Origin of the sequence: Mesorhizobium sp. M0960 (assembly GCF_040319055.1) — a bacterium.
In the GTDB taxonomy this organism is placed as follows: domain Bacteria; phylum Pseudomonadota; class Alphaproteobacteria; order Rhizobiales; family Rhizobiaceae; genus Mesorhizobium.
Window position 1 is genome coordinate 1 of record NZ_JAMYNN010000019.1, and the last position, 57085, is coordinate 57085.

General features: G+C 63.0%; 50 protein-coding genes, 1 tRNA gene and 1 riboswitch (1 of these 52 cut by a window edge). Of the genes, 28 read left to right on the top strand and 23 right to left on the bottom strand.

Annotated features, from left to right (window positions below):
* Positions 1–309: 309 nt before the first annotated feature.
* The 6 genes from NKH63_RS25585 to NKH63_RS25610 all read left to right on the top strand — a co-directional run bounded on the left by NKH63_RS25585 (position 310) and on the right by NKH63_RS25610 (position 8436).
* Positions 310–2106 (top strand): acyl-CoA dehydrogenase, encoded by a 1797-nt coding sequence (locus tag NKH63_RS25585; protein WP_352919150.1) that lies wholly within the window; start codon positions 310–312, stop codon positions 2104–2106.
* Between the two features lie 114 nt (positions 2107–2220).
* Positions 2221–3390, top strand: a complete 1170-nt coding sequence (locus NKH63_RS25590) for an acyl-CoA dehydrogenase family protein (RefSeq protein WP_352919153.1) — start codon at positions 2221–2223, stop codon at positions 3388–3390.
* A 31-nt stretch (positions 3391–3421) separates the two neighbouring features.
* Positions 3422–4630, top strand: coding sequence for an acetyl-CoA C-acetyltransferase (locus tag NKH63_RS25595; protein WP_023719510.1), 1209 nt, complete (start codon positions 3422–3424; stop codon positions 4628–4630).
* Between the two features lie 12 nt (positions 4631–4642).
* Positions 4643–6862: a 3-hydroxyacyl-CoA dehydrogenase NAD-binding domain-containing protein gene (locus NKH63_RS25600; RefSeq protein ID WP_352919156.1), complete on the top strand. Its 2220-nt coding sequence runs from the start codon at positions 4643–4645 to the stop codon at positions 6860–6862.
* An 81-nt stretch (positions 6863–6943) separates the two neighbouring features.
* On the top strand, positions 6944–7588 hold the full coding sequence (locus NKH63_RS25605) for a S24 family peptidase (protein ID WP_023719508.1): 645 nt from the start codon (positions 6944–6946) through the stop codon (positions 7586–7588).
* Between the two features lie 11 nt (positions 7589–7599).
* Positions 7600–8436 carry a thermonuclease family protein gene (locus tag NKH63_RS25610; protein ID WP_352493783.1) on the top strand — a complete coding sequence of 279 codons (837 nt, stop codon included), beginning with the start codon at positions 7600–7602 and terminating at the stop codon, positions 8434–8436.
* Here the strand turns inward: NKH63_RS25610 and NKH63_RS25615 are convergent.
* Positions 8399–10054 (bottom strand): lysine--tRNA ligase, encoded by a 1656-nt coding sequence (locus tag NKH63_RS25615; RefSeq protein ID WP_352919159.1) that lies wholly within the window; start codon positions 10052–10054, stop codon positions 8399–8401. The two genes, NKH63_RS25610 and NKH63_RS25615, sit on opposite strands and share 38 nt — an antisense overlap.
* A gap of 247 nt (positions 10055–10301) precedes the next feature.
* Between NKH63_RS25615 and NKH63_RS25620 the strand changes: the two genes are divergently transcribed.
* The gene (locus NKH63_RS25620) at positions 10302–10712 is read left to right on the top strand and encodes a tellurite resistance TerB family protein (RefSeq protein ID WP_023719505.1); all 411 of its coding nucleotides are present in this window, start codon (positions 10302–10304) and stop codon (positions 10710–10712) included.
* 14 nt (positions 10713–10726) lie between these two features.
* Here the strand turns inward: NKH63_RS25620 and NKH63_RS25625 are convergent, their stop codons facing one another.
* Positions 10727–11578, bottom strand: coding sequence for an ABC transporter substrate-binding protein (locus NKH63_RS25625; protein ID WP_352482486.1), 852 nt, complete (start codon positions 11576–11578; stop codon positions 10727–10729).
* A gap of 271 nt (positions 11579–11849) precedes the next feature.
* Here NKH63_RS25625 and NKH63_RS25630 point away from each other — a divergent pair, with 271 nt between their 5' ends.
* The 3 genes from NKH63_RS25630 (at position 11850) to NKH63_RS25640 (ending at position 14081) form a co-directional block, all read left to right on the top strand.
* Entirely contained in the window at positions 11850–12581 is a 732-nt protein-coding gene (locus NKH63_RS25630) for a helix-turn-helix transcriptional regulator (protein WP_023719503.1), read from the top strand.
* Positions 12582–12678: 97 nt separating this feature from the next.
* Positions 12679–13317, top strand: coding sequence for an acyl-homoserine-lactone synthase (locus NKH63_RS25635; RefSeq protein ID WP_352919161.1), 639 nt, complete (start codon positions 12679–12681; stop codon positions 13315–13317).
* Between the two features lie 14 nt (positions 13318–13331).
* Positions 13332–14081 carry an enoyl-CoA hydratase-related protein gene (locus NKH63_RS25640; RefSeq protein ID WP_023719501.1) on the top strand — a complete coding sequence of 250 codons (750 nt, stop codon included), beginning with the start codon at positions 13332–13334 and terminating at the stop codon, positions 14079–14081.
* Between the two features lie 24 nt (positions 14082–14105).
* On the opposite strand, the gene ppk2 is transcribed toward NKH63_RS25640, so the two are convergent.
* Positions 14106–15008 (bottom strand): polyphosphate kinase 2, encoded by a 903-nt coding sequence (gene ppk2, locus NKH63_RS25645; protein WP_352919163.1) that lies wholly within the window; start codon positions 15006–15008, stop codon positions 14106–14108.
* Positions 15009–15117: 109 nt separating this feature from the next.
* On the opposite strand from ppk2, the gene NKH63_RS25650 reads away from it, so the two are divergent.
* The 3 genes from NKH63_RS25650 (at position 15118) to NKH63_RS25660 (ending at position 18422) form a co-directional block, all read left to right on the top strand.
* The gene (locus NKH63_RS25650; protein WP_352919166.1) at positions 15118–16383 is read left to right on the top strand and encodes an ATP-binding protein; all 1266 of its coding nucleotides are present in this window, start codon (positions 15118–15120) and stop codon (positions 16381–16383) included.
* Positions 16384–16496: 113 nt separating this feature from the next.
* Positions 16497–17222 carry a phosphate signaling complex protein PhoU gene (gene phoU / locus NKH63_RS25655; protein WP_023719498.1) on the top strand — a complete coding sequence of 242 codons (726 nt, stop codon included), beginning with the start codon at positions 16497–16499 and terminating at the stop codon, positions 17220–17222.
* A 192-nt stretch (positions 17223–17414) separates the two neighbouring features.
* Complete coding sequence (locus tag NKH63_RS25660; protein WP_023677347.1) at positions 17415–18422, top strand: magnesium and cobalt transport protein CorA; 1008 nt, start codon at positions 17415–17417, stop codon at positions 18420–18422.
* 69 nt (positions 18423–18491) lie between these two features.
* Here NKH63_RS25660 and NKH63_RS25665 read toward each other — a convergent pair whose 3' ends face one another.
* The gene (locus tag NKH63_RS25665) at positions 18492–19016 is read right to left on the bottom strand and encodes a GcrA family cell cycle regulator (RefSeq protein ID WP_023719497.1); all 525 of its coding nucleotides are present in this window, start codon (positions 19014–19016) and stop codon (positions 18492–18494) included.
* A 354-nt stretch (positions 19017–19370) separates the two neighbouring features.
* Between NKH63_RS25665 and NKH63_RS25670 the strand changes: the two genes are divergently transcribed.
* The 3 genes from NKH63_RS25670 (at position 19371) to NKH63_RS25680 (ending at position 22624) form a co-directional block, all read left to right on the top strand.
* On the top strand, positions 19371–20570 hold the full coding sequence (locus NKH63_RS25670; protein WP_023719496.1) for an aspartate aminotransferase family protein: 1200 nt from the start codon (positions 19371–19373) through the stop codon (positions 20568–20570).
* A 14-nt stretch (positions 20571–20584) separates the two neighbouring features.
* Positions 20585–21496: an ornithine carbamoyltransferase gene (gene argF / locus NKH63_RS25675; protein WP_031194171.1), complete on the top strand. Its 912-nt coding sequence runs from the start codon at positions 20585–20587 to the stop codon at positions 21494–21496.
* A 117-nt stretch (positions 21497–21613) separates the two neighbouring features.
* Complete coding sequence (locus tag NKH63_RS25680; protein ID WP_023719494.1) at positions 21614–22624, top strand: Hsp33 family molecular chaperone; 1011 nt, start codon at positions 21614–21616, stop codon at positions 22622–22624.
* Positions 22625–22700: 76 nt separating this feature from the next.
* Here NKH63_RS25680 and apaG read toward each other — a convergent pair whose 3' ends face one another.
* Positions 22701–23093, bottom strand: coding sequence for a Co2+/Mg2+ efflux facilitator ApaG/CorD (gene apaG, locus NKH63_RS25685; RefSeq protein ID WP_023719493.1), 393 nt, complete (start codon positions 23091–23093; stop codon positions 22701–22703).
* Positions 23094–23320: 227 nt separating this feature from the next.
* Here apaG and NKH63_RS25690 point away from each other — a divergent pair, with 227 nt between their 5' ends.
* Positions 23321–24475 carry a ceramide glucosyltransferase gene (locus NKH63_RS25690; RefSeq protein WP_352482479.1) on the top strand — a complete coding sequence of 385 codons (1155 nt, stop codon included), beginning with the start codon at positions 23321–23323 and terminating at the stop codon, positions 24473–24475.
* 34 nt (positions 24476–24509) lie between these two features.
* Here the strand turns inward: NKH63_RS25690 and NKH63_RS25695 are convergent, their stop codons facing one another.
* Positions 24510–25700 carry an O-succinylhomoserine sulfhydrylase gene (locus NKH63_RS25695; protein ID WP_352919169.1) on the bottom strand — a complete coding sequence of 397 codons (1191 nt, stop codon included), beginning with the start codon at positions 25698–25700 and terminating at the stop codon, positions 24510–24512.
* Positions 25701–25770: 70 nt separating this feature from the next.
* Positions 25771–25848: riboswitch (SAM riboswitch) on the bottom strand.
* A gap of 143 nt (positions 25849–25991) precedes the next feature.
* Between NKH63_RS25695 and NKH63_RS25700 the strand changes: the two genes are divergently transcribed.
* Entirely contained in the window at positions 25992–27086 is a 1095-nt protein-coding gene (locus tag NKH63_RS25700; protein ID WP_352482477.1) for a 2'-deoxycytidine 5'-triphosphate deaminase, read from the top strand.
* 28 nt (positions 27087–27114) lie between these two features.
* On the opposite strand, the gene araD1 is transcribed toward NKH63_RS25700, so the two are convergent.
* The 4 genes from araD1 to chvE all read right to left on the bottom strand — a co-directional run bounded on the left by araD1 (position 27115) and on the right by chvE (position 32276).
* A complete protein-coding gene (gene araD1, locus NKH63_RS25705) occupies positions 27115–28107 on the bottom strand; it encodes an AraD1 family protein (protein ID WP_023719489.1) in 993 nt (330 codons plus the stop codon).
* Positions 28108–28290: 183 nt separating this feature from the next.
* Entirely contained in the window at positions 28291–29583 is a 1293-nt protein-coding gene (gene mmsB, locus NKH63_RS25710; protein WP_352919172.1) for a multiple monosaccharide ABC transporter permease, read from the bottom strand.
* Complete coding sequence (mmsA, locus tag NKH63_RS25715; protein WP_023719487.1) at positions 29580–31112, bottom strand: multiple monosaccharide ABC transporter ATP-binding protein; 1533 nt, start codon at positions 31110–31112, stop codon at positions 29580–29582. Before mmsA ends, mmsB begins: the two co-directional genes overlap by 4 nt.
* Before the next feature lie 99 nt (positions 31113–31211).
* Entirely contained in the window at positions 31212–32276 is a 1065-nt protein-coding gene (gene chvE / locus NKH63_RS25720; RefSeq protein ID WP_023719486.1) for a multiple monosaccharide ABC transporter substrate-binding protein, read from the bottom strand.
* Between the two features lie 316 nt (positions 32277–32592).
* Here chvE and NKH63_RS25725 point away from each other — a divergent pair, with 316 nt between their 5' ends.
* Complete coding sequence (locus tag NKH63_RS25725; protein ID WP_352482475.1) at positions 32593–33582, top strand: LysR family transcriptional regulator; 990 nt, start codon at positions 32593–32595, stop codon at positions 33580–33582.
* A 313-nt stretch (positions 33583–33895) separates the two neighbouring features.
* Here NKH63_RS25725 and NKH63_RS25730 read toward each other — a convergent pair.
* Positions 33896–33969, bottom strand: a tRNA-Gly gene (locus tag NKH63_RS25730).
* Positions 33970–34062: 93 nt separating this feature from the next.
* Between NKH63_RS25730 and NKH63_RS25735 the strand changes: the two genes are divergently transcribed.
* Positions 34063–34365, top strand: a complete 303-nt coding sequence (locus tag NKH63_RS25735; protein WP_254816341.1) for a DUF6460 domain-containing protein — start codon at positions 34063–34065, stop codon at positions 34363–34365.
* 62 nt (positions 34366–34427) lie between these two features.
* Here NKH63_RS25735 and NKH63_RS25740 read toward each other — a convergent pair whose 3' ends face one another.
* Positions 34428–35330, bottom strand: coding sequence for a histone deacetylase family protein (locus NKH63_RS25740; protein ID WP_352482474.1), 903 nt, complete (start codon positions 35328–35330; stop codon positions 34428–34430).
* A gap of 50 nt (positions 35331–35380) precedes the next feature.
* On the opposite strand from NKH63_RS25740, the gene NKH63_RS25745 reads away from it, so the two are divergent.
* Positions 35381–36805 carry an MATE family efflux transporter gene (locus tag NKH63_RS25745; RefSeq protein WP_352716988.1) on the top strand — a complete coding sequence of 475 codons (1425 nt, stop codon included), beginning with the start codon at positions 35381–35383 and terminating at the stop codon, positions 36803–36805.
* A 3-nt stretch (positions 36806–36808) separates the two neighbouring features.
* On the opposite strand, the gene NKH63_RS25750 is transcribed toward NKH63_RS25745, so the two are convergent.
* Positions 36809–37885 (bottom strand): quinone-dependent dihydroorotate dehydrogenase, encoded by a 1077-nt coding sequence (locus tag NKH63_RS25750; RefSeq protein ID WP_352848068.1) that lies wholly within the window; start codon positions 37883–37885, stop codon positions 36809–36811.
* The gene (locus NKH63_RS25755; protein ID WP_023719480.1) at positions 37882–38232 is read right to left on the bottom strand and encodes a DUF952 domain-containing protein; all 351 of its coding nucleotides are present in this window, start codon (positions 38230–38232) and stop codon (positions 37882–37884) included. Before NKH63_RS25755 ends, NKH63_RS25750 begins: the two co-directional genes overlap by 4 nt.
* A 126-nt stretch (positions 38233–38358) precedes the next feature.
* Here NKH63_RS25755 and NKH63_RS25760 point away from each other — a divergent pair, with 126 nt between their 5' ends.
* Together NKH63_RS25760 and NKH63_RS25765 are read left to right on the top strand one after the other, a co-directional pair.
* On the top strand, positions 38359–38790 hold the full coding sequence (locus tag NKH63_RS25760) for a hypothetical protein (protein ID WP_352493790.1): 432 nt from the start codon (positions 38359–38361) through the stop codon (positions 38788–38790).
* Between the two features lie 118 nt (positions 38791–38908).
* Positions 38909–39571 carry a response regulator transcription factor gene (locus tag NKH63_RS25765; protein WP_502896362.1) on the top strand — a complete coding sequence of 221 codons (663 nt, stop codon included), beginning with the start codon at positions 38909–38911 and terminating at the stop codon, positions 39569–39571.
* Positions 39572–39574: 3 nt separating this feature from the next.
* Here NKH63_RS25765 and NKH63_RS25770 read toward each other — a convergent pair whose 3' ends face one another.
* Positions 39575–43063 carry a PAS domain-containing hybrid sensor histidine kinase/response regulator gene (locus NKH63_RS25770; RefSeq protein WP_352919177.1) on the bottom strand — a complete coding sequence of 1163 codons (3489 nt, stop codon included), beginning with the start codon at positions 43061–43063 and terminating at the stop codon, positions 39575–39577.
* 233 nt (positions 43064–43296) lie between these two features.
* Between NKH63_RS25770 and mscL the strand changes: the two genes are divergently transcribed.
* Complete coding sequence (gene mscL / locus NKH63_RS25775) at positions 43297–43719, top strand: large conductance mechanosensitive channel protein MscL (protein ID WP_023719476.1); 423 nt, start codon at positions 43297–43299, stop codon at positions 43717–43719.
* Positions 43720–43830: 111 nt separating this feature from the next.
* Positions 43831–44997, top strand: a complete 1167-nt coding sequence (locus tag NKH63_RS25780) for a pyridoxal phosphate-dependent aminotransferase (protein WP_352547899.1) — start codon at positions 43831–43833, stop codon at positions 44995–44997.
* A 92-nt stretch (positions 44998–45089) separates the two neighbouring features.
* Here the strand turns inward: NKH63_RS25780 and hemA are convergent, their stop codons facing one another.
* Positions 45090–46367, bottom strand: coding sequence for a 5-aminolevulinate synthase (gene hemA / locus NKH63_RS25785; protein ID WP_023719474.1), 1278 nt, complete (start codon positions 46365–46367; stop codon positions 45090–45092).
* Between the two features lie 265 nt (positions 46368–46632).
* On the opposite strand from hemA, the gene galE reads away from it, so the two are divergent.
* Together galE and NKH63_RS25795 are read left to right on the top strand one after the other, a co-directional pair.
* Positions 46633–47628 (top strand): UDP-glucose 4-epimerase GalE, encoded by a 996-nt coding sequence (gene galE, locus NKH63_RS25790; protein WP_023719473.1) that lies wholly within the window; start codon positions 46633–46635, stop codon positions 47626–47628.
* A gap of 104 nt (positions 47629–47732) precedes the next feature.
* Positions 47733–48983 (top strand): D-amino acid dehydrogenase, encoded by a 1251-nt coding sequence (locus tag NKH63_RS25795; protein ID WP_352482468.1) that lies wholly within the window; start codon positions 47733–47735, stop codon positions 48981–48983.
* A gap of 36 nt (positions 48984–49019) precedes the next feature.
* Here NKH63_RS25795 and NKH63_RS25800 read toward each other — a convergent pair whose 3' ends face one another.
* The 7 genes from NKH63_RS25800 to NKH63_RS25830 all read right to left on the bottom strand — a co-directional run bounded on the left by NKH63_RS25800 (position 49020) and on the right by NKH63_RS25830 (position 56160).
* Positions 49020–50390 (bottom strand): FGGY-family carbohydrate kinase, encoded by a 1371-nt coding sequence (locus tag NKH63_RS25800; protein ID WP_352919180.1) that lies wholly within the window; start codon positions 50388–50390, stop codon positions 49020–49022.
* On the bottom strand, positions 50387–50704 hold the full coding sequence (gene rhaM / locus NKH63_RS25805) for an L-rhamnose mutarotase (RefSeq protein ID WP_352482465.1): 318 nt from the start codon (positions 50702–50704) through the stop codon (positions 50387–50389). The genes NKH63_RS25800 and rhaM overlap by 4 nt, the downstream gene beginning before the upstream one ends.
* The gene (locus tag NKH63_RS25810) at positions 50704–51705 is read right to left on the bottom strand and encodes an ABC transporter permease (RefSeq protein ID WP_352482463.1); all 1002 of its coding nucleotides are present in this window, start codon (positions 51703–51705) and stop codon (positions 50704–50706) included. Before NKH63_RS25810 ends, rhaM begins: the two co-directional genes overlap by 1 nt.
* A complete protein-coding gene (locus NKH63_RS25815) occupies positions 51702–52679 on the bottom strand; it encodes an ABC transporter permease (RefSeq protein ID WP_352493795.1) in 978 nt (325 codons plus the stop codon). Before NKH63_RS25815 ends, NKH63_RS25810 begins: the two co-directional genes overlap by 4 nt.
* Positions 52676–54217 (bottom strand): sugar ABC transporter ATP-binding protein, encoded by a 1542-nt coding sequence (locus NKH63_RS25820; protein ID WP_352919182.1) that lies wholly within the window; start codon positions 54215–54217, stop codon positions 52676–52678. Before NKH63_RS25820 ends, NKH63_RS25815 begins: the two co-directional genes overlap by 4 nt.
* 83 nt (positions 54218–54300) lie before the next feature.
* Entirely contained in the window at positions 54301–55296 is a 996-nt protein-coding gene (gene rhaS / locus NKH63_RS25825) for a rhamnose ABC transporter substrate-binding protein (protein ID WP_352919184.1), read from the bottom strand.
* Positions 55297–55350: 54 nt separating this feature from the next.
* Entirely contained in the window at positions 55351–56160 is an 810-nt protein-coding gene (locus tag NKH63_RS25830; protein ID WP_352493797.1) for a DeoR/GlpR family DNA-binding transcription regulator, read from the bottom strand.
* A gap of 188 nt (positions 56161–56348) precedes the next feature.
* Between NKH63_RS25830 and NKH63_RS25835 the strand changes: the two genes are divergently transcribed.
* Positions 56349–57085 carry the start of a bifunctional rhamnulose-1-phosphate aldolase/short-chain dehydrogenase gene (locus NKH63_RS25835; protein WP_352919187.1) on the top strand. Its footprint extends 1366 nt past the window's final position, so only the first 737 of its 2103 coding nucleotides appear in the window; it begins with the start codon at positions 56349–56351; its stop codon lies beyond the right edge, outside the window.

The following is a 57085-nucleotide window of genomic DNA, read 5'->3' on the forward strand; positions in this document are numbered from 1 at the left end:
CGCCCCCCCCCCCCCCCCGCCCCACAATCTCCTACCCCCCGCCCGGCCCCCCCGCCCGGGGGCCCATTAAAAAAACACCCCGCCCTTCCCACCCCACACCCCCCCCGCGCCCTCCCCCCCCCCGGTTCTTCGTCGTTACCGTCCTTCGCCGTTTGCCGTCTTGGCGCGCGGGAGAAAATTTGCCCCATCGCAGAATTGACGTTTACGCAAACGTCAATATTTGTTATCTCGACCGCAACGTTGGTCCGTCTGCCATCCTCATATGCTGAGGCTGATTTCGGGGCCAAGACCGCATGGTGGAGGAAACGCATGCCGATCTACAGAGCGCCGATCCGGGACACGCTGTTCGTGCTGAACGAGGTGCTGGGCTATCAGCGCTATTCCAATCTTCCCGGATTTTCCGACGCGACGCCGGATGTGCTCGAGGCCATCCTTGCCGAGGGCGCGAAGCTCGCCGAAAACGTCATGCAGCCGCTCAACCGTGTCGGCGACGTGGAAGGTTGTGTGCGCCATGTCGACGGGTCGGTGACGACGCCAAAAGGCTTCAAGGAAGCCTTCGACCAGTATCGCGAAGGTGGCTGGATGGGGCTCGCCGCACCTGTCGAGTTGGGCGGGCAAGGCTTGCCCTATGCAGTGCATACTGCGGTTGCCGAATATATGGTGTCGGCCAATATGTCGCTGATGATGTATGCCGGACTGACGCAAGGTGCGATCGCTGCGATCATCACCCATGGCACCAAAGAGCAGAAGGCGACATGGTTGCCGAAGCTGGTCGAGGGCGCCTGGACCGGCACCATGAACCTGACCGAGCCGCACTGCGGAACCGATCTCGGCTTGCTGCGCACCAAGGCCGTTCCAAATGGCGACGGCACCTATAGGATCTCCGGCCAGAAGATATTCATCTCGGCCGGCGAGCATGACATGTCGGGAAACATCGTCCACCTCGTGCTGGCCCGTATCGAGGGCGCGCCGGATGGCGTGAAGGGCATCTCGCTGTTCATCGTGCCGAAGCTCAAGCTCGATGCATCAGGCAATCCGGGCGAGAAGAACACCGTCTCCTGTGGCTCGATCGAGGAGAAGATGGGTATCCATGGCAATTCGACCTGCGTCATGAATTACGACGACGCTGAAGGCACACTGCTCGGCGAGGCCAATGGCGGGCTGAAAGCCATGTTCACCATGATGAATGAGGCGCGGCTTGGCGTCGGCCTGCAGGGGCTCTCGCTGTCGGAAGTTGCCTACCAGAATGCGGTTTCCTACGCCAAGGATCGCCTGCAGGGCCGCTCGCTGTCGGGGCCGAAAGAACCGGACAGGAAGGCCGATCCGATCATCGTCCATCCGGACATCCGCCGCAGCCTGATGACCATGAAAGCTTTCAACGAGGCCGGTCGGGCGCTGGCGCTGTGGACGGCGATCAAGTCCGACATCGCTCACCGCTCCGGTGACGACAAGGACCGCCAGGCCGCCGACGACTACACCGGGCTGATGACGCCGGTGGTCAAGGGCGTGCTCACCGACAAGGGTTTCGATCATGCGGTAATGGCGCAGCAGGTGTTCGGAGGCCACGGCTATATAGAAGAGCACGGCATGAGCCAGTTCGTCCGCGATGCCCGCATCGCCATGATCTATGAGGGTGCCAACGGCATCCAGGCACTCGACCTCGTCGGCCGCAAGCTGGCCTTGAATGGCGGTCGCGCGGTGCAGGCGTTCTTTAGGGAAGTCGGCGAGTTCTGCGAGGAGAACCGCACCGACGAGAAGATGGCGCCCTTCACCAAGGCGCTGAAGAAGAGCCTCAACGATCTGCAGGCGGCGACGATGTGGCTGATGCAGAACGGCATGGCCAAGCCCGACAATGCCGGTGCCGCCTCGACCGACTACATGCATCTCTTCGGCCTGGTGGCGCTGGGCTATATGTGGGCGCAGATGGCCAGGGTGGCCGCAGCGAAATTGGCGAATGGCGCCGACGGCGCTTCGTCTTTCTACGACAACAAGCTGGTGACGGCGCGCTTCTTCGTGGAGCGGATCATGCCGGAGACGGCGGCGCACCTTGCCCGCATCTCCAGCGGCGCCGACACATTGATGGCGCTGCCGGCCGAAGCGTTCTAGGCTCCCCTCTTCCTCGCGAGGAGGGTGGCCGCGAAGCGGCCGGGAGAGGGCGCCACGGCAGCGCGCCAGCCTCAATTCTGGCGGCGTGCTTGGAAGGAGGATCAGAGAATAAACATGACCAGTCCCGCCGAAATCCTTGGCCTTCCAAAACCCGCCTGGGCGGCGGACGAGGTCGGCATGCTTTATGACATGGCGCACCGCTTCATGTCGGAAGAGATCGCGCCGCGTTACGACGAGTTCGAGAAGAACGAGATGGTCGACCGCGAAAGCTGGCTGAAGGCGGGTGCGGCCGGCCTGCTCTGCGCCTCGATGCCGGAGGAATATGGCGGCTCGGGCGGCAGCTTCGCGCATGAGAGCGCCATCATCGAGGCGATCGCCCATATCGGCGTCGACGGGTTCGGCATTGGCCTGCACAATTCGATCGTCGCCCCCTACATCCTCCATTACGGCTCGGACGAGCAGAAGAAGAAATGGCTGCCGAGGCTGGCGACCGGCGAACTGATCGGCGCCATCGCCATGACCGAGCCGGGTGCGGGCTCCGACCTGCAGGGCGTCAAGACGCGCGCCGAAAAGGACGGCAACCAGTACAAGCTCAACGGCTCGAAGACCTTTATCACCAACGGCCAGCTCGCTAACTTCATCATCGTCGTCACCAAGACCGATCCGCAGAAAGGTGCCAAGGGCATCTCGCTGATCGTCGTCGAGACCGACGAGGTGGAGGGCTTCGAGCGCGGCCGCAACCTCGACAAGATCGGCCTCAAGGCCAACGACACGTCGGAACTGTTCTTCAACGACGTGCGTGTGCCGACCTCGAACCTGCTTGGCAACGAGGAAGGCCAGGGCTTCGTCCAGCTGATGCAGCAATTGCCGCAGGAGCGGCTGCAGATCGGCACCACTGCTATCGCCATGGTCGAGCGGGCGCTGGCTCTTACCATCGACTACGTCAAGGAGCGCAAGGCCTTCGGCAAGGCCATCATCGAATTCCAGAACACCCAGTTCAGGCTGGCCGAATTGAAGACCGAGGCGACCATTGGGCGCGTCTTCTATAATGACTGCGTTGCCCGCCACATTAACGGCGGCCTCGACCCGGTGACGGCCTCGATGGCCAAATACTGGCTGTCAGACCTGCAGGGAAAAGTCGTCGACGAATGCCTTCAATTGCATGGCGGCTATGGCTACATGAATGAATATCCGATTGCGCGCATGTTCCGCGACGCCCGCGTCCAGCGCATCTACGGCGGAACCAACGAGATCATGAAATTGCTGATCGGGCGCTCTCTCTGAGCGACTTTCAGCAAACCCAAGGAGCAGGAAAATGGCCGAAGCTTACGTCTATGATGCCGTGCGCACGCCGCGCGGCAGGGGCAAGAAGGATGGCTCGCTGCACGAAGTGCCGGCGGTGCGGCTCGGCGCCAAGGTGCTCGAGGCGATCCGCGACCGCAACGGGCTGGACACCGGCACCGTCGACGACATCATCTTCGGCTGTGTCGATCCGGTTGGCGAGGCGGGTGCAGTCATTCCACGTGCCGCTGCTTTCGAGGCCGGCTACGACACCAAGGCGCCTGGCATGCAGATATCGCGCTTCTGCGCCTCGGGCCTCGACGCCATCAATTTCGGCGCCGCCAAGATCGCGCAAGGCGCCGACGAGATCGTGATTGCCGGTGGCGTCGAATCGATGTCGCGGGTCGGCATGGGCGCCTCCGGCGGCGCCTGGTTCATGGATCCTTCGGTCGGCCTGCCCGGCTGGTTCGTGCCGCAAGGCATATCGGCCGACCTGATCGCCACCAAATACGGGTTTTCGCGCGACGACGTCGATGCCTACGCGGTCGAAAGCCAGAAGCGTGCCGCCAAGGCGTGGGGCGAGGGCCGCTTCAAGAATTCGGTGATCTCGGTCAAGGACCAGAACGGCCTGACCATTCTCGATCACGACGAGCACATGCGGCCTTCGACCGACATGCAGTCGCTGGCCGCGCTCAACCCGTCCTTCGTCATGCCCGGCGAAATGGGCGGCTTCGACGCCGTCGCGGTGCAGAAGCATCCCGAGGTGGAAGAGGTCAACCACGTCCACCATGCCGGAAATTCGTCCGGCATCGTCGATGGCGCGGCGGCCGTGCTGCTCGGCTCGAAAAAGGCCGGAAAGACGCTCGGCCTCAAGCCGCGCGCGCGTATCCGCGCCTTTGCCAACATCGGCTCCGAACCGGTGCTGATGCTGACCGGCCCGGTCGACGTCACCGAAAAGCTGTTGAAGCGGGCGAAGATGAAGCTGTCGGACATCGACCTGTTCGAGCTCAACGAGGCCTTCGCTTCGGTGGTGCTGCGCTACATGCAGAATTTCGAGATTCCGCATGACCGGATCAACGTCAATGGCGGCGCCATCGCCATGGGCCATCCGCTCGGCGCCACCGGTGCGATGATCTTCGGTACGGTGCTGGACGAATTGGAACGCCGCGACCTGAACACCGCGCTGGTGACGCTTTGCATCGGCGCCGGCATGGGCACCGCAACGATCATCGAACGCGTCTGACGGAGAGAGATGATGAGCTACAGCAATTTCACCCTCGACATCGACGCCGACGGCATTGCGCTGGTCACCTGGGACATGCCGGACCGTTCGATGAACGTCTTCACCCAAGAGGTGATGCTCGAACTGAACGCCATCGTCGACAAGGTGGCGAACGACGCTGCGATCAAGGGGGCGGTGATCACTTCTGGCAAGGATACGTTCTCGGGCGGCGCCGACATCACCATGCTGCAGAAGATGCTGGCGACCTTCGCCGCCGACAAGGCAAAGGACCCAGAGAAGGCGACCAAGGCGCTGTTCGACAATGCGGGCTATATGAACGGCCTGTTCCGTAAGCTGGAAACCTCGGGCAAGCCTTGGGTTTCGGCGATCAACGGCACCTGCATGGGCGGCGCGTTCGAATTGTCGCTCGCCTGCCATGGCCGTGTCGCAGCCGATTCCGACAAGGTGAGGATGGCACTTCCCGAAGTGAAGATCGGCATTTTTCCCGGCGCCGGGGGAACCCAGCGCGTGCCGCGACTGACCGACCAGCAGCAGGCGCTGCAAATGCTGACCTCCGGCCAGACGTTGTCGCCGCAGAGGGCCAAGTCGATGGGCCTGATCCATGAGATTGCCGAGCCGGACAAGCTGGTCGAAACCGCCAAGGCGATGATCAGGAACGGCTTGAAACCGGTGGCGCCTTGGGACGAAAAAGGCTTCAAGCTGCCCGGCGCTCCGATCTATTCGGTGGCCGGTGCCAATCTGTGGCCGCCGGCCATCGCCATCCTGCGCCGCGAGACCTATAGCAACTATCCCGCCGCTGCCGCCATCCTGAAATGCGTTTACGAGGGCTTGCTGGTGCCGTTCGACACCGCCTTGCGGATCGAGCAGCGCTATTTCACCGAGATCATGCAGACCAGGGAAGCGGCAGCGATGATCCGCTCGTTGTTCGTGTCGCTCCAGGAACTGAACAAGGGCGCGCGCCGCCCGGCCGGTGTGCCGGAAATGAGGTTCAAGAAGATCGGCGTGCTCGGCGCCGGCTTCATGGGCGCCGGCATTGCCTATGTGACGGCTAAGGCCGGCATTCCGGTGGTGCTGCTCGACCGTGACATGGAGTCTGCCGCCAAGGGCAAGGCGCATTCCGACAACCTTATCTCGGATCAGGTGAAGAAGGGCCGTGCCAAGCCACAGGACAAGGACCAGTTGCTGACGCTGATCACGCCGACGGCCGATTACGCCGATCTCGCCGGCTGCGATCTTGTCGTCGAGGCGGTATTCGAGGATTCGGCCGTAAAGAAGGGCGCCACCGAACAGGCCGAGGCTGTGCTCAAGCCTTCGGCGACCTTCGCCTCGAATACGTCCACCATACCGATTACATCGCTGGCCAGGAATTCGGCGCGGCCAAAGAATTTCATCGGCATCCACTTCTTCTCGCCGGTCGACAAGATGATGCTGGTCGAGATCATCCTCGGCAAGAAGACCGGCGACAAAGCGCTGGCCACCGCGATCGACTTTGTCCGCGCCATCAAGAAAACCCCGATTGTCGTCAACGATTCGCGCGGTTTCTATGTCAATCGCTGCGTACTGCGCTACATGTCGGAAGCCTACAAGATGCTGATCGAAGGTGTTCCGGCGCCGATGATCGAGAATGCGGCCAAAGCCGCCGGCATGCCGGTCGGTCCTCTGGCGTTGACCGACGAGACCGCGATCGACCTTGCCCAGAAGATCATGAAGCAGACGATGCGCGATCTCGGCGACAAGGCGGTCGACCCGAAGCAGATGGCGCTGATCAGCACGATGGTCGACACACACGGTCGCTTGGGTCGCAAGAACAGCAAGGGCTTCTACGACTATCCGGCAAAACCTGCCAAGAAGAAGCTGTGGCCAGGCCTCAGGGACCTCTACCCGCAACTGGCGCCGGAGAGGGTCGATTATGAGGAGCTGAAGCAGCGGCTGCTGGTCACCATCGCGCTTGAGGCGGCACGGGTGATGGAGGAGGGCATCGTTACCGATCCACGCGAGGCCGATGTCGGCTCGATCCTGGCCTTCGGCTTCGCGCCCTACACAGGCGGTGCACTGTCCTACATCGACGGCATCGGCGCGAAGAAATTCGTCAAGATCGCCAAGCGCCTGCAGAAGAAATACGGCGCCGAGTTCAGGGCGCCGAAGCTGCTGCTCGACATGGCCGAGAAGGGCGAGACCTTCTATGAGCGTTTCGATCCCTATGACAGGAACGAGGCCAAGGAGGCAGCGTGACGCCGTCTTCGGCGGTGGACAAGATGGCGGCCAAGAGGTAGAACAGGGAAGGTATTTTTTCCTGTTTCGAAGGAGAGCAAGGTGCTCTCGCATGACCGCGTTTGGGCCGCTATCGACGCTCTCGCCGAGCGTTATTCGCTTTCGGCCTCCGGGCTGGCCAGGCGCGCTGGCCTCGACTCGACGGCCTTCAACAAATCGAAGCGGCTGTCCTCGGATGGGCGGCCGCGCTGGCCGTCGACCGAATCGCTGGCCAAGATCATCGAGGCGACCGGCGCCTCGCTGGATGAATTTGCGGGGCTGGTCGAAGGCCGGGGTAATTCCGGCGCACTGCCCGTGCAGAAATCGTCGGTGCCGCTGCTCGGCTTCGCCCAGGCGGGCGCCGGTGGCTTCTTCGACGACGCCGGGTTTCCGGCGGGGCAGGGATGGGACCTGATCGAGCTGCCGGCACGGGCAACCGAAACCTCCTATGCGTTGAAGGTCCAGGGCGATTCCATGCTGCCGCTTTACCGCAATGGCGATGTCCTGATCGTCGAGCCGGGGGCTATCATACGAAAGGGCGATCGCGTCGTCGTCAAGACCAATGCCGGCGAGGTGATGGCCAAGGTGCTCGACCGTCAGACACCGAAGTCGATCGCGCTGGTCTCCCTCAATCCCGATCATCCGGACCGCGACATCCCCATGCGTGATGTCGAATGGGTGGCACGGATTGTCTGGGCAAGCCAGTAGGCGCGGGGCCGGTGCGTCTGCCTCACCTTGCCTTGGCCGTTCTGGCGATTCCGGCGATGGCCACGGCAATTGTCGCTGGCGGCCGCGCCGTCCAGAACCAAAGCGGCGGCCCTGGCGAGCAAATTCAGGTCAGCGCTGAACCCCAGCCCGCCGCGCCGGCTACGTCGGCCATCTCGAAACCAGAGGCGGCCAAGCAGGCTACGCATTCAAGGGCAATCGATCCGGAAATCGTGGTGCCGCCGCAGCTCGGTTCCGACGAGCTTGAACGGATTGAGCCGCGCGCACCGTTGAGCGATCTGGCATTGGCCGGACTGCCCAGGCCGCCAAAAACGAAAATGCCTGACGACTGGAAAGGCACGAAACTGTTCCAGCCGGTCGCGCCGGCCGCCGGGGTCATCGAGGCAAAGGGCTATTCGATTGCGGTTTCCGGCATCGACATCGTCAAGCAGGACGAGACTTGCACCGACGGCGGCAAGTCTTGGAGTTGCGGCATCCGGGCGCGAACTGCCTTCCGCGCTTTTCTGCGCGGTCGTGCGGTGGTCTGTGCCGTGCCGCCCGAAGGCGGCCGTGACCTGATCGCCGCCGAGTGCCGGATCGGCAATCAGGATATCGGCCAATGGTTGGTCGAAAACGGCTGGGCGCGCGCCGCCAAGGGCGGCGCTTACATAGAAGCCGGCGAGAAGGCGCGTGCAGCGAAAAAGGGCGTCTTCGGGCCGGCGCCGAGCGTCTCAGGCCTGCCGCCGCTCCCGGCTGCGTCGCGATCCGCGCCTGTGGCGCCGGGCTCGATCCTGGAGGAGCAGGACGGCGTCCTCAAGCCGCCAGCTGACCAGCAAGCGCCCGTCGAATGAGCTCACGCGTTTCGGCAATGCCGTAGAGTGCGGCGAAGGAACCGAAGCGCGGCCCGCGTTCCTGACCTATCAGCACCTGATAAATCATCTGGAAGAAGGCGACGGAGACGCCGGGTCCACCCTCAGGGCTCTGCTTGGAACGATCCTGGTAGCGCTCGATCTTGCGCGCGACATTGAGGGCGGCGTTCTGGATCGCCTCGCCGGCGGCGTCAGCGGGCAGCGCGGCGAGCGCTTCCGAAAGTTTGGTCAGCGCCTCGCGCTCGACCGCGTCGGCGGCACGGTACACCTTAGCCGGCTTCACGAAATCGTCGAAATAGCGGATCGCATATTCGGTCAGCCGGTCGAGTTCGGGGTGAGTTGCCGGCGTCACACCCGGTGCGTGGCGCGAAATGAAGCCCCACAGCACGTCCCTGTTCTGCGCATTCGAGGCGCTGACCAGGTTGAGCAGCAGCGCGAACGACACCGGCAGGTCGCTGATAGGCGGATTGCCGTCATGCATGTGCCAGACCGGATTGCCCAGCCGTTCTTTCCAATCCTGCTTCTGATAAGCAGAGAGGAACGTGTAATATTCGTCTACCGCCTTCGGGATGACGTCGAAATAAAGCTTCTTCGCGGTTCGCGGGCGCTGGAACATATAAAGGCTAAGGCTCTCGGTCGGCGCATAAGTCAGCCACTCGTCGATGGTTAGCCCATTGCCCTTCGACTTCGAGATCTTCTGGCCGTGCTCGTCGAGGAACAGCTCATAATTGAAGCCCTCCGGCGCTGGAGCATCGAGCGCACGGCAAATCTGCCCGGCGAGCTTGACGGAATCGATCAGATCCTTGCCGGACATCTCGTAATCGACGCCGAGTGCTGCCCAGCGCATCGCCCAGTCTGGCTTCCATTGCAGCTTGGCATGACCGCCGGTCACCGGCGTCTCGAAGCGCTCGCCGGTGTCCGGGTCGCGCCACACGATGGTGCCGGCGTCGAGCTTGCGCTCATCGATCGCGACTTGCATGACGATGCCGGTCTTGGGATGGATCGGCAGGAAGGGCGAATAGCTCTGCGCCCGCTCTTCACGCAGCGACGGCAGCATAATTGCCATCACCTTATCGAAGCGCTCGAGCATCTTGAGCAGCGTCGCGTCGAAGCGGCCGGAAGTATAATAGTCGGTCGAGGAAGCGAATTCGTAATCGAAGCCGAAACGGTCGAGGAAGGCGCGCAACCGTGCGTTATTGGCGGCGCCGAAGGACGGATACTCATTGGAGAAAGGGTCCGGTATCCTGGTCAGCGGCTTGCCGAGATACGCGCGCAGCATGTCCTTGTTAGGCACATTGTCCGGCACCTTGCGCAATCCGTCCATGTCATCGGAGAAGCACAGCAGCCGCGTCTTGACCTTGTCTTCGGTCAGCACGCGGAAGGCGTGGCGCACCATAGATGTGCGCGCCACCTCGCCGAAAGTGCCGATATGCGGCAGCCCCGACGGGCCGTAGCCGGTCTCGAACAGCACCGTTTCCGGGTAGCCGCTGCTCGCGTAGCGGGCGACGATCTTTTTCGCTTCCTCGAACGGCCACGCCTTGCTTTCGGCGGCGGCGGTGAGGACTTCCGGGCTGAGATCGATCGGCTGTTGTCCGGCCATGATGCTATTTCCTGCAGCTTTGCCGGCATCCGTGCCGGCAGCCGCATGCTCTAGACTATGATCCCGAAAAGTGGAACCCGGTTTCCGGGCAGGACTGTGATCAGGCAAGAAGATATGAGCCCCGTCCCATTTAATCGGTATGGATCAGGCTTCAGGGCCTGACCGGAGCGTCAACGATCGCGGCTCTTTTTCCTTGCGGCGCCGGTCCCTCGTTCCTAACTTCGGGACCCGTCTCAAGGAGTTGTAAATGCCATTGTCGCCACACGAAGCCATGATCTACCTGATGGTCATCACCTCGGCGTCAGACCGCGACATGACCGATGTCGAACTGGCGCGGATCGGCGACGTCGTTCGATCCTGGCCGGTGTTTGAGGATTTCAATCAGGAGCGGCTGGTCGAGGTCGCCCAGGCCTGCCAGAAAATGCTGCAAGAAAAGGACGGGCTGGAGGGCGTCCTGGCGCGCGTCGCCGAGGCGCTGCCCGACCGCCTGCGTGACACCGCCTATGCCGCTGCCTTCGAGGTCGCGGCCGTCGATCTCGAAATGCGACTGGAGGAGGTGCGCGTGCTGCAGCTCGTCCGCCGGGAACTCGACCTCGATGCGCTGACGGTTGCCGCCATCGCGCGAGCCGCCAAGGCCCGCCTTCGCACGCTGACCTGAGCCAGCAGCCAAGCTCAGAAAAAGCTGACCGGAAAATAGCGCAGATAGAACTCGGCGAACGTGCCTTTCACCGAAATTTCCTGCAGCGCATAGTCGAAAGCGGCGGCCAGGGCCGGATCGTCGGCCCTGGTGGCGATCGCCATGCCCGAGCCGAGATATTCGGGCGCCAGATAGGGGCCGCCGGCAAAGCGGCAGCAGCCCGCCGCATCCGAACCGCCGAGCCAGAACGCAAAACGCATGCCATCGCCGAAGGCGGCGTCGATCTTGCCGGCTTTCAGCTCGCCATAAAGCTCCTCCGGCTTTGCGAAGGGGACGATTTGGACGTCGCCGAAATAATCGCGCAGCATCCGCTCATGCCCGGAGCCGGCGATCACGCCGACACGCTTGCTGCGCAGCTTGTCGAACATTGGTTCCGTCAGCGCCTGTGTCTTCGGCACGACGAAGCGTGCCGGAAATTGCAGGTAGGAGCGTGAAAACGCGTATTTCGACCGCGATTCCGGCGTGGCGGCGATTCCGGCAATGATCGCTTCGCCTTCGCCTTTCCGCAGCGCGCCTTCGAGCTCGGCCCAGGGCAGCGCCTGGATCTGGCATTTTTCGGCAATGCCGAGCTCGGCGCAGATGGCGCGCGCCAGGTCCACATGGAAGCCGGACAGTCGGCCTGCCCCGTCGAGAAAGTTGAAGGGCGGGAAATCGGTGGTGGTCAGGAATCGCAGCCGCGGCAGCATCGAAAGGTCCGGCTTTGGCAGCCGCACCTTGGCGTCCCAAAACACCGGCACCTGCGGCTCCGCAGCGCGCGCAGCACCCGCAAGCGATTGCACTCCGATCAGCATCGAGATCAATGAAATGGATATGCACCGAAACGCCACGCGACGACTCCGTCCAGTCTTGCCCCGGCTTTCGTACGAAATAACACAGGTTCTTGTACGAAAATAACTCAGGCACAACGGTTTTTGGTTTCATCATGGCAATTTAGGGATATTGTTTAGTGAGTTTGCAAGTGACTGTATGATGCCGGCTCAAGAGGAGCGGTGGGGCGTACAGAGGGAGCAGCTTTGCAGTCCGGGGTTGATGGCGTAGTGCGGGTTGATCACTGCCATTGGTCTCAAGTGCGGAAGGCAACATGGGGTAGATGTTGCGATGGGTCATTTCGATCGTACCCTGGAGTTGATAGATCAGTTGCAGCACGCCGGCACAGCGGCCGCCGTCTGCGAAAAGCTGCTGGGGGTAACAAGCGGGTTCGGGCTGACGGCGCTGATGGCCGGGACGGTTCCGCAACCTGGAACGCCGAGAAATCAGCAAAAGAACCATGTGCTGCTTTGCGACTGGCCGGCTGAATGGCTTGAGCGCTACGTCGCGCGCAACTACGTCGATCACGATCCCGTCGTCAGCCACATGAAGCAGCTTCAGGCGCCGTTCCAGTGGCGGGAAGCGTCTCAGGGCATCCGCATCGGCAAGAGCGGCGGCGAGGTGATGGGCGACGCCGGTGAATTCAAGCTGCGCGACGGGTTGGCCTTCCCGCTGATCACGCTCGATGGCCAGATCGTCATGGTGTCGCTGGGCGGCGAGGCTGTCGAATTGTCGGGCGCCGAGTTCGGGTTGGTCTCGTTGGTCTCGACTTATGCGATTGGCCGCGCCATGCAGCTCCACACCATGGCGGGCAAAACCATCGACCATGTCGAATTGACGCCGCGTGAGCGCGAATGCCTGCAATGGGCCGCCGTTGGCAAGTCCGAATGGGAGATTTCCCAAATTCTCGGCATTTCGGAACACACGTCAGAGAAACACCTTCTTAACGCCAAAAGCAAACTCGGTGCCGTCAACCGGGTCCAAGCCGTCGCGGAAGCGATAAGGCGCGGCTATATTAACTAGGTCGGCCGCGCCGGCCTAGAAATTCTTGCCTACGTGATCGCGTAATTTTCTCGGGGGAGCACGGCCGTATTTTCCTATTGAACCTAGGAGACGGCAAATGCTTTTTTCCCTCACCACCCAGGAATTGATGGAACGCCCAGGCCTTTGGGAGGCAGTTCATCGGTTGCGTTACAAGATTTTCGTCGAGGAGATGGGATGGACCGATCTGCAGCGCCCCGATGGCCTCGAGATCGATCAATTCGACCACGACGAGGCAGTGCACCAGATCGTCATCCGCAATGGCGAGCTCGCCGGTTACCAGCGTATGTTGCCGACGACCCGGGCACATCTTCTAACCGATGTGCTGGCGGACCTTTATGAGGGAACCCCACCGTCGGGGCCGAATGTCTATGAACTGACCCGCTATGCGGTTGCGCCGGGATTCCGCGACGGCCGGCGCGGCGTGTCGACGGTGGGCAGCGAACTGATCGCCGGCTTCGTCGAGTGGGGTCTGAAGCGCAACGTCAACCAGGTGATCATCGAATTCGAGCCGATGTGGGTGCTTCGCGCGCTGCAACTGCATTTCCTGGCAACGCCGCTCGGCTATCAGCGGACCTATGGCAACCAGCAGGTCGTTGCCACACTGCTCACCTTCAACGAGCACACGCTCGACGTGGTGCGATCGCGCCGCAATCACTTTGCGCCGGTGCTGGCCAGAGGGTACCCGGACATGCTCGGACAGAGACGCGCCTCGTAAGATTGGAGAGGGCCATGAACGTTCACTCAAAAACAGAATTCCGCAATCACACGCTGATCGTCACCGTATCGTCGGGTGACGGCCGCCCGGTGCTGGACAGGCGGGCCTACGAAAGCCTGGCCAGGACATTCCATGAAGCCGCTGTCGATGACGACGTCCGCGTCGTGGTCCTGCGCGGCCTGGCCGGGTGCTTTTGCCTCGGTGCTGATTTCTCCGAATTTCTCGATGCCACCAAACATCGGCGATTGATCGCCGCCGTCACCGATATGTTCCGCACGCTGGCGACGTTCCCGAAACCGGTGCTTGCCTGTGTCGACGGCGACGCCGTCGGCGTCGGCTGCACCATTCTGTTCCACTGCGACATGGTGATCGCCTCGAGCAAGAGCACGTTCCGGGTGCCGTTCGTCGATTTCGGCCTGGTGCCGGACGCGGCGACCAGCATCCTGGCGCCGCAGAAGCTCGGCTATGCCGGTGCGTTCCGCTTCTTCTGCCTCGGCGACACGCTCGCCGCCGAAGATGCCAGGCAGCTCGGCCTTGTCGGCGAGATCGTGACGGACGTCAGTGTCGAGGAAGCCACGTTGGCCAGAGCCAGGCAGCTCGCCAAGAAGCCAGTCGCGGCACTGCTGCAGACGCGCGACCTGCTTAGGGGGGACACCGGCGCGCTCTGCGACCGCATCGATCAGGAGATCTCGCTTTTCCAGCAGGCGCTGCAGGACGACACCACGCTGAAGCGGCTGCAGCGGATTGCCCGGATGGCGGCATGAGAGCCGTGAATCGATGAGGTGAGCTTATTTTTCGAGGAAAGTCGGCCCTTCGCCGATGATCTTCTTGTCCTCCTTGCCGATGACGTCGAGGTCACGGCCGTCATAGGGAAGTGACAGGAGAATGCGCTGCATGACCGCCAGCCGTGCGCGCCGTTTGTCGTTCGCCCGCACAATGATCCAGGGCGCGAACTCCTTGTGCGTGCGTTCGACCATCAGGTCGCGCGCCTTGGTGTAGTCGTCCCATTTGGTGATGCCGGCGATGTCGATCGGCGAAAACTTCCAGCTCTTCAGCGGGCTCCAGCGACGGTCATGGAATCGCTCAAGCTGCGTTTCCCTGCCGATGTTCAGCCAGAATTTGAAGAAATAGATGCCCTCGTTGCGGATCATCCGCTCGAAATGCCGAACCTCGTCCAGAAATTGCTCGTGCTGCGCGGGCGTGCAGAATCCCATCACCGGTTCAACGCCGGCGCGGTTGTACCAGGAGCGGTCAAAGGTGACGAATTCGCCCGACGTCGGGAAGTGGTCGACGTAGCGCTGGAAGTACCATTGTCCAAGCTCAGTGGCTGTTGGCTTGGTCAGCGCCACGTTGCGCGCCGTCCGAGGGTTCAGATACTGGCGCAAAACGAAGATCGTGCCGCCCTTGCCGGCGGCGTCGCGTCCCTCGAACAGCGACATCACCCGCTTGCCCGTCGACTGTAGCCACGCCTGCGCCTTGACCAGCTCGATCTGCAGCTGCTCGAGCCTCTCGTCATACCCCTCGCTCTTCATCTTCTTGTCGTAGGGATAGCCGCCGGCGGTCAGCTTGCGGTCCTCGACCCAGTCCGGAAGAGTGGGGGCCTCGATGTCGAACTCCCGCTCCTTGCCGTCGATCATGATCTTCAACGGCCCCGACGAACCTGTTGCGGGGCCTTCCTTGGCGTTTTTCATCGAGACGAACCTTTCCAGCTTCCGGACTCATGCTATTGGGAGCCTCCATGCCGGTCCAGCAGGAAGTTCTTGAGGTGGCCGCAGACGGAGCGCAGGCGACGGAGCGCAAATGGCCGACATCGGCACAGAGCGGAAAGGCAGGGCGCAAGCCGTCGCCATGCGGCTGTGGAACAGCCGCTGGCTGCTGGCGGCCGGCTTCGTTGCAGTTCTGATGGTCTATGGTTTTGCCGGCATATCCGGCTATGTGGTGCTGCTGGCAGGCGCCGTGCTGGTTGCCGCTGCGATGCTGCCGGCCGGCGTCGCGCATCAATCGACCGAAAATGCCGCGGCCATCGAGGCGAGCGGCCTGCAACGGCTTTCCGGCGAATATCTCGCGGCGGCGGTTGCCGATCCGCTGATCATTTTCGATCGCTCCGCCGCCATCGTCCATGCCAACGCCGCCGCCTTTGCAGCCTTTGGTGGGATTGCCCCCGGCGTATCGCTGTCGCTGAAATTCCGCGCGCCGGAAATGCAGGCCTTGCTGGATAATATCTTGTCGGGCAACGTCGCTTCGGACAGCGTCGACTACATCGAGAAGCTGCCGGTCGAACGAGCTTATCGGGTGAGCGCGTCTTCTGTCGGCCACGCCACGGATCTCTACGTGCTGGTGTTCAAGGACCAGAGCGAGGCGCGCCGGATCGACAGAATGCGCGCCGACTTCATTGCCAATGCCAGCCACGAGTTGCGCACGCCTCTCGCCTCGATCGCTGGCTTCATCGAGACGCTGCGCGGGCCGGCCCGCAACGACCCCGCGGCACGCGAGCAGTTCCTGCAGATCATGCAGAACCAGACCAGCCGCATGGCGCGCCTCATCGACGACCTTCTGTCGCTGTCACGCCTGGAGATGAAGCCCTATCTCAAGCCGGGAACCGAGGTCGATCTGCGCCAGGCCATCGACAGCGTCATCGATTCGCTTGGGCCGCTGGCCAAGGAAAGCGGCGTCGTCATCGAGCGGGATTTCGCGCAAGGGCCGCTCGACGTGCCCGGCGATCGCGACGAGCTTTTCCAGGTTTTTGAAAACCTGCTAGAAAACGCCTGCAAATACGGTCAGTCCGGTGGACGCGTCGTGGTGTCGATCACGCGCGGCGACAGCGATCCCGAGCCGGGCATCGACGTCACCATCAGGGATTTCGGCCCCGGCATCCCCGAAGAACATATCCCGCGCATCACCGAGCGCTTCTACCGCGTCGATGTCGAGAACAGCCGGACCCAAAAGGGCACCGGCCTTGGCCTGTCCATCGTCAAGCATATCCTAACCCGCCACAACGCCAGACTCTCCATCAGGTCGGAGGTCGGCAAGGGCGCGGCGTTCACGGTCCATTTGCCGGCTCGCTGACGCCGTACTATCTACCACATGATGGGCCGTTTCTTTTTTCTGTCATCCGGCTAGCGTATCAGCGGGGATTCGAGCGAACGACTCAACCAGAAGATCCGGGAAGGCATTCGTCCATGCAGTCCGTGCACATCGTCAGCGCCTATGACGAGGAGCTGAAATATCTGTCGAAGCGCATCGCGGCGATGGGCGGGCATGCCGAGCGCATGGTCGAGCAGGCAGTAGCGGCGCTGGTCAATGCGAATCCGGGGCTCGCCCAGAAAGTCATTCGAGACGACCTGGTTCTGGATGAGGGGCAGCGTGAGATCGACGACAAGGCGATCATCATCATCGCCAAGCGCCAGCCGATGGCGACGGATCTGCGCGAGATCGTCGGCGCGATCCGCATCTCGGCGGACCTCGAACGGGTGGGCGACCTCGGCAAGAACATCGCCAAGCGGGTGGTTGCCGTCGCCGACGGGCGCCAGCCGAACAGCCTGTTCCGCGGCCTCGAGGCTTTGGCCAATCTGGCACTGACCCAGCTCAAGGAAGTGCTCGACGTCTACGCGTCGCGGTCGGTGGAGAAAATCGGTTTCGTGCGCGACCGCGACGACCAGATCGATGCCATGTACACCTCGCTGTTTCGCGAGTTGTTGACCTACATGATGGAAGACCCACGCAACATCACGCCCTGCACGCATCTCCTGTTTTGCGCCAAGAACATCGAGCGCATCGGCGACCACGCCACCAACATCGCCGAGACGATCTACTATATCGTCACCGGCGATCAGATGCCGGCCGATCGCCCGAAGGGCGACAAGACGGATAAGATAATTCTTCCCGCAACGCTGCCTGCGAAGTGAGTTCTCGAAACAAAACGTGGTGGCCGCTAGAGTTGCCACTTGGTGGAGTGGCTCTCAAATCCGAAAAGCAGCTCCCCTGCTGCTCGACACTAATGCGAATTTCGGATTCGCCACCTGAGAGCAAATTGCGCTAAGCTTTCGACGCGCCGACTTCTCAGTTCCGCGATGAAAGCCTGCCTTCAGGAGGCTGGGATGGAATATGTCCGCGAGTTTGCTCCCGCGCCGCCGATGTCGGGCATAATCGCTTGCGGCGTCTATACGGCTGGGCGGCGCATCGCCGACATACCGATCGAGGAAGCCGGCGAATGGGCCGGGAAGCCGGGCCATGTCGTCTGGATCGGACTGCTGGAGCCCGACCGCAATTTATTGCTGCGCGTCCAGGCGCAATTCCATCTGCACGAGTTGGCGATCGAGGATGCCGAGCATCCGCACCAACGGCCGAAGATCGAGCAATATGGTGATGCCCTGTTCATCGTTGCCCGCACGGCGCAGCTGATCGACAGCCGTGTCACCTTCGGCGAGACGCATCTGTTCGTCGGCGCTGGCTACATTGTCAGCGTCAGGCATGGCCCGTCGACCTCCTACGCCGCCGTTCGCCAGCACTGGGAAAGCTGTCCGCATTCCCTCGCCAAGGGCGAGGATTTCGTCCTCTACGCCATTCTCGATTTCATCGTCGACAACTACATGCCGGTGCTCGAGCAGATCGAAAACGAGGTCGAGGCGATCGAGGACAAGGTTCTGCTGAAGCCGATGACCGGCTCCGATATCGAGCGGCTTTACATGCTGCGCCGCGATCTCTTGCGCCTGCGTAATGCGGCCCTGCCGCTGGTGGAGGTCTGCCGGCGGCTGACCAGCGCCGATCTGCCGCAAATCCATACAGCCATGCACCCGCTGTTTCGCGACGTCACCGACCACATCCGCACGGTCCAGGAAAAGATCGACAGCCTGCGTGAGGTTCTCGCCTTCGCCTTCGAGGCGAGCCTTCTGGTCGGCCAGAGTCAGGAGACGGCGATCTCCAAGAAGCTTGCCTCATGGGCCGCCATCTTGGCCGTGCCGACAGCATTCGCCGGCATCTACGGCATGAATTTCAGCGACATGCCGGAACTGAGGATGGAATATGGCTACCCGGCCGTACTGGCGGCAATCGCCCTGATCTGCACGTTTCTTTACTGGCGGTTTCGCAAGAATGGGTGGCTTTGAAGAGAGGTGAATAGTGAATAGGGCTAAATGGGAGCCTTGCTTCTTACGCCAGGCTCAAGCCGCCACCATTCACCTGCTCCGCCGCCGCTCCGACGCCGGCTGGAACGCCACCCGGGCGTGGTACTTGCAGTAGGGTCCGGTTTCGGCGGCGTCGTTGCCGCAGAAATGGAAGTCTTCCGAAAGCGGATCGCCATTCGGCCACTTGCAGGTGCGCTCGTTCAGCTCGACGAGTTGCAGATGCCGGGAGATCGGCACGACGACGTTTTCGACCGGGCGGATATAGTGGCGCGACACCGGTTCGGCATCGAACTGCGCCTTGAGCGCGGTCGCACCGATCGACATCGACGTGGTGGCATGGCGCGTGGCGCTTGCTGCCCGCGACACCGATTTCTGGATCGTCGATCCCTGTACCGTCTTCTTCTGGCGTGCCGGTGATGCGGTTGTGCGTCCGCGGCCGGACAGTTTCAGCCGGTGCACTTTGCCGATGACCGCATTGCGGCTGACCCCACCAAGCTGTGCGGCGATCTGGCTGGCGCTGAGACCCTCCGACCACAATTTTCTGAGAAGTTCGACTCGCTCGTCAGTCCAGTTCATGAGACCGCGCTCCTGCTGAAAAGTGCGGCAATCGGAATCCATTCCCGACCCGGCTTCTGCCGGGCAGACACCACATATATCGGGTGATTAGGTCCGCCGCACGAAATCTAGTTATTTCTCTACTACAATTACCTTATGCGCTGACTCGGTGACAAGAGTCCCAAGGCCAACACGAATCGGTTTTTTCGGTTTTCCCCAACTTGCCCGGTCGCTTATGAGCCGGCATTGTGCTGGGGGGCTTGCCGCACGTCCTTGCGCGACCTTTTCGTTGACTTCACGGCCGAAAAACACGATAAGCCACAAGGGCCGCCGCTTTGGCGGCTTTTTGATTTTCCGGTTCCGGAGACGCATATAATGAGCGGTTCGGCGCTTTTCGAGACCTTTGTTCGCGCACCCCTGGCTTTCGACCACGGTGAAGGCACCTGGCTGGTCACCGACAAGGGCGAGCGATATCTCGATTTCGCAGGCGGCATCGCCGTGAATTCATTGGGCTACAGCCATCCGCATCTGGTCGCGGCCCTCACTGAACAGGCCGCCAAGCTCTGGCACGTCTCCAATCTGTACGAGATTCCGGGACAGAGCCGGCTCGGCGAGCGGCTGGCCGACGCCAGCTTCGCCGACAAGGTGTTCTTCACCAATTCCGGCGCAGAGGCGCTTGAATGCGCCATCAAGACGGCGCGGCGCTATCACTTCGTCAAGGGCCATCCCGAGCGCTTCCGCACCATCAGCTTCGAAGGCGCCTTCCATGGCCGCACCCTGGCGACCATCGCCGCCGGCGGCCAGTACAAATATCTGGAAGGTTTCGGCCCCAAGGTCGACGGCTTCGACCAAGTCGGCTTCGACGACATCGACGCCGCCGAAAAGGCGATCACGCCTGAAACCGCGGCGATCCTGATCGAGCCGGTGCAAGGTGAGGGCGGCATCAGGCAAGTGCCGTCGCAATCGCTGAAGCGGCTCAGGCAGCTCTGCGATCAGCACGGACTGCTCTTGATTTTCGACGAGGTCCAATGCGGCGTCGGCCGCACCGGAAAGCTGTTCGCGCATGAGTGGGCGGGTGTCACACCCGACCTCATGGCGGTGGCCAAGGGCATCGGCGGCGGCTTCCCGATGGGCGCCTGCCTCGCCACCGACGAGGCAGCGGCCGGCATGACCGCCGGCGTGCACGGCACCACCTTCGGCGGCAATCCGCTGGCCATGGCGGTCGGCAACGCCGTGCTCGACGTGGTGCTGGAAGACGGCTTTCTCGATGACGTCCGGCGCAAGGCGCTGCTCTTGAAACAGGGGCTGGCCGGTGTCGCCGACGAATTTCCGGACGTTATCGAAAGCATCAGGGGCACCGGCCTGATGCTCGGCCTTAAATGCGCGATGCCCAACACCAAGGTTACGGTGGCACTGCGCGACCAGCATCTCTTGACGGTTCCGGCCGGCGACAACGTTATCCGTCTGTTGCCGCCTCTCACCGTCACCGATGCCGAGATCCACGAGGGGCTCGAGCGCATTCGTGCCGGCGCCAAGAGCCTGGCGGATGCCATCGTCGCTGCCGCCGCGAAGTAATCCTGGAATTCCTGATGTCCCTTCGCCACTTCACCGATCTTTCCGCCGTTTCCGAAGGCGATCTGCGCTTCATGCTCGACGACGCAGCTGTGCGAAAGGCGAGGCTCAAGGCCGGCGAACGCACCAAGCCGCTCGAAGGCAAGGTGCTGGCGATGATCTTCGACAAGCCCTCGACGCGCACGCGCGTGTCGTTCGACGTCGGCATGCGGCAGTTGGGTGGCGAGACGATCATGCTGACTGGCACCGAGATGCAACTTGGCCGTTCCGAGACTATTGCAGACACGGCCAAGGTGCTGTCGCGCTATGTCGATGCCATCATGATCCGCACCACCTCGCATGACCGGCTGCTGGAACTGACGGAAAACGCTACGGTGCCCGTCATCAACGGGCTGACCGACGAAACCCATCCCTGCCAGTTGATGGCCGACATCATGACCTTCGAAGAGCACCGCGGTCCGGTGGCCGGCAAGACGATCGCCTGGACCGGCGACGGCAATAATGTCCTGCATTCTTTACTGGAGGCCTCTGCGCGGTTCCGCTTCAAGCTGAACGTCGCCGTGCCCGAAGGCAGCGAACCGGCTCAGAGGCATGTCGACTGGTCGAAGGCCAATGGCGGCAAGCTGAAATTCACTCGTTCGCCCGAGGAGGCCGTTCACGAGGCCGACTGCATCGTCACCGACTGCTGGGTCTCGATGGGTCAGGAGCACCGTGCGCGCGGCCACAATGTCTTCTTGCCCTATCAGGTCAACGCGGCCCTGATGGCGAAAGCCAAGCCGGACGCGCTGTTCATGCACTGTCTGCCGGCGCATCGCGGTGAGGAGGTTACCGACGAGGTCATCGATGGGCCGCATTCGGTGGTGTTCGACGAGGCCGAGAACCGGCTCCACGCCCAGAAGGCGGTTTTGGCCTGGTGCCTGGGCGCTTGATCCGGGCCGCCTTGATCCGGGAGTTCGTGGTGCCTATCTCAGGCGCATCACGCAAATCGAGCGCGTCTCGTCGCATGCGCCCCGGAGGGCGGCATCGCCGCGCCCCGGAGCTTTGTCATGTTGGAAACTCGTCAATTGGCTGAACATCAACCCAAGCTCGGCGAGTTCGGCTACGCCGGCGACGACCATGTCGTGCCGTTTGAGGTCGGCCCGCTCGACGTGCGCGGCCGTACCGTCCAGCTCGGGCCGATGCTCGACGCTATTCTCAGCCGCCACGAGTATCCCGAGCCGGTGGCACGACTACTGGCCGAAGCCTGTGTGCTGACCGTCCTGCTCGGAACTTCGTTGAAGTTCGAGGGCAAGTTCATTCTGCAGACCCGCACCGACGGGCCGGTCGATATGCTGGTCGCGGATTTCTCCACGCCGCACGCGCTGCGCGCCTATGCCCGCTTCGATGCCGACCGGCTGGAGGCTTTGACGGCTGCCGGCGAGACGTCGCCGCAGACGCTGCTCGGCAGCGGCGTCCTGGCGCTGACAATCGACCAGGGCGCCCACACGCAACGCTACCAGGGCATCGTCCAGCTCGACGGCGTCACGCTGGAAGAAGCCGCACGCACCTATTTCCGCCAATCGGAGCAGATTCCGACCGACCTACGGCTTTCGGTGGCCAAGCTTCTGACGCCCGGCGTCGGCGGTGCCCGCGAGCAATGGCGCGCCGGTGGCCTGCTGGCACAATTCCTGCCGCAGTCGCCGGAACGCATGCGCGTACCCGACCTTCCCGGGGGCGACGGCGATCCGCGTGAGGAAATCCACGACCCGACCGACAATTCCTGGCAGGAACTGCTGGCGCTGCTTGGTACTATTGAACCGACCGAGCTGATCGATCCGACTATCGGCGCCGAGCGGCTGCTTTACCGGCTGTTCCACGAGCATGGTGTCCGCGTCTTCGGCGGCGTGCCGGTCGCCGACCAGTGCTCATGCTCGAGGGAGAAGATCCGCGGCATCCTCGAGGGTTTTTCCGCCGAGGAGATCAGAGACAGCACCGAGGATGGTAGCATTCACGTCGCCTGCGAATTCTGCTCGAAGCAATATGACTTCGACCCGGCGGAATTTGCAGCGGCTCAATAACGAGCGTCAGTGCGGCTGCCTTCGCAGAACTTGGGTTCCTCGCCCCGCAAGGCGGGAAGAGGAATCAAAGTGAACGTCAATTGACGGTGCGCCGCGTGCCTGGCAAATCGAGTGAGAAGGCGGGGATGGCGACGTCGAAGGTCTCGCCCCGCTTGTTGCGCATTGTGTAGTGCCCGACCATGATGCCGGACGGGGTCGAGAGCGGGCATCCAGACGTATACTGATAGCTGTCGCCGGGGTTGAGTCCGGGTTGCTCGCCGACGACCCCGGGGCCGCGCACTTCCTCGACCTTGCCGGTGCCGTCGGTAATGTGCCAGTAGCGCGACAGAAGCTGCACGAACTCGTCCGACCGATTGTCGATGGTCACCTGGTAGCCCCAGACATAGCGGTTTTGCGGCGGGTCGGAATGATCCTCCAGATAGAACGGCCTGACCTGCACTTCGATGTTGCGGGTGACGGCGCTGTACATGAACTGCTCCAAAGCAATGTAGACGGAACTTTCGACGCTCAGCGCAGTTTGATCAACGATGCGCGTCATCTCCTTGCCCGACTCAAGCGCAGGTGCCGAAAAACAATGTCATTTAAGTGACACATGACAATGATGGTGTGCAGGCTTGTGCCGGGCGACTCGGTGTTCTGTCGAATTGTTGAAAACGGCCGTCATGCGGCCAGCATTTCTGGAGTGACCAGATCTCGATGGAACCGACATTCGCAGCCGCCCTCTTTTCCATAGCTCTCCTTCTTTCAAATCTCGCCAGCATCCTGTTAGCTTCGCTGAAGCTGAAGCGAGCAGCTAGGATCGCATCGCCGGCCGCCACCGTGCCACCGGTATCGATCGTCGTCCCGGCGCGCGGCGTCGAGCCGTTTACCGAGGAGACGCTGGAGCGCGCCTTCTCACTCGACTGGCCGCGCTACGAACTCATCTTCTGCGTCGCCCATGCCGACGACCCCGTGGTCAAGTCGATCACCACTGCAATGGCGCGTTTTCCGGCTATACGCGCCCGGCTGCTCGTCGGCGACGACCGCATCAGCGGCAATCCGAAACTCAACAATTGCGTGAAGGGTTGGGAAGCGGCGCTTTATCGCTGGGTCATCCTTGCCGATTCCAACGTGCTTATGCCGAGCGATTATGTCCAGCAGCTGATGGCGGCATGGCGGCCCGACACCGGCCTCGTCTGCTCGACGCCGATCGGCTCGCGGCCTGAAGGGTTTTGGGGGGAGGTCGAATGCGCCTTTCTCAACACACTGCAGGCACGCTGGCAGTACGCTGGAGAGGCGCTCGGCCTTGGCTTCGCCCAGGGCAAGAGCATGTTGTGGAACAAGCCGATGCTTGACGCCAATGGCGGCATCCGCGCACTGGCCGCCGAGATCGCCGAGGACGCCGCCGCGACCAAGCTGGTCAACCGGCTCGGACTTCGCGTCAATCTTGTCGCTTCGCCCTTCGAACAGCCGCTCGGCCGGCGCACGCTTGGCGAGATCTGGTCTCGGCAGGCGCGTTGGGCGCGGCTGCGCCGCGTCACCTTCGCGCTGTTCTTCGCCCCCGAGATCCTGATCGGCGCGGCGCCGCCGCTGCTGCTTGCGCTGATCGCGGCGGCTGACGCCGGCGTCAGCCTGCCGGCAACCGCCATCGCCGTGCTGGTCGCGGCCTACCTGCCGGAATGTGCCTTGGCCTGGGTCAAAGGATGGCACCTGTCGCTGCGCACCATCCTGGCGATGATGGTTCGCGACTGCATGCTGCCGGCGATATGGGCGCGCGGCTGGCTGAGCGGCGCCGTCGACTGGCGCGGCAACGTTATGACCATCCAGACCAAGGCCGTCGCGGAGCTGGAAGAGACCCCGTCCGGCGCCTGATCGGCGCCCCCCGCTCACCTCTGTTCGGTCAGCCCTATCCGGCGGCTCTCAGCGCTTGCTCGATATCTTCGAGCAGATCGTCGGTATCTTCCAGGCCGACGGAAAGCCTGAGCGTGCCCGGCCCGATGCCGAGCTCGGCGCGGGCCTCATCGGTCAAGTTCTTGTGTGTGGTCGTCGCCGGATGGGTGATCAGGCTCTTGGCGTCGCCGAGATTGTTGGAAATCAGCACGATGTCGAGCGCGTTCTGGAAAGCAAAGGCCGCCTGCTTGCCGCCCTTCACATCCAGGCAGATCAGCGTTGAGCCGCCCGACATCTGCTTCTTGACCACGGCCGCTTGCGGGTGGTCGGCACGGCCGGGATAGATGACACGGGCGATTTGCGGGCGCTCGGCGAGGAAATCCGCTATGCGGCCGGCACTTTCCGTCTGCTGGCGGACGCGTAGCGGCAGCGTCTCCAGGCCTTTCAGCAGGGTCCAGGCATTGAAGGGCGAGAGGCTGGGGCCGGTGTGGCGGAAATAGTCATGCAGGTTCTCGTCGATCCATTTTTTGTCCGACAAGATAACGCCTCCAAGGCAGCGCCCTTGGCCGTCAATATGCTTCGTTGCCGAATAGACGACGATGTGGGCGCCGAGCTGCAAGGGTTTTTGCTGCAAGGGCGTGGCGAAGACATTGTCAACGATCAGCCTGGCGCCGATCGAGTTGGCAAGTGCCGCGACGGCGGCGATGTCTACCACCTCCAGCATCGGATTGGTCGGGCTTTCCAGGAAGAACAGTTTGGTGTTCGGCTTGACCGCCTGTTCCCAGTTGGCGACGTCGGTGCCGTCGACCAGCGTTGCCCCGATGCCGTATTTCGGCGCCAGCGTCTCGACCACCCAGCGGCAGGAGCCGAACAGTGCGCGCGCCGCCACGATATGGTCGCCCGCCCTGGCGCTGCACAGCAGCGCTGCCGTCACCGCCGCCATGCCGGACGCCGTAGCGCGCGCGTCCTCGGCGCCTTCCAGCGCGCACATACGCTTTTCGAACATGTCGACCGTCGGATTGGCATAGCGCGAATAGATGAAGCCCGGCTCCTCCCCCTTGAAGCGGGCTTCCGCCGCTTGCGCCGTCTCGTAGACATAGCCTTGGGTGAGATACATCGCCTCGGAGGTCTCGCCGAAGCCGGAACGCAGCGTCCCGGCATGCACGAGTGCGGTCTGAGGCTTCCAGTCGCGCTTCTTGGTCATCATTCTATCCAAACACCAAAAATGGTCCAAACAACAAAAAACCGGTCGCGAAAGTCGCAACCGGTCCATATGGCCTTGCGGCCCGACGGTCCTTTAGCGACTTGTTTAACGTGGCTGCAAGCCGACCGGCCAAATCACCACGGGATAACGAGCTTTAGACCCGCACCACGCTTGCGTCAATTGCCGGCATGATTAAGACGGTTGTACCAAGCAGGTGCCAAAGGCGTCCACGGTTTGTGGCAAGGACCTGTGACGAAACAAGACCTCGCCCGGTGTTCGAACGGAGCCAGACCCTTGCGGCAGACAGGCATTCTTCCCGATCGGGATATTTCCGCGCTGTTCCAGACGGGCGCGCTGAAATCGCCGCGCGCGCTCGATGCCGACCAGATCCAGCCGGCCAGCCTTGACCTCAGGCTCGGCGACAAGGCCTGGCGCGTGCGTGCTTCCTTCTTGCCCGGCCCCGACCACAGAGTTGTCGACAAGCTCGACCGGCTGAAGTTGCACGAGATCAACCTCGCCGAAGGTGCCGTGCTCGAAACCGGCTGCGTCTACATCGTGCCACTGCTCGAAAGCCTGGCGCTGCCCGCGCATATTTCGGCTTCGGCCAACCCGAAGAGCTCGACCGGGCGGCTCGACATCTTCACTCGGGTAATGACCGACCGCGGCCACGAGTTCGACAAGATCGCCGCCGGCTATGAAGGCCCGCTCTATCTGGAGGTCAGCCCGCGCACCTTCCCGATCGTCGTGCGCACCGGCTCGCGGCTGTCGCAGATCAGGTTCCGCACCGGCAATGCGCTTTTGTCGGAAAGCGAACTGCACGACCTGCATCGCGCCGAGATGCTGGTCGCCACCGAGCCGCCCAACATCTCAGGCGGCGGCATCGCGTTGTCGATCGACCTCGACGGTGACAAGGACGGGCTGGTCGGCTATCGCGGCAAGCACCACACCGGCCTGGTCGACGTCGACAAGCGCGCCGCGCAGGATGTCGTCGATTTCTGGGAGCCGCTCTACAAGAGCGGTGCCGGCGAGCTGGTGCTCGATCCGGACGAATTCTATATCCTGGTGTCACGCGAGGCGGTGCATGTGCCGCCGCTCTACGCCGCCGAAATGACGCCCTTCGATCCGTTGGTCGGCGAGTTTCGCGTCCATTATGCCGGTTTCTTCGACCCCGGTTTCGGCCATTCGGCGTCGGGCGGCACCGGCAGCCGGGCGGTGCTCGAGGTGCGTAGCCACGAAGTGCCGTTCATTCTCGACCATGGCCAGATCGTCGGGCGGCTGGTCTACGAGCACATGCTGAAACGGCCGCAGGCACTCTACGGCACCGATCTCGGCTCCAACTATCAGGCGCAGGGCCTAAAACTGTCCAAGCATTTCCGCGCGGCGCGCTGAGCTTCCCCTTACTTGCGGCTATGCCGGCTCAAAGCGCCTTCACCGCCACCTTCACCGGCTGCTCGATTTCGAGCGGGTTGCGCAGCGGCAGGCCGAAATCCTGCGCCTCGATTTCGAACACGTCGCCGGCCTCCGTCCTGATGCCGTCGGCGAAGGACAGCGTCGCCGTGCCGAACATGTGCACATGCACGTCGCCCGGCTGGCGGAAGGCCGAGTATTTGAAGTGGTGATGCTCGAGATTGCCAATGGTGTGCGACATGTTCGCCTCGCCCGACAGGAACGGCTTTTCCCAAAGCAGCTTGCCGTGGCGCAGGATGCGTGAAGCGCCGCGAATGTCGGACGGCAGGTCGCCGATCAGGATCTCCGGCCCGAACGAGGCGTTGCGCAGTTTCGAATGGGCGAGGAAGAGATAATTCACGCGCTCGGTGACGTGGTCGGAAAACTCGTTCGACAGCGTGAAGCCGACGCGGAACGGGGCGCCGTCGTCGCCGATCACATAGATTCCGGCGATTTCCGGCTCCTCGCCGGCATCCTGGGCGAAGGCGGGCGACATGAGCGCCGCGCCGGGCGCCACTGCCATGGTACCGTTGCCCTTGTAGAACCATTCGGGCTGCACGCCGATCTGGCCCTTCGCCGGCTTGCCGCCCTCCAGCCCCATGCGGAACATCTTCATGGAATCGGTCAGCTGTTCCTCGCCGCCATCGCTGAGCTTCTTGTGCATGGAATCGCGGGTCGCGGCGGAGCCGAGATGCGTCAGCCCGGTGCCGGTGAGATGGAGATGCGCCGGATCGGGATGGTTGATCGGCGACAGCAGCCGTCCCTTCTTGTAGGCTGCGTCGAGATCGACGGTTTCGCCGAAGCCCTTGCGCTCGATCAGGGCGACAAGCCCGGTGCCGGTGCGCGCGGCTTCCATCGCCAGCGAATAGACGCTGCGAGCGCCGTTGATGACGCGGGTCTTGCCGCCGTTGCGGGCAACGACGCGGATCGTCTCGGCGTCGTCGAGGATCTGTGAGATCAGCATGGTAACCCTCTCTGAATTGCGGCCTGCCTTCTTGGCAAACCCTGCCCGGCGCGGCTCGGACCCTGTCCACGCCGCGGTTGAAATTCTTCGTCCGGATTGCGCTCGCGGGTCAGGTCCCTCGGGGGACTTCTTCGCGCCGCCCGGCAGCGCCGCGATGTGACCTGTATGCCTCCTGGTTGCCTCTCAACCCTTGTTCTTGTTGTAGACGTCGAAGACGACGGCGCCGAGCAGCACCAGGCCTTTGACCACCTGCTGCCAATCGACATTGACGCCCATGATCGACATGCCGTTGTTCATGACGCCCATGATGAAACCGCCGACCACCGCGCCGATGACCTGGCCGACGCCGCCCATCGCCGAAGCGCCACCAATGAACACCGCGGCGATGACGTCGAGTTCGCTGCCGAGGCCCGCCGCAGGCACCGCCTGCCCCAGGCGCGCCGCGATAATCAGGCCGCCGAGTGCCGACAGCACGCCCATGTTGATGAACACCATCAACGTCAGCCGTTCGGTCTTGATGCCCGATAGCTGGGCTGCCTTGGCATTGCCGCCCATCGCATAGATGCGGCGTCCGATCGTCATGCGTTTGGTAACGAAGACGAACAACGCTATCAGCACGCCCATCACCATGAGAACGATGGGCAGGCCCCTATAGGTGGCGAATTGGTAGACCAGAAACAGTGCCAGCCCGCTGATCACCAGGCTCTTGACGACGAACAGCGAGAAAGGCTCGGCTTCGTAGCCATGCCGCTCGCGGGTGCGCCGCGCCCTGAGCCCGAAATAGGCATAGGCGAGCACGGCGGCGAGGCCGATCACGATAGTCGTCAGGTGCAGCGTCAGGCCGCTGCCGACAATGGTTTTGCCGGCGGCGTTCACGGTCGGTGGTATCAGCGTCAATGGGCCGATCAGGTCCGGAATGAAGCCGGAACTCAGCGCCTTGAAGCCGACTGGAAGCGGCCCCACGGAAGACCCGCCACCCAGCAGCGCCTGACAGATGCCGCGGAAGATCAGCATGCCCGCCAACGTGACGATAAAGCTCGGTATTCGGTGATAGGCAATCCAGTAGCCTTGTGCCGCGCCGATCGCGCCACCCACGATCAGGCAGATGATCGACACCACCAGCGGATTGCTCAATGGGCCAAGCGGCCAGATAACCATCATCATCGCCGCCAGTGCGCCGATGAAGCCGGCGACTGAGCCGACGCTGAGATCGATATGGCCCGAAACGATCACCAGAAGCATGCCCAGCGCCATCACGATGATGAAGCTGTTCTGCTGCACGAGATTGCTGAGGTTCACCGGCTTGAACAGCGTTCCGGACGTGGTGAACTGGAAGAACACCATGATTGCGATCAACGCCAGCACCAACCCGTATTCGCGCAGATTGGTGACCAGCGCCGAGACGGCAATGCGAGGTGCCTGTTGTATATCCTGGGCGACGCCGGTTTGCGGCCCGGGAGCGCTTTCGGTGCTCATGATGCTTTCCCTTCTCCACGGACGATGGCGCGCATGATCTTTTCCTGGCTGGCGTCGCTCGCCGCCATTTCGCCGACGATGCGTCCTTCGTTCATGACGTAGATGCGGTCGGTGATGCCGAGCAGTTCGGGCATTTCCGACGAGATGACGATGATTGCCTTACCCTCGGAGGCGAGACGCGCGATGATCGTATAGATTTCATATTTGGCGCCGACATCGATACCGCGTGTCGGCTCGTCGAGGATCAGCACTTCCGGATTGGCGAACAGCCATTTCGACAGCACCACCTTCTGCTGATTGCCGCCAGAAAGGTTGCCGGTCATCTGGTAGACGCTTGAGGCGCGGATATTGGTCCTGCCGCGATAATCGTTGGCGACGGAAAGCTCGCGCAAATCGTCGATAACGCCATGGCGCGAGACGCCGGGCAGGTTGGCCAGCGTGATGTTATGCTTGATATGGTCGATCAAGTTGAGACCGTAGGTCTTGCGGTCCTCCGTAACATAGGCGATGCCGTGTTCCACCGCCTTGCTCACCGAAGAGACATCGATCGGCTTGCCGTTAAGGAACACCTCGCCCGTGATGCGACGGCCATAGGACCGGCCGAACAGGCTCATGGCAAACTCGGTCCGGCCGGCGCCCATCAGCCCGGCAATGCCGACCACCTCGCCCTTGCGGGCGTTGAGGTTGATGCCCTTGATGACCTGCCGCTCGGCATGGATGGGATGGTAGACCGACCAGTTTTTCACTTCGAGAACGGTCTCACCGATCTTCGGCTCTCGCGGCGGGTAGCGGTCGTCGAGCGAACGGCCGACCATCGAGGTGATGATGCGGTCCTCCGAGATGTCCTTCTTGGCCAACGTCTCGATGGTCCGGCCGTCACGGATGATCGTGACCTTGTCGGCGACCCGGTTCACCTCGTTGAGCTTGTGGGAGATCAGGATCGAAGTGATGCCCTGCCGCTTGAATTCGAGCAGCAGATCGAGCAGCGCCTGGCTGTCCTTTTCGGACAGGCTCGCCGTCGGCTCGTCCAGAATGAGCAGCTTCACTTCTTTGCTGAGCGCCTTGGCGATCTCGACCAGCTGCTGCTTGCCGACGCCGATATTGGTGATCAGCGTGTTGGGGTCTTCCTTGAGGCCGACCTTCTTGAGCAGGGCGCTGGTGCGCGTCTCGTTGGCATTCCAGTCGATGACGCCGTATTTGGCCTGCTCGTTGCCGAGAAATATGTTTTCGGCGATAGACAGCATCGGCACCAGCGCAAGCTCCTGGTGGATGATGACGATGCCCTTGCGCTCGCTGTCATGGATGCCTTTGAAATGGCACTCATCGCCGCGATAGATGATCTGGCCGTCATAGGTGCCGGACGGATACACACCCGACAGCACCTTCATCAGCGTCGACTTGCCGGCGCCGTTCTCGCCGACCACGGCATGGATCTCGCCTTCCTCGACCATGAGCTTGACGTTCGACAGCGCCTTGACGCCGGGAAACGTCTTGGTGATGTCGCGCATCTCCAAAATCGTCGATGCCATTGAGAATACCACTCCTGCGAGGTCCGCAAACAATACCGGGCTGGCTCGCCAACGAAAAGGGGCCCTGCCTGCGCAGGACCCCAGGCTTTGTAACCGCGATTACTTCAGTTCTTCGGCCTTGATGTAGCCGGAGTCGACCACCAGCGCCTGGTAGTTCGACTTGTCGACGTCATGCGGCGTCAACAGGATCGAGGGAACGACCTTGACGTCGTTGTTGTAGGTCGTGGTGTCGAGGCCTTCCGGCTTGCCGCCCGAGAGCACCTTGTCGACGAGTTCGACCGTCGCCTTGGCGAGTTCGCGGGTGTCCTTGAACACGGTCGAATACTGCTCGCCGGCGATGATCGCCTTGACCGAAGCGGTCTCGGCGTCCTGTCCGGTGACGATCGGCCATGGCTGATCGGCAGTGCCGTAGCCTACGGCGCGCAGCGAAGCGATGATGCCGCGCGACAGGCCGTCATAGGGCGAGAGCACGCCATCGACGCGGCTGCCGTCCGAGTAGTTGGCGGAGAGCAGATTGTCCATGCGGGCCTGGGCGGTTGCCGCCAGCCAGCGCAGCGTGCCGACCTTGTCCATGCCCATCTGGCCGGACTTCACGACGAGGGTCTTGTCGTCGATCAGCGGCTGAAGAACCGACATGGCGCCGTTATAGAAGAAGAACGCATTGTTGTCGTCCGGCGAACCGCCGAACAGCTCGATGTTGAACGGGCCTTTCTTCTCGGGATAGCCGAGGCCCTTGAGCAGCGATTTGGCCTGGATGACGCCGACGCCGAAATTGTCGAAGGTGGTGTAGTAGTCGACATTTGGCGTCTTCTTGATCAGGCGGTCGTAAGCGACGACGACGACGCCGGCGTCATTCGCCTTCTGCAGCGCATCCCCCATCGTGGTGCCGTCGATCGAAGCGATGATCAGCGCCTTCGGGCCTTTGGTGATTTCGTTTTCCAGCTGGCTGAGCTGGTTCGGAATGTCGTCCTGCGCGTATTGCAGGTCGACAGTGTAGCCCAGAGCCTCGAGCTGGGACTTGACGGCGTCGCCGTCGTTGATCCAGCGCTGCGAGGTCTTGGTGGGCATCAGCACGCCGACCAGGCCTTCGCCCGCTTGCGCCGGCAGCGTCATAGCCGCGATGCCTAGGGCCGCGACGGCGGCCAGTGTCTTGATAATCTTCACATTAACTCTCCCTGGTTGATGGACGCGTACCCTTGGGTTTCGTGGGCCGCGCAATCGTGCAGGAGCGCCAAACGCGCCGCTGCCGTCAATCGATCTCCGGTATCCTCCCAATCGGCCCCGAAACTCTGGTTCAATCGATACGAGTTTTCCCTCGTCACCGACCGTCAAGTCTCAGGACGCGCGAAGGGTGTGTCGCTTTGCCATAACTGTCAAATGCGATCTTTGATGGTTGCTATATCGAGACTGATATGGCTTAGGCTAGTGACGACGCTGCCGGATCCAGCTGGCGCGCCGGGCGTAGGAGTAGGGAAAAATCATGGCGGCGCTGCGAAATCCTGGTGGAATATCAGCCGGTTACGATGAGATTCCGCGCGATGGCGGAACCCTGCTGCGCAGCGGCTTGAGCCTGCGTCACATGCGTATGATCGCAGCCCTCGACGAGCACGGCCGGGTGAGTGCCGCGGCCCAGGTCATGAACATCTCGCAGCCGGCGGCTTCGCGCATGATCGCCGAGATGGAGGCGGTGCTCGACGTCAAGCTCTGCGAAAGGCTGCCGCGTGGCATCACGCTGACGCCCTATGGCAAGGCGTTGGCACGGCGCGCGCGGTCGATCCTGCTCGAGATGCGCGAGGTCGACCGCGAGATCTTCGAGCTCAAGGCGGGCAAGGGCGGCTCGGTGTTCCTGGGCGCGGTCACGGCACCGGCGATCGAGCTGGCGGTGCCGGCGATCCGCGAGATCCGGCGCCTCTATCCGCGCATCGAGATCACCATGCAGGTCGAGACCTCGAACGTGCTGGCGCGCGAGCTGATCGCCTCTCGGCACGATTTCATCATCGCCCGCATCCCCGACGACCTCAATCCGCGGCTGTTCGAGGCCCGCGTCATCGGCGTCGAGAAGGCCTGCCTGATCGTGCGCCGCGGCCACCCGCTGACCAAGGGCAAGGCAGTGCGGTTGGAAGACACCGCCGCCTATGACTGGGTTTTCCAGTCGGGCGGCTCGCCGCTGCGCCAAGCCATGGAAAGCAACTTTTTGAACCGCAACATCGCGCTGCCGGATCGCATCCTCAACACCAGCTCGCTGTTACTGACTCTGGTCATGGTCGCGCAATCCGACGCGATCGCGCCGGTGTCGATCCAGGTCGCGAAGTTCATTCAGAACCCCGAAGGGCTCGACGGCGCCATCGACGTCGTCCAGACCGAGTTCGACATCGAGGTCAGGCCCTACAGCCTGATCACGGTAAAGAACCGCGCGCTGTCGCCGGCGGCCAAGATGCTGCACGATTTTATTTTGCGGGAGGTGGGCTGAGGATTGGAGCGGGTAGCGGGGCGCATCCCGTGGCCGGCCAGACGACCAGACAGGCCCACCAGCAGCGGCGCCGATGCACGTCGGCCACAACTGCTGCGTGATGCTCAAAAAAAGCCCGCCAGCAGAAGCCAGCGGGCCAAGGGTAGACATTCCGGTTGGGGTCATTCGAGGCCCCGCCGACCCTCAATGTGAGATACCCGACGAACTGGCACATCGGCCAAACAGATGAAGGACGGCCAGCAGCTGTAAAACTGCCTGTAAAGCCGCAAGTTTTCAACATCGCCAACTCAGGCGCAACCCGTGTGGCAAACGCTGGAGCGGGTAGCGGGAATCGAACCCGCGCGTTCAGCTTGGGAAGCTGACAAGCTACCATTACATCATACCCGCGCTGGTTCCTCCGATATCATGGCCCGGCGCCGATGCGCAATCCGGTTTGAGGGCTCGGCTTGATGCCGGGCGGTCAACTGCGTATTTCTGGGCATGTGCCCGAATCGCGGCACCCGACTGTGGAGACAGGCCTTGTCCGCACTGAACCGCTTTCTCGGCGATACGCCGCTCCGGGTGATCTTGAAGCTGCTTGTGGTGTCGTTCCTCGTCGGCCTGGTCATGAACGCCTTCGGCTGGTCGCCGATGGACGTGCTCTACGGCATCCGCAAATTCTTCATCGACCTGTGGAATTTGGGCTTCCACGCCATCGACCGCTTCCTCGGCTACATCCTGCTCGGTGCCGCGATCGTCGTGCCGGCCTTCATCCTGCTCAGGATCGCCAATTTCAGGAAGTAGAGCATGATCCCAAAAAGTGGGAACCGGCTTTCGGAAAAGATCATGCTCAAACAAACAGCCTTTCACGCGTAGCCCGCAGCCACCTCGAACAGGATGGCGTGGCGTGCGGCAAGTGCTGCGACATCCGTCGAATAGCCGCCGCCGATAACGCCGCACACCGGGACGCCTAGCGTGCGGAAATGGCGGATCACCATATCGTCGCGGGCGCGCAGCCCGTCATTCGACAGCGCCAGCCTGCCGAGCCGGTCCTCGGCATGGACATCGACGCCGGCATTGTAGAAGACGAGATCCCAGCGCTTTCGCGCCGACAGCTCCGGCAGGATGGCGCCCAGCCGCTCCAGATAGGCTGCATCGCCGGTGCCGTCGGGCAGGGCGACGTCGAGGTTGGAGGCGATCTTGCGCGCGGGGTAGTTGCGGTCGCCATGCATGGAGAAGGTAAACACGCGCGGCTCGTCGTTCAGGATATCCGCCGTGCCGTCGCCCTGATGCACGTCGAGGTCGACGACCAGGATGTTTTGGGCGGCACCTTCGGCGAGCAGCACCAGCGCGGCAACGGCCACGTCGTTGAAGGTGCAGAAGCCGGCGCCTTGCGCGCGCCGCGCGTGATGACTGCCGCCGGCCGTGTTGCAAGCGATTCCGTTCAGCAAAGCCAGCCGCGCCGCCATCACCGTGCCGGCCGTTGCGAGCTGCGCCCTCAGCGAAACCCGCGGTCCCACCGGAAAGCCGATCTCGCGCTCGATCCTCACCGGCACGTCGCAGGCAAGCACCTGGTCGACATAGTCTGCCGCGTGGGCAAGCTTCAGCCATGATGGCCGCGCCACCGCTGGTGTGTTGAGTGCTTCGGGCCGCGCCAGGCCGCGTGCCCGCAAGGCGTCCATCAGCAGCGGATATTTGCTCATCGGGAAGCGGTGGTTGACGGCGAAACCGGCGTCGTAATCGGGATGATGAACGATCTGCAAGGACATGGGACGGCCGGTGCGCCAGAGGCGGGTTTCGGTTGACCATGCCGGGATGGATGGTTGCGCGAGATCCGCAAACTGGGGCACATCGGCTAGCCGATCAAGCCGCAACAGGAAGCAACACACGTTTGGAACAGGCTTTACCCACCGAAGCCCACGTCACCGAAGCCAGGGCTTTCGTCGTCACCAACCGTTCGGTGCTCGCCATCGCCGTGCCGATGACGCTTGCCTATCTGACGACGCCGTTGCTCGGAATTGTCGACACGGCGGTGGTCGGACAGTTCGGCGACGCCGCCCTTCTCGGCGGCCTGGCGGCCGGCGCCCTGATCTTCGACGTCGTTTTCACCACCTTCAACTTCCTGCGCTCCGGCACCACCGGCCTCGTCGCCCAGGCCTTCGGGCGCGGCGATGCACTGGAGGAGCAGGCGGTGTTCTGGCGCGCCGTGCTGATCGCGGTCGTCGCCGGCATCGTGTTTGCCGCACTTGCGCCCCTGGTTTCGGCTGCCGGGCAATGGTTCATCGGCGCCGAGCCGCGCGTCGGGGCGGCGATGGACGTCTATATCCGCATCAGGATGCTCGCAGCACCGTTCTCGCTTATCAATTACGCCATCCTTGGTTATGTGCTGGGGCGCGGCGAGGGCGGGCTCGGGCTGATGCTGCAGCTGGTGCTGAACGGCATCAATATCGCGCTCTGCTTCCTGCTCGCCCTGGAGCTTGGCTGGGGCGTTGCCGGCGTCGCCTGGGCGACGCTCACCGGCGAGTTCGTCGCCATGCTGCTTGGTCTCGCCATCGTCGGCCGGCGCTTCTGGGCCGCACCCAGGCTGCCGCGCCATCGCGTCCTCGATTTGCCGGCATTCCTGCGCATGATGTCGCTCAATCGCGATATCATGATCCGCTCCTTCTCACTGCTCGCCGCCTTCGCGCTGTTCACGCGCCAAGGCGCGCAATTCGGCACGCTGACGCTGGCCGCCAACGCCGTGCTGATGAACCTCTTCCTGGTTGCCGGCTATTTCCTCGACGGTTTCGCCACCGCCGCCGAACAGCTGGCCGGGCGCGCCATCGGCGCCCGTGCCGCCACGGCGTTTGACCAGGCGGTGCGGCTGACGCTGCTTTGGGGGCTCGGCCTGGCAGGCGTGGCGACGCTCGTGCTCCTGCTGGAAGGCACCGGTCTGGTCGCCCTGATCACGACCTCGACAGACGTCCGCGCCGTCGCCGACATCTACTTGCCATGGGCGGCATTCACCGCACTCAGCGGCGTGCTGGCTTTCGAGATGGACGGTGTTTTCATCGGCGCGACATGGTCGCGCGACATGCGCAACATGATGCTGGTGTCGTTCCTGGCGTTCAGCGCCGCGTTGCTGATCCTGGCGCCGGCGTTCGGCAATCACGGCCTGTGGGCGGCGCTGCACGTGTTCCTGCTGGTACGCGGCTTCAGCCTGCTCACTATATTGCGGCTGCGGGTGCGCACGGTCTTTAACTGATCGCTAAAGCGGTTTCGTCGCCCAGTGATCGAGGCGGCTGTCGCGAAGCTCGCGCAGCGACTTCAGCCCTTGACTGTCCATGAAACGGACCATGCCGGAAAGAATACGCCCCGGCAGCGCAGGCCCGGCATAGATCATGCCGGTATAGAGCTGGACGAGATCGGCGCCGGCACGGATCTTTTCCAGCGCCGTCTCGGCGGAATCGACGCCGCCGACGCCGATGATGGCGGGATCCGGGCCAAGTAGTTTTCGCATCCTTGCCAGCACGATGGTCGAGCGCTCGAACAAGGGTTTTCCCGAAAGCCCGCCGGTCTCGCCGGCAAGGCCCGCGCTGCGCAGGCCGGCTCGCGCGATCGTGGTGTTGGAGACGATGACGCCGTCCATTTGCTTGTCGGTGATCTCGGCGGCGATGTCCTCCAGTTCGGCCTCGACCAGGTCCGGCGCGATCTTGAGAAAGACGGGCGGCTTTGCCGGTGCCGCCGCACGCGCGGCCATGACCCGCGACAGGAGTTGACCAAGCTGTTCGCGCGCCTGCATGTTGCGCAGGCCCGGCGTGTTTGGCGAGGAGATGTTGATCGTCAGATAGCCGGCGTATCGCGCAAACCTGATCACGCCGCGCTCATAGTCGCCGACGCGGTCGGCGCTGTCCTTGTTGGCGCCGATGTTGACGCCGACGACGCCGGCGCGGCCCTTGCGGGCAGCAAGACGCTTTTCCGCGGCGGCGTGGCCTTCATTGTTGAAGCCCAGCCGGTTGATCACTGCCCCGTCCGAAGGCAGCCGGAAGATGCGCGGCTTCGGATTGCCCGTCTGCGGCAGCGGCGTGATCGTGCCGACCTCGGCGAAGCCGAAGCCGAGGCCGAGCAGCGCGTCCGGCACTTCGGCATTCTTGTCGTAACCCGCGGCCATGCCGAGCGGGTTCGGAAAATCGAGCCCGCAGATGCGTGTCTTCAACCTGTCGTCTCGCAAAGGGCGCCCGGCGACCGGCAGGCCGCATCTCAGCGCGGCAATCGACAGCCCATGCGCGGTTTCCGGATCGAGCGTGAACAGCAGTTTTTGGCCGATCCGGTCGAACGCGCTCATTCGGCCTCCAGCGCCGGGAATTCATGCCGGCCGTGGGCGCCGAGCGGCAATGCCTGCACAGAAACGACCGCATTGAGGCCGAGCCCGCCGTAGAGATGAGGGAACAAGGCGCCGCCGCGCGAGACCTCATATTTCAGCGCGTCGCCGAGGCGCGCGCTGTCGACGGCGACCAGAAGCAACCCGCTTTGGCCGGTGAAATGTCTGGCCGCCGTTTCCCGAACCTGCCCGGCGGTGGAAAAATGGATGAAGCCGTCGGCGACGTCGATCGGCGCGCCGGTGAAGCGGCCTTCTCTTTCAGCCTCGCGCCACAGCGCCTCGGGAACTATCTTGTAGATGATCTCGGACATCATTGCGCTATAGTCCGAACAGATCATGCGGGGAAGGGCAGGCCCGCGTTCTTCCCCATTTCAGGTTCTTCCCCAATTCCGGCGCAAACTGTGATAGATTGCGCCGACTGGCTCATGGAGGAAAACATGCGTCTGAAACACGTCTTGATCCCCGCAGCACTGGTCTCGCTTGTCGCAGCTTCGGCCTTTTCCGAGGAAGCCGATCGCTACCGGCTGGAAAAATCGGCCAATGGCTATGTGCGCATGGATACGCAGACCGGCGCCATGTCGCTCTGCGAGGAGCGTTCCGGTCAGCTCGTCTGCAAGACGGCGGCCGACGAACGTGCCGCCTTCCAGGATCAGATCGACCGGCTGCAAAATTCGGTGAAGGCGCTCGACGAACGCGTCGCCAAGCTCGAAAATTCGCTTGCCGCGCGTTTCGAATCGACTTTGCCCAGCGAGGAGGATTTCAACAAGACGATGGGCTACATGGAGCGCTTCCTGCGCAGCTTCATGGATATCGTCAAGGACATGGACAAGGACGAAGACGGCGCCAAGCCCAATTCGCAAAAGACCTAGGCAATTCGCAAAAAGACCTAGGGCGGGAATAGCAAGCCGGCCACGCCGAACAGCGGCGTAGCGTTATGATCGTTCAGATCCTGCAAGGCGGAAAATCGCCAACGGGATTCGGGGAGGGATATCACCGTTGGGCTACACATTCGTCATCGCCGACGATCATCCGCTTTTTCGCGGTGCATTGAGGGAGGCACTCGCCGGCATCGGAGATGTTGCCGCCATTCACGAGGCCGGCGATTTCGAAAGCGCCAAGGCGCTGGTCCTGGCCAATGAGGATGTCGATCTGGTCCTGCTCGACCTCTCGATGCCGGGCGCAAGCGGCCTTTCCGGCCTGATCTCGTTGCGCGGCATCCATCCGGCGGTGCCGATGATGGTGGTCTCGGCGCATGACGATCCGGTGACGATCCGGCGCGCGCTCGACCTGGGCGCCTCGGGGTTCATCTCCAAATCGGCCAGCATGGAAGATATCCGCAATGCGGTGCAGTCGGTGCTCGCAGGTGATATCGCGGCACCCGCCGGGGTCGATCTCGGCGTCGAGCGCGATCCCGAGATTTCCGACCTGATCAAGCGGCTGCAGGCGCTGACGCCACAGCAGACGCGCGTGCTCGGCATGCTGGCGGAGGGACTGCTCAACAAGCAGATAGCCTATGAGCTCGGCGTCTCCGAAGCGACGATCAAGGCGCATGTCTCGGCCATCCTGCAGAAGCTCGGCGTCGACAGCCGCACCCAGGCGGTCATCCTTTTGTCCAAGATCGGCAGCGACCCGGTGCAGGCCGCCGGCTGATTCTTATTCGGCCGCCGGCGCCAGCGGCCTGACCCTGGCCATCATCGAGCGCAGCATCGCCGGTTTCAACGGCTTGCTGATCACAGGCACGTCGAGCCTGCCGGCGGCGGCGCGAACCTCGCTGGAGCGGTCGGCGGTGACCAGCACGGCCGGCAGGTCCTCGCCATGGATCGCACGCAACTGGGCGATCAATTCGAGGCCGGTCTTGTCGTCGAGATGATAGTCGGCAAGCACAATGTCCGGCCGATGCATGGCGGACCTGTCGAGATCCTCCGCGCCGGAAAGCGTGTCGACGCTGCAGCCCCAGCCCTCGAGCAGCAGCCGCATGCCGTCGAGGATGCGGCCGTCATTGTCGATGCAGAGCACATGCAGCCCGGCAAGCGAGGTCGTAGCGCGGGCAGGCGGCTTCGCCTCGGCCTCGCGCCGCGGTGCCTGCACGGCCGCCACCGGCAGCAGCACGGAAAAGCGCGTGCCCTTGCCGGGATTGGAGAAGATCCGGATTTCAAGGCGCAGGACGCGGGCGATGCGGTCGACGATGGAGAGCCCCAAGCCGAGGCCTTCCGCCTCGCGCATGCCCTCGTCGAGCCGGGTGAATTCGCGGAACACGGTGTTGAGCTTGTCGCCGGCAATGCCGATACCGGTGTCGATAACCTGGATCTCGGCCAGTTCGCCGCGCCGCCGCACGCCGACCAGGATGCGGCCATGGCGCGTATATTTGATGGCGTTGGAGACCAGGTTCTGGATCAGCCGGCGCAGCAGATTTCGATCCGTCATGACGCTGAGCGACGACGGCATGATCGAGAGTTCGAGCTTCTTTTCGGCGGCAAGCGGCCGGAAGTCGTTGCCGATCTGGCGCAGCAGCCCGTCGAGGCCGAAGCTCGTATCGTCCGGCTTCATCGCGCCGGCATCGAGGCGCGAAATGTCGAGCACCGCGCCGAGGATGGTCTCGACCGATTCCAGCGACGATTCGATATTCATCGCCGCCTTGCCGGCAGGCCCCTTGCCGGTCTTCTCGATCAGCGACGAGCAATAGAGGCGGGCGGCGTTCAGCGGCTGCAGGATGTCGTGGCCGGCGGCAGCGAGGAAGCGCGTCTTGCCGAGATTGGCCTCTTCGGCCAGCATCTGCGCCTGCGCCAGCTCCTCGTTGACGCGGGTGAGCTCGGCGGTGCGGCTCTTCACGCGCTGTTCCAGCGATTCATTGGCGCGCTTCAGCGCCAGATCCTGCTCGACGCGCCCTGAGATGTCGGCATAGGTGGCGACGATGCCGCCGTCCGGCATCGGATTGGAGCGCAATTCCAGGATACGCCCGCTGGTCTTCAGCTCCATCTGCCATGGGCTGACGAAGCTGGTCAGGCGGTTCAGCATGGTGACGCGCTGGTCTGGCGGTATATCGCCGCGCTCGGCAAGGTGGCGCAGGATACGATCGAGCGAGACGCCGACCTGGCCCATTTCGTCGGGCAGGTCGAACAGCGCCCGGTACTGGCGGTTCCAGCAGATCAACCGGAAATCGCGGTCGAAGACGGTGATGCCCTGTTCCATCTGGTCGAGTGCGATCTGCAGCAGGTCGCGATTGTGCTGTAGCGCCTCGGTGGCGTCGTCGAGCAGGCGGAAGGCGTCCTTGGATTCGCGGTCGTTGCGGCGCAGCAGCAGCGACAGGATCAGCCGCGCCGAGGAGGAGCCGACGGCACTGGCCAGAAGCTGCTCGGAGAAGCGGATGACATCCATGCTGGCCTGTTCGTTGCCGTGCAGTGAAGTGCCGCTGCTCTTCTCGAATGACTGGAAGGAGCGCTCGGTGCGTTCGACACCGAGATAGCGCGCGATCGTGTCCTTGAGGTCGTTGACGGTGATCGTGGTGCGGAAGCGGCGCAGGCTCGGCAGCGGCCCCGCCTCGCGCGGCACGAAGATCGACGCCTGGATGCGTTCCAGCGGCACCGACGCGCGCGACAGTGAGCCGAACACAAAAAACAACGTGTTGATCGACAGGCTCCACAGCACGCCATGGTTCAGCGGCTCGGCGACGGTGCCGAACAGGGCTTGCGGCTGCAATGCATCGAAGCCGAACAGGCCGTGGACGAGGATGCCGGTCTCGGGCGCGGCGAGCGAGGGAAGCAGTAGCGTGTAGCTCCAGACGACGATGCCGGCCACCATGCCGAGTGCCGCACCCCTTCCGTTGGCGCCGCGCCAGACCAGGCCGCCGATCATTGCCGGCGCGAACTGCGCGATCGCGGCGAACGACATCAGGCCGATCGAGGATAGCCGCGCGCTGTTTGTGCTCTCGCGGTAGTAGAGGAAGGCGATGAACAGCATGATGAAGATCGCCGCCCGCCGCACATTGAGGATGAGCGTCGACCAGTCCTCGCTCTCTGAGGTCGTGGTCCGCAGCAGCCGGCGCACGAACAGCGGAATGATCAGGTCGTTGGAGATCATGATCGACAGCGCGACGCTTTCGACGATCACCATTGCCGTCGCCGCCGACAGGCCGCCGATAAAGGCGGCCATGGCCAGAACGTCGTGGCCGCTGAACAGCGGCAGTGACAGCACATAGAGGTCGCTGCTGGTCCTGGGGCCGACCAGTTCCAGGCCGGCCAGCGCGATCGGCAGCACGAACAGGTTGATTGCCACGAGATAGAGCGGAAACACCCATGTCGCCGTGCGCAGCTCAGCCTCGCTGCGGTTCTCGACGATGGTGACGTAGAACTGGCGCGGCAGCATGAGGATGGCAAAGCCGCTCAGGCATGTCAGTACCAGCCAGGTCGCGAGCGAGGTGTTGTAGCCCATCGCCTGGCGCACCTGCGTGTTTTCGGCGAGCCGGTCGAACATATCGCCTGGCCCGCCGAAGATCAGAAACGTGACCATCAGGCCTATCGCCAGGAAGGCGGCGAGCTTGACCACGGTCTCGACCGCCACCGCCAGCACCAGACCGTCCTGGTGTTCGGTGGCGTCGGCATGGCGCGTGCCGAACAGCACGGCAAACAGCGCCAGCAGCATGGCAACGACAAGCGAGATGTCGCTGACGAACGGATCGAACGACGGCGGCGAGCCGGTATAGTGCTCGACCATCAGGCTGACCGAGCCGGAGATCGCCTTCAATTGCAGCGCCATGTAAGGCACCGCGCCTATGGTTGCGATCAGCGTGGCGATCGCCCCGACAGCGAAGCTCTTGCCGTAGCGGGCGCCGAGAAAGTCGGCGATCGAGGTGATCTTCTCGGTCTTTGCCAGCCTGACGATGCGCTGCAGCAGCGGAAAGCCGAACACGAACACCAGAACCGGTCCGATATAGATGCCGAGGAATTCGAGGCCGCGCTCGGAGGAGAGCCCGACCGAGCCGAAGAAGGTCCAGGAGGTGCAGTAGATGGCGAGGCTGAGCGCATAGATAAAGGGCCGGGCGCGGCCAGGCCCGGATGAAGTCGAGCGCCGGTCGCCCAGGCTGGCGATAGCAAACAGCAACGTCACATAGGCGATCGCGATGATGACGATGAACCAGCCCTGCACGCCTCGAACTTCCTCCCTGCGCCGGCTTTTTCATCCGGCCTTGCAGACGCAATCACAGCTTGGCCACCGAGTCCATCGCGGCTTTCGGCGCATTATGGCCGCGGCTTCGCGCAATCCAGGCCGGGGAAACACGTCTTTGCTCCTGTCGCAACCGCAGGTTTTTGCTATTCTGCCTGCCGGTCGATGCCGAGGGCGTGGACGGCAGCACGGCCGGTCAGGAAAAGGAGGGTCGAATGCTGAAAGAGTTTCAGGAATTCATTTCCAGGGGCAATGTGATGGACCTGGCCGTCGCCGTCATCATCGGCGCTGCCTTCGGCAAGATCGTCACCTCGCTGGTCGACGACATCATCATGCCGGTCATCGGGGCGATTTTGGGCGGATTAGACTTCAACAACTACTTTCTGCCCTTGTCCTCGGCCGTTAACGCCACATCGCTGGCGGATGCCAAGAAACAGGGCGCGGTCTTCGCCTATGGCAGCTTCATCACCGTGGCGTTGAACTTCCTTATCCTCGCCTTCATTATCTTCCTGATGGTCAAGGCGGTGAACAATCTGCGCCAGCGGCTGGAGCGCGAGAAACCGGCTACCCCGGCCGCTCCGCCACCAGCCGACGTCGCGCTGCTCACCGAAATTCGCGATCTCCTCGCCAGAAAGTAGCGCCTGCGGCAACTTTCTGGACCAAAACCCCGGTCGCTTGCGGCCGGGGTTTTCTGTTTTCGTCCGCCCTGAAACACGCTAGCAGTCGAGCAAACGAAAACGGACCCATCCATGACCCTGATCGATACTCTGCGCGCCGAAGCGCGGGCGGCGCCCGAAAGCGGCATTGTCGCCGTCATGAATCGTGGCCGCGGCCGCGACGGTATGATCCCGCTTTGGGCCGGCGAGGGCGACCTGCCGACGCCTGCCTTCATCACCGATGCCGCCGCCAAGGCGCTGGCCGCCGGCGAGACCTTCTACACCTGGCAGCGGGGCATTCCCGAACTCAGGCAGGCGCTCGCCCGCTACTACACCAGGCATTTCGGCAAGACTTTCGCCAACGAAGAATTCATCGTCACCGGCTCCGGCATGCATGCCATCCAGATGGCCATCGACGCGGTGGCCGGCAAGGGCGACGAACTTGTCTACCTGTCGCCGGCATGGCCGAATTTCGCCGCCGCCGCCGGCGTGGCCGGCGCCGTTCCGGTTGCAGTCACCCTTGATCAGTCCGGCAATGGCTGGTCCTGCGATGTCGACAAGATCGCAGCGGCGATCACGCCACGGACCAAGGCGCTGTTCGTCAACACGCCGTCCAACCCGACCGGCTGGACCGCCGACAAGGAGACGCTGCAGGCAATCCTCGATCTCGCCCGCGAAAGGGGCCTGTGGATCATTGCCGACGAGATCTATTCGCTGTTCCACTACGGCCATGGCCGCGCGGCGTCGTTCATCGACATCATGGCCGATGAGGACCGCATCCTGTTCGTCAATTCCTTTTCCAAGAACTGGGCGATGACCGGCTGGCGCATCGGCTGGATCAAGATCCATCCCGCCTTGCAGCAGGTGTTCGAGAACCTGGTCCAGTATTCGACTTCCGGCGTTGCGCAGTTCATGCAGCGCGGCGCCGTCGTCGCCCTCGACGAGGGCGATGCCTTCATCGTCGAACAGGTGGAGCGGGCGAGGGCGGCGCGCGACCTCGTCTGCGGCATTCTCGCCGAAACCGGCAGGGCGCGGTTCACCGTGCCGCAGGGCGCGTTCTATCTGTTCTTCGCCGTCGACGGCATCACCGATTCCCGCGCTGCCGCTTTCGACATGGTCGACCGCGCCAATGTCGGCCTGGCCCCCGGCACCGCCTTCGGCCCCGGCGGCGAAGCTTTCCTCAGGCTATGCTTCCACCGCCGCCTCGACCAGCTCGAAGAAGCCGCGCACCGGCTGGCGAAATGGATGAAGACTGTGTGAGGTGTGTTGAGCTTCGCGCCAGGCATCGCAGCACTGAAAAATGAGGCGGCACCGATAGGCGGCTTCCGCAATGGTGCCCGTAGCGGCGGAGGTTACCCGCCCGACTTCGGCACCAGCAACGGAATGACGCGGTCGCTCTTGGCCACTGAAGGCCGGCCGGCCGAACCGTAGGGAATCCCCAACGCATCCCATGTCTCGACTAGCGCGTCCTGTAAGGAGGCAATCAGCGCGTCAGAATGGAACGGTGTCGGCGTGATGCGCAGCCGTTCGGTGCCGCGCGGCACTGTCGGGTAATTGATCGGCTGGATATAGATGCCGTGCACGCCGAGCAGGCGGTCGCTGGCCATCTTGCAGAGCTCGGGATCGCCGACCAGCAGCGGCACGATGTGGGTAGGTGACTCCATTACCGGCAGGCCGGCCGCGGCAAGCACTTCCTTGGTCCGCGTCGCCTGACGCAGCTGCGCGTCGCGCTCGGCCTGCGAGCGCTTGAGATGGCGGATCGAGGTGGTTGCCGCGGCAGCGATCGCCGGCGGCAGCGCCGTGGTGAAGATGAAGCCCGGCGCATAGGAGCGCACGGCGTCGATCACGGCGCTGGTGCCGGTGATGTAGCCGCCAAGCGTGCCGAACGCCTTGGCCAGTGTGCCCTCGATGATGTCGATGCGGTCGGCCAGCCCTTCGCGCTCGGTGATGCCGCCGCCGCGCGGCCCGTACATGCCAACGGCATGGACCTCGTCTATATAAGTCATCGCATTGTAACGCTCGGCGAGGTCGACGATCTGCTTGATCGGCGCGATGTCGCCATCCATCGAATAGACGCTCTCGAAGACGATCAGCTTGGCACGCTCGCGGCCGGCCGCCTGCAGCAGGCTTTCGAGATGCGCGACGTCGTTATGGCGGAAGATCTTCTTCTCGGCGCCCGAGCGCCGCACACCCTCGATCATCGAAGCGTGGTTAAGCTCGTCCGAGATGATCAGGCAATTGGGAAGCAGCTTTGCAATGGTCGAGATCGACGCTTCGTTTGAAACGAAGCCGGAGGTGAAAACCAGTGCCGCTTCCTTGTCGTGCAGGTCGGCAAGCTCCAGTTCGAGCTCGACCAGCGGGTTGCTGGTGCCCGAAATGTTGCGGGTGCCGCCGGCCCCCGATCCCATTTTGCCTGCCGCCTTCTGGAACGCGGCGATGACGTCGGGATGCTGGCCCATGCCGAGATAATCGTTGGAGCACCAGACGGTGATTTCCTCGGCGCGGCCATTGGCACGCCAGATGGCGCGCGGGAATTTTCCCACGATACGCTCAAGGTCGGCGAAGACGCGATAGCGACGCTCTGCATGGAGCTGGTCGATCGCTTCCTCGAAGAACCGCTGGTAATTCATGTCGCCTTCCCAATTTTGCGCGGGATCATAGTCATTGGCCTATTCGCCGTCCACCGCACCGTTTTGGTCAAAATGCCACGCCCCAGGCCTGTTCCTAACGACCACGGAACGTGGCCTATTCCCTTGATGTGGATCAATCTTGTTTCAGGACAATGCCACCCGCCGATGAGACTGGTTACCGCAGATTGTAATGGCCTGGCGGCAGGTTTTCCAGTACGGCGACGATTGAGACAGTTCCGATAAATCATGAATAGCGAGGATGCGGATGACGGTTTTGGTGACAGGCGGTGCCGGCTATATCGGCAGCCATATGGTCTGGGAGTTGCTGGACACGGGCGACAGCGTCGTCGTCCTCGACCGGCTTTCGACCGGCTTTGAATGGGCGGTGGCTCCGGAAGCAAAGCTCGTCGTCGGCGATGTCGCCGACAAGGAATTGGTCGCCTCGATCATCCGCGACAACAAGGTCGACGCGATCATCCATTTCGCCGGCTCGATTGTCGTGCCCGAATCGGTGGCCGACCCGCTTGCCTATTACGAGAATAACACCTGCAAGACACGCACCCTGATCGAGACCGCGGTGCGCGAAGGCGTGCCCAATTTCATCTTTTCCTCGACCGCCGCCGTCTATGGCGGCGCCGGCCTGGAGCCGGTACGCGAGGACGCCAGGCTTGCGCCGGAATCGCCCTACGGCCTGTCCAAGCTGATGAGCGAATGGATGCTCCGCGACGCGGCTATTGCCTATGGGCTGCGCTATACGGCGCTGCGCTATTTCAACGTCGCCGGCGCCGACCCGAAGGGCCGCACCGGCCAGTCGACGCCCGGCGCCACGCATCTGATCAAGGTCGCCTGCGAGACGGCGCTCGGCAAGCGCCCCTTCATGCAGGTGTTCGGCACCGACTATCCGACGCCGGACGGCACCTGCATGCGCGACTATATCCATGTCAGCGACCTGGCGGCGGCGCATCGGCTGGCCCTGCAGCGGCTGCGTGCCGGCGGATCGAGCCTGGTCGCCAATTGCGGCTACAGCCACGGCTATTCGGTGCTCGAGGTCATCGACAGCGTACGCCGCGTCTTCGGCCATGATTTCGAGGTGCGGATGGGCGAGCGCCGCCCCGGTGACGCCGCCGCGGTTGTCGCCAATTCGGAGCTGGCCCGCGGCGAACTCGGCTGGACCCCGCAGCGTGACAACCTCGACCAGATCGTCTCCGATGCGCTTGCCTGGGAGCGCATCCTGACCAGCAAGAATTCGGCTCTGGGCTAAGCGCGGGCTCTCCGTAAGGGCTCGTCGGCAGGAGGCAGAGGCGCTATTGAAGGGCCTCACGGCTGAGCGTGCAGGCGTTCGGCTGCGTTCGAGTTGGGGGCGGCATGAAAATATCGGTGCTTGGAGCCGGCGTCGTTGGCACGGCGGCGGCCTATTGTCTGGCCAGCGACGGCCATGAAGTCACGGTGATCGAGCGCCATCCGGCGGCGGCGCGCGGCACCAGCCAGTCGAATGCCGGCCTGGTATCTCCCGGCGATGCCACCGCCTGGGCTTCGCCCGCCGCGCTTAAAACGTTCCTGCGAGCCCTCTACAACCACGATCTCGGCATCAAGGTGCGGCTGCGCTTCGATCCGTATTTTGTCGCCTGGAGCCTGCGCTTCCTGCGCCAGTGCACGCATAAGCGCATGCGCGCCAACACCGAGATCAAGCTGCGCCTGGCGCTCTATTCGCGCAACTGCATCAACGCCATCTCCGCCGACACCGGCATCCACTATGACGAGCGCAAGAAAGGCATTCTGTATTTCTTCCGCTCGCAGCAGAGCTTTGATACCGGCACCGACAATTACCGCTATCTCGCCGAACATGGCCTGCCGATCGAGATCGTCGGCCGCGACCGGCTGGTCGAGCTCGAGCCCGGCCTTGCCGGAGCCAAGGACAAAATTGCCGGCGGCGTCTATTCGCCGATCGACCAGACCGGCGATTCCAGTCAATTCACGCAGCGCCTCGCTGCCTATGCCGCCGAAAAACTCGGTGTCCAATTCCTCTACGGCACGACGGTCGAAGGCCTCGACATCGACGGCGACCGGGTGCGCGCGGTGATGACCTCGGCCGGCCCGGTGGCCGGCGACGCCGTGGTCATTTCCATGGGGCCGGAGAGCGGTCTGCTCGGCCGCCGCTACGGCATCGACCTGCCCGTCTATCCCGTGAAGGGCTATACCGTGACCGTTCCGCTGGAAGATGAAAGCAACGGGCCGATCATGGGCGGCGCCGACGAGGACCGGCTGATCGGCTATTCCAGGCTGGGAAATCGGCTGCGGATGTCCTCGACGGCGGAGTTCACCGGTTTCGACCGCACGTTCAAGCCGCGCGATTTCAACTCGATCCTGAACACCGGCAAGGACCTGTTCCCCGGCGCCTTCGACGAGAGCAAGGCCGAGCTCTGGGCTGGACTTCGCCCGATGATGCCGAACTCCGTGCCGGTCATCGGCCGGGCGCGGTATGACAATCTATATCTCGATACCGGCCACGGCCATCTCGGCTGGACCATGGCCTGCGGTTCGGGAAAATTCCTTGCCGACGTGGTCGCCGGCCGCAAGCCGGAGATCGATCCACAAGGATTGCTCTACGCGGGCTAGCAACGGCCTGACCGCAGGGCGCCATGAGCTCGGCGGTCAGGCTCGTTCGTCGACTGCCGAACGCCAGGAGCGCACGTAACTTGTCCAGAGTGGATCGGCCGACGGTTCGGTCCTTTCGCCTCTGCCTTGCGGTGTCCCCTGGTCCGACGCCAGCAAGGCGGCGCCGATGCTGGTGCCTGTCGCAGCCGCGGAGGCAATGACGGCGCGCGCCGTCGCCGCAGCCAGCATGCGGGTGAACAGCCGGTTGCGGGCGAAGGGTCCTTCGACGATGGTTGACCCCCCGCCGCCGATCAGATCGAGGCAGGTCGCGGTCATCAGCGCCAGGTAGAACGAGATGGCGACAAAGCGCTGGCCATTGTTGATGCCGTCCGCGTTAAGCCATGCCGCGGCGCAGTGCGGAAACGGCCCCGAACCCCGTTGGATCGAAGGCAATAGGGACGTCTTGCGCGCGAGCACCGCGGCGACATCGTCTTCGGTCCAGTCTTCCGATTGGCCTTCCGTCAGCACGGAGAACTCGCGGCCACCCATGAAGCGCGCCGAGGGCACGGCATCGCCGAACGCGTTGACATTGACCAGCGTGTCGCGCGCCGGATCGAGCGTGACCTTGCTGCCGCCAACCGCCATCGACACCACCCAGGTGCCGGTCGAGACGACGGAGAAAGGCGGCTTGTCGGACAGGAGATGCGGCAGCAGCGAGGCGTTGGAATCGTGCAGGCCGCAATACACCGGCGTTTGCGGATCGAGGCCGGTTTGCCGCGCCAGAGCGGGCAGGATCGGGCCCAAGCGGTCCTTGGCCTGCCGCACCGGCGCCATTAGCCGGCGCCATTCCAGCCGGTCGACCAGTGAGGAAAAATCCGCTTTCCACGGGTTCCACAGATCGGTGTGGCAGCCGAGCGAAGTCACCTCGCTGGCGGCGACGCCGGTCAGGCGCAAGGCCCAGTATTGCGGATACATCAGCATCGCGGCGGCCCTGGCGAAATCCGCTGGAAAGCGCTTCTGCTGCCAGAACAACTGCGCGCCGAGATTGAGGCCGGCCGGCAGGCGCGGCGTGCCGGTCTCGGTGAAAGGCGGGCGGATCGCGTCGTAGTCCTTGGCGAAGGCATCCGGACCGTCGAACTCGTAATCGAGCACCGGCAGCGCCAGTTCGCCTGATGCGTCGGCCAGCACCGCCGTTGCGCCATGGGTGGTGATCGATATCGCGTCGATGCGCTGCTCGCGATCGATCTCGGCCAGGCTGCCGAGGATGAACGCCCATAACCGCTCGACGTCGTGGTGCGGATACGGGCGTTGCCGAACCGGCTCGTTGACCATCCTGCGCAGCGCCACTTCGCTTGCTGCGGCGAGATCGACCAGCGCCACCTTGGCGTTGGTCTTGCCGATATCGATGACGGCGACGTGGCGGGTCATTCCATATGGAACATTGTTTCCAGCGGCACCGCCACCGGCTCGTTGTTCGGCTTGGTTTCCATGATGTCTGCCATCTCGGCCCACCAGCGCTGCATCGCCGGATGCTTAGGCAATTCGTCCATGCCATGGTCGTCACGGCGCCACAGCACGCCGAACAAGGTGTTGGTCTCCTCGTCGAGATGGATCGAGTAATCGGAGATACCAGCCTGTTTTAGCAACGCGACGAGTGACGGCCAGATGTCGTCGTGGCGCCTCTTGTATTCGGCCTTCATGCCGGGATTGAGCTTCATCTTGAACGCATATTTTTCGGGCATCAGGCAAAGCGCTCCCGCCGCACGCGCTGCCACAGGATCGGCAGCGCGATGACGATGATCAGCAGCAGGCCGATGAAGATCGACATGACGATCCCCGGCACGTTGAGCAGGCCAAGACCGAAGGTCACCAGCCCCATGATGAAGGCCGCCAGCACGACGCCCAGAATGCTGCCGGCGCCGCCGAGAATGCTGACGCCGCCGAGCACCACCATGGTGATGACTTCGAGTTCGTAGCCCTGCGCGATCGACGGCCGGGTCGAGCCGAGCCGTGACGTAATCAGCACCGAGGCGATGCCCGCCATCAGGCCGGTCAGGCAAAACAGGATGAACTTGATGCGGCCGACACGCACGCCGGAAAACTGCGCCGCAACCGGGTTGTTGCCGATGGCAAAGACCCGGCGGCCGAAGCTCGTCCGGTGCAGAAGGAACCAGTAGACGACGGCCGCGACCAGGAAAAGCGTCAGTTCGAACGACACCACCCACCAGACATAACCTTGGCCGAAGAAGGCGAAGCTCGCGGGATAGCCCTTGTAGGCCTGGTCGCCGAGGATGATGAAGGCAACGCCGCGAAACAGGCTCATCGTGCCGATGGTGACGACGATCGACGGCAGCCCCAGCCTGGTGACGAGCAGCCCGTTGAAGGCGCCGCAGCCGAGCCCGACGACGATGCCGATTGCCACCAGGACAGGCGTGCCGGCGCCGGCCTGCACCGCCATGCCCATCATCGTCGAGGCGAGTGCGATGATAGCGGCGACCGACAGGTCGATTTCGCCGGAGATGATCAGCAGTGCCATGGCCAGCGCGATCAGCGCCTTTTCGGTGAAGTTGAAAGTCAGGTCCGACAGCGACCACGCGTCGAGGAAATAGGGCGAGGCAAAACTGTTGACGGCAAAGATGGCGACCGCCACGACGACCAGCAGCGCCTCCCATGAGAAGATCGCCGCAGTGAACGGCTTGTCGAGTCGGTTCGGAACATGGCGCGGGGCAGGGGTATCGGTCATGCCACTTCCGCCTTTTTGAGGATGATGCGGCCTTGCCGGCGTTCGCCGCGCGCGTTGAGCACCACGGCCAGGATGATGGCGCTGCCCGAAATCGCCATTTGCCAGAAGGGCGAGATATTGATCACCGGCAGCGCGTTGGAGATGATACCGAGGAACAGCGCGCCGAGCACCGCGCCGCCGACCGAGCCGATGCCGCCGGCGATGGAGATGCCGCCGATGACGCAGGCGGCGATGATGTTGAGCTCATAGCCGTTGGCGACCTCGACCGAGGCGATGACGTAGCGCGAGATCCAGAGATAGCCGCAGAGGCCGCCGATCATCCCCGAAATGCAGAAGACGATGAATTTCGTCCGGCCGACGTCGATGCCGGCATAGACCGATGCGGTCGGGTTGACACCGATGGCGTAGATCGAGCGGCCGAGCGCCGTGCGCGTCATCACAAGGAAGAACAAGGCGATGACCAGCAGGGCAATCCATGACAGCACCGGTATGCCGAGGAACGTCGCGCGCTGCAGGCCGATGAAATCGGGGCTCATCTGGTCGGCGTTGACCCAGGCGCCGCCTGAAATAACGAAGGTGGCGCCGCGGTAGATGGTGAGAGTGCCGAGCGTTACCACGATCGAGGGAATGTTCAGCCGCCACACCAACAGGCCATTGATGGCGCCGAGCACCAGGCCGACCAGAAGTGCGATGACGATCAGCAGCGGGATCGGGATTGCCGGATGCGCGGCGTTCAGCATCGCCACCACCATGCCGGTGAAGCAGAGATTGGCTGCCATCGACAGGTCGATCGAGCGGGTCAGGATAACCACCATCTGGCCGAGCGCCAGGATCATCAGGATCGACGTGTCGTTGAACACCTGGCGCACATTGCCGGGAGCGGCAAAGCCCGGAAAACGCATCGAGATCAGCCCGATCAGCACGGCGATTGCCGCCAGCAGCCAGACTTCGCGGTATTTGAGAAGAGCCTTCATGCCGCGATCCCCGCTGCCGTCCTGACCAGCGTTTCGGCGTCGAGCCCCTTATTGTCGTAGACCGCGGCAATGCGGCCCTCGCGCATAACGACGACACGGTCGGACATGCCGAGAATTTCCGGCAGTTCGGACGACACCATGATAACCGACAGGCCTTGCGCGACGAGCTCGGCCATGAAGCCGTGCACGGCGGCCTTCGAGCCGATGTCGATGCCCTTGGTCGGCTCGTCCAGTATGATCACCTTGGGCGCGGTCGCCAGCCATTTGGCGATGACGATCTTCTGCTGGTTGCCGCCCGACAGCGTGCCGACGTCCTGGCTGAGCGAGGAGGCGCGCAGGTCGAGCCGCTCTGTGTAGGAGCGGGCTAGCGCAAACTCTTCCGCCAGCCGCAATATGCCGGATTTGGAGGTTCGCTTGAGCGAAGGCAGCGAGACATTCTGGAAGATAGGCAGGCCGATCACCACGCCTTGCTTGCCGCGTTCCTCCGGCACATAGACGATGCCGGCATCGATCGAATCCGCCGCCGATTTCGGCGCGATCGCTTTGCCTTCCAGCGTGATCGTGCCGCCGCTGGTGCGGGTGATGCCTGATATCGCCTGCATCACCTCGCTGCGCCCGGCGCCGACAAGACCGTAGAAGCCGAGGATCTCGCCCCTGTGCAGCTCGAAGCCGATATCATCGAACTCGGTCGGATGCGACAGGCCGGAGACGGCCAGCACCGGCGCGCCGATCTCGGCCTTGCGCTGCGGAAAGATATGGTCGACCGCGCGGCCGACCATCATGCGCACGATCTGGCTCTGGCCGGCATCCTTGATCAGGCCTTCGCCAACCATCTCGCCGTCACGGAACACGGTATAGCGGTCGGCGATGCGGTAGATCTCATCGAATTTGTGGCTGATGAACAGGATCGCCTTGCCGTCGCTCTTGAGGAATTCGATCAGCAGGAAAAGCTCTTCGATCTCCTTCATCGAAAGTGCTGCCGTCGGCTCGTCCATGATGACGATCCGCGCGTCGATCGACATGGCGCGGGCAACGGCGACGAGATGCTTGTTGGCGATGCCGAGATCCTTCAGCCTGGCATCGGCGTCGATATGGCCGGCGCCCATCGTGTCCAGCACCTCGCGGGCATTCTTGCGCATGGTGCGCCAGTCGATGGTCTTGAAGCGGGTGCGCGGCGCATGGCCGAGGAAGATGTTTTCGGCCACCGTCAGATCGTCGAACAGCACGGTTTCCTGATGGATGGCGGTGATGCCATGCCCGAAGGCGGCATGGGCGCTGGGCAAAGCGACGGGCTGGCCGTCGATGTTGATTGTGCCTGAATCGGGCTGATAGATGCCGGTCATGATCTTGACCAGCGTCGACTTGCCGGCGCCGTTCTCGCCGATCAGCGCGGTCACCTGGCCGGGATAGAGCGACAGGCTGACATCGTGCAGCGCGCGCACGCCGGGAAAGCTTTTCGAGATGCCGGACAGCGTCAGCCGCGGCCCGGGAGACAAAGGCGCTTCCTTCGCCACTTCGTGTTGGGCTGTCGTGTCCATAATCGTATCAAGCCCTGAAACTAGGTCCGGTTGAGGCCGCGGCGGGGCCAAGGTCCCGCCGCACCAGTTCGAAGGCTCCAGGATCAATAGATCTTGGAGAACTTTTCGATGTTCGACTTGTCGAACTGGAAGGGCGGAGCCATCGCAGCCGAGTTGGTGTCGTCGAGCGTGACCTTGCCGACGCGGCCGATCGACAGCGTAGCACCGGGCTTCGCCTCTTCCTTCTTCACCGCCAGGTCGTGGGCGAGGTAGACGGCCGAATAGCCGAGGTCGATCGGGTTCCACAGCGCAACCGCTTGGCTGGCGCCGTTGTCGATGAACTTCTTGAACTCCGACGGCAGCGCCAGGCCGGTGACGTTGACCTTGCCGATCAGGCCTTCATCGGTCACCACCTGCGCGGCGGCAACGACGCCGACCGTGGTCGGTGCGACGATCGCCTTGAGGTTCGGGTAGGACTTCAGCAAGCCCTTGGCCTCGTCCGTGCTCTTGGCCGAGTCGTCGTCGCCATAGACGGTGGCGACGAGCTTGATCTTGGGGAACTTCTCCGGCAGCACCTTCTTGGCCGCGTCGATCCAGGCGTTCTGGTTGGTCGCGGTGGACGAAGCCGACAGGATGGCGACATCGCCGCCTTCCGGCAGGTAGTCGGCGGCAAGCTTGATGATGGTCTCGCCGATCAGGTTGGTGTCGGAAGGGTTGAGGTGAAGCTGGCGGCCTTCCGGCGCGACGCCTGAATCCCACGAGATGACGGTGATGCCGCGTTCCATCGCCTTCTTCAGCGCCGGAACCAGCGCGTCGGCGTCATTGGCCGAAATGGCGATGGCGTTGACCTTCTGGGCGATCAGCGAATTGACCACTTCGATCTGCGCTTCGGCGGTCGCCTTGGTCGGGCCGGTGTAGATGATCTCGACGTCGCCGAGTTCCTTGGCCGCCTCTTCGGCGCCCTTGTTGGCGGCGTCGAAGAAGCCGTTGCCGAGCGACTTCACCACCAGCGCGATCTTGACGTTTTCGGCATAGGCGGCATTCACGAACATGGCGGCGGAAAACGCCGCCGTAACCATCAGTTTCTTCAGAAAGCTCATCGAATATCCTCCCTTGAGCGTTGCATTCCATCGCCGCTGCGGGCGTGAGTTTTCTCAGGCCTGCAGCGAAGATTCTTCCTTGTTGCTTGCCGTTGTGCGGGCGACGATCAGCGTCACGCCGGCGGTCTCCAGCATCTTGGCTTCGCGATCCTCGATGCCGTCGTCGGTGATCACCGTGGCGATGCGCGACAGGCCGCACAGGATCAGGCTCGAGCGCTTGCGGAATTTCGAGGAGTCGACCAGCACCACCAATTCGTCCGCCTGGTCGATAAGCTTCTGCTCGGCCTGGATCAGCAGCGGGTCGCCTTCCATAAGACCCAGCGGCCCCAGTCCCTGCGCGCCCATGAACATGCGGCGCGCGTAGAAATTGCGCGTCACGTCATTGTCGAAGGGCGACAGGATGATGTTCTGCTCGCGGTAGATGGTGCCGCCCGACAGCATCACCGTGTTCTTGGAATGCCTGAGCAGGTGCTCGGCGATCGGAAAGGAATTGGTGAAGATCGGCATGCGGCGGCCGCTCAGGAAATGCACCATCTGGAACGTGGTGGTGCCGCCATTGATGATGATCGGCTCGCCGTCCTTGCAGAGTTCCACGGCCTCTCGTGCGATCGCCCGCTTCTGCGAAGCGTTGATCGTCTCGTTGACGGAAAACGGCCGGCCGGCAAGGCCGATGAACTGCGGAGGCGAGAGCGCCTCGGCGCCGCCGCGCACCCGGCGCAGGCGCTTTTGCACATGCAATGCCGCGATGTCGCGCCGGATCGTCGCCTCCGACGACTCCGTCAGGTCGACCATCTCCTGCACCGTCACCACAGGCTTTTCCTGGACGGCGGACAGAATGATCCTGTGGCGCTCTTTCTCGTGCATGGTTCCTCCCTGCTTGAGCATCTAGGCACCCCAAGCGCGCAGTGTCAATCATTTCCGATCAGATAATTTCATTGTGCAGTGCAATATGATTGATATTGATCGTTTGTGATTGACAAGACGGCCGCTTGCGTAGAAATTCGGACAAAAGGGACCCGCGCCGTTTGCGTGTCCCAAAGGGAGGATTACCTATGCTCGACAAGTGCTCCGGCACGCGCCTCGCCAATCTTTGGGATGACGCAAAAGCGCAAGCGATGAGCGAGCCCGAACGTCTGGTCTATCGCTCGAATGTTCTTGGCTCCGACAAGCGCGTCACCAATTATGGCGGCGGCAACACCTCCTCCAAGATCTGGCAAAAGGATCCGCTCACCGGCGAGAGCGTGGAAGTGCTGTGGGTCAAGGGCTCGGGCGGCGACAGCGCCTCGATTAAAACAGACGGCTTCGCCACGCTCTACATGGACAAATTGCGTGCGCTGAAAGGTCTTTATCGCGGCCTCGAATATGAAGACGAGATGGTCGGCTATCTGCCTCACTGCACCTTCAATCTCAATCCGCGAGCGGCCTCGATCGACACGCCGCTGCATGCCTTCGTGCCGAAGCCTTATGTCGACCATATGCATCCCGATGCCATCATCGCCATTGCCGCCGCCAAGGATTCGCAGGCGCTGACCAAGGAGATCTTCGGCGACACGATCGGCTGGCTGCCATGGAAACGTCCGGGCTTCGAGCTCGGCCTGTGGCTGGAGAAATTCTGCCTCGAGAACCCCGACGCCAAGGGTGTCGTGCTGGCCAGCCATGGCCTGTTCAGCTGGGGCGACACGCCGAAGGAATGCTACGAGACGACGATCTCGGTGATCAACCAGGCGATCGACTGGTTCGAGCGCAAGAGCCAGGGCAAGCCGATCTTCGGCGGCGAAGTCGTCAAATC

Bases quoted from the DNA above. Each gene is read 5' to 3' on its own strand.
- NKH63_RS25585 (WP_352919150.1), top strand. From the start codon at position 310: ATGCCGATCTACAGAGCGCCGATCCGGGACACGCTGTTCGTGCTGAAC.
- NKH63_RS25590 (WP_352919153.1), top strand. From the start codon at position 2,221: ATGACCAGTCCCGCCGAAATCCTTGGCCTTCCAAAACCCGCCTGGGCG.
- NKH63_RS25595 (WP_023719510.1), top strand. From the start codon at position 3,422: ATGGCCGAAGCTTACGTCTATGATGCCGTGCGCACGCCGCGCGGCAGG.
- NKH63_RS25600 (WP_352919156.1), top strand. From the start codon at position 4,643: ATGAGCTACAGCAATTTCACCCTCGACATCGACGCCGACGGCATTGCG.
- NKH63_RS25615 (WP_352919159.1), bottom strand. From the start codon at position 10,054: ATGGCCGGACAACAGCCGATCGATCTCAGCCCGGAAGTCCTCACCGCC.
- NKH63_RS25620 (WP_023719505.1), top strand. From the start codon at position 10,302: ATGCCATTGTCGCCACACGAAGCCATGATCTACCTGATGGTCATCACC.
- NKH63_RS25630 (WP_023719503.1), top strand. From the start codon at position 11,850: ATGGGTCATTTCGATCGTACCCTGGAGTTGATAGATCAGTTGCAGCAC.
- NKH63_RS25635 (WP_352919161.1), top strand. From the start codon at position 12,679: ATGCTTTTTTCCCTCACCACCCAGGAATTGATGGAACGCCCAGGCCTT.
- NKH63_RS25640 (WP_023719501.1), top strand. From the start codon at position 13,332: ATGAACGTTCACTCAAAAACAGAATTCCGCAATCACACGCTGATCGTC.
- ppk2 (WP_352919163.1), bottom strand. From the start codon at position 15,008: ATGAAAAACGCCAAGGAAGGCCCCGCAACAGGTTCGTCGGGGCCGTTG.
- NKH63_RS25650 (WP_352919166.1), top strand. From the start codon at position 15,118: ATGGCCGACATCGGCACAGAGCGGAAAGGCAGGGCGCAAGCCGTCGCC.
- phoU (WP_023719498.1), top strand. From the start codon at position 16,497: ATGCAGTCCGTGCACATCGTCAGCGCCTATGACGAGGAGCTGAAATAT.
- NKH63_RS25660 (WP_023677347.1), top strand. From the start codon at position 17,415: ATGGAATATGTCCGCGAGTTTGCTCCCGCGCCGCCGATGTCGGGCATA.
- NKH63_RS25665 (WP_023719497.1), bottom strand. From the start codon at position 19,016: ATGAACTGGACTGACGAGCGAGTCGAACTTCTCAGAAAATTGTGGTCG.
- NKH63_RS25670 (WP_023719496.1), top strand. From the start codon at position 19,371: ATGAGCGGTTCGGCGCTTTTCGAGACCTTTGTTCGCGCACCCCTGGCT.
- argF (WP_031194171.1), top strand. From the start codon at position 20,585: ATGTCCCTTCGCCACTTCACCGATCTTTCCGCCGTTTCCGAAGGCGAT.
- NKH63_RS25680 (WP_023719494.1), top strand. From the start codon at position 21,614: ATGTTGGAAACTCGTCAATTGGCTGAACATCAACCCAAGCTCGGCGAG.
- apaG (WP_023719493.1), bottom strand. From the start codon at position 23,093: ATGTACAGCGCCGTCACCCGCAACATCGAAGTGCAGGTCAGGCCGTTC.
- NKH63_RS25690 (WP_352482479.1), top strand. From the start codon at position 23,321: ATGGAACCGACATTCGCAGCCGCCCTCTTTTCCATAGCTCTCCTTCTT.
- NKH63_RS25695 (WP_352919169.1), bottom strand. From the start codon at position 25,700: ATGATGACCAAGAAGCGCGACTGGAAGCCTCAGACCGCACTCGTGCAT.
- araD1 (WP_023719489.1), bottom strand. From the start codon at position 28,107: ATGCTGATCTCACAGATCCTCGACGACGCCGAGACGATCCGCGTCGTT.
- mmsB (WP_352919172.1), bottom strand. From the start codon at position 29,583: ATGAGCACCGAAAGCGCTCCCGGGCCGCAAACCGGCGTCGCCCAGGAT.
- mmsA (WP_023719487.1), bottom strand. From the start codon at position 31,112: ATGGCATCGACGATTTTGGAGATGCGCGACATCACCAAGACGTTTCCC.
- NKH63_RS25725 (WP_352482475.1), top strand. From the start codon at position 32,593: ATGGCGGCGCTGCGAAATCCTGGTGGAATATCAGCCGGTTACGATGAG.
- NKH63_RS25735 (WP_254816341.1), top strand. From the start codon at position 34,063: ATGTGCCCGAATCGCGGCACCCGACTGTGGAGACAGGCCTTGTCCGCA.
- NKH63_RS25740 (WP_352482474.1), bottom strand. From the start codon at position 35,330: ATGTCCTTGCAGATCGTTCATCATCCCGATTACGACGCCGGTTTCGCC.
- NKH63_RS25745 (WP_352716988.1), top strand. From the start codon at position 35,381: ATGGTTGCGCGAGATCCGCAAACTGGGGCACATCGGCTAGCCGATCAA.
- NKH63_RS25750 (WP_352848068.1), bottom strand. From the start codon at position 37,885: ATGAGCGCGTTCGACCGGATCGGCCAAAAACTGCTGTTCACGCTCGAT.
- NKH63_RS25755 (WP_023719480.1), bottom strand. From the start codon at position 38,232: ATGTCCGAGATCATCTACAAGATAGTTCCCGAGGCGCTGTGGCGCGAG.
- NKH63_RS25760 (WP_352493790.1), top strand. From the start codon at position 38,359: ATGCGTCTGAAACACGTCTTGATCCCCGCAGCACTGGTCTCGCTTGTC.
- mscL (WP_023719476.1), top strand. From the start codon at position 43,297: ATGCTGAAAGAGTTTCAGGAATTCATTTCCAGGGGCAATGTGATGGAC.
- NKH63_RS25780 (WP_352547899.1), top strand. From the start codon at position 43,831: ATGACCCTGATCGATACTCTGCGCGCCGAAGCGCGGGCGGCGCCCGAA.
- hemA (WP_023719474.1), bottom strand. From the start codon at position 46,367: ATGAATTACCAGCGGTTCTTCGAGGAAGCGATCGACCAGCTCCATGCA.
- galE (WP_023719473.1), top strand. From the start codon at position 46,633: ATGACGGTTTTGGTGACAGGCGGTGCCGGCTATATCGGCAGCCATATG.
- NKH63_RS25795 (WP_352482468.1), top strand. From the start codon at position 47,733: ATGAAAATATCGGTGCTTGGAGCCGGCGTCGTTGGCACGGCGGCGGCC.
- NKH63_RS25800 (WP_352919180.1), bottom strand. From the start codon at position 50,390: ATGACCCGCCACGTCGCCGTCATCGATATCGGCAAGACCAACGCCAAG.
- rhaM (WP_352482465.1), bottom strand. From the start codon at position 50,704: ATGCCCGAAAAATATGCGTTCAAGATGAAGCTCAATCCCGGCATGAAG.
- NKH63_RS25810 (WP_352482463.1), bottom strand. From the start codon at position 51,705: ATGACCGATACCCCTGCCCCGCGCCATGTTCCGAACCGACTCGACAAG.
- NKH63_RS25815 (WP_352493795.1), bottom strand. From the start codon at position 52,679: ATGAAGGCTCTTCTCAAATACCGCGAAGTCTGGCTGCTGGCGGCAATC.
- NKH63_RS25820 (WP_352919182.1), bottom strand. From the start codon at position 54,217: ATGGACACGACAGCCCAACACGAAGTGGCGAAGGAAGCGCCTTTGTCT.
- rhaS (WP_352919184.1), bottom strand. From the start codon at position 55,296: ATGAGCTTTCTGAAGAAACTGATGGTTACGGCGGCGTTTTCCGCCGCC.
- NKH63_RS25830 (WP_352493797.1), bottom strand. From the start codon at position 56,160: ATGCACGAGAAAGAGCGCCACAGGATCATTCTGTCCGCCGTCCAGGAA.